The organism is Dactylosporangium sp. NPDC051087 (genome assembly GCF_055586325.1).
This window is the reverse complement of sequence record NZ_JBVJIJ010000014.1, coordinates 213,273-269,371: the sequence shown is the minus strand read 5'-3', so window position 1 is coordinate 269,371 and position 56,099 is coordinate 213,273. Positions and strand designations below refer to the sequence as shown.

Below are 56,099 nucleotides of genomic sequence, written 5' to 3'. Positions count from 1 at the left end.
AAGGCGTCGCTCGCCAGCACCGCCCTCGGGGAGCTGCGTTCCTACGGCCGCCTCCGGCCGCTCCTGCCGCTGCCCGCCGACCCGGTCTTCACGACCTCCCTGGCAGCACTGGGCGAGGCGGAGGACTGGGGTGTCACGACGGCGGCGTACATGGACCCGGGCGTGTTCCTCGACCGGCTGTTCGTGCTGCAGACCGGGCTCCTCGACGACCTCATGGCCGCGCTGCTGCGGGAGGCCCGCGACAGGGCGGCGGCCGGGGAGAGCGGATGGGATCCGACCGGCACGGTCGGGGGCGGGAGCTTCGGGCCGTCGCCGGAGTACCTGCTCTGTCTCCTGGGACTCGACATCACCCGCGGCGGACGTATGGAAGGTTGAGGCGGAATGACCGGAGTGTCAGCGCGGCAGCGGATGATCGACGACCTCGTCGCGGAGGTGTTCGGAGAACACGGCGAGCGGGAAGGCGGGGATCCGGATGTCGCGGTCGTCGCCGGCTGGATGCGGGAGCTGCCCGAGGAGCCCACCGGCGAGCAGGCCGAGGCCTGGACGGAGCTCGGCGACCTCGTCGCCGACGAGGGCTTCCGCGGGAAGCTGCGCGCGATGGCGAGGAGCGGCAGCGGGGAAAGCCTGGAGTTCGGGCTGAACGTCCGGCCGCTCGTCCTCGCGCACGCCGGGCCCGCCGTCGCGCGGGGCGTCGCACCGGGGTCGGCGGCGGAGCAGGCGGTGCTCGACCTGATCGTGCCGCCGGACCTGGGCGGGGACGAGGCCGCCGCGTTCGTGGCGTGGCTCGAGATGGTGGCCGATGCCCGGGTCGAGCGGTTCTGGCAGCTGCTCGCCCAGCTCAACGGCGCCGACCCCGGTCCCGCCACGGTGCCCGCCTTCGCGTGGGTGCTGGCCGCCATGCGTACACGGGAAGCCGCCGGCGAATAGAGTCACCGTCGTGCGGATCCGGATCGAGGGCAGCGACCTGCCAGGACGGCGCGGCGGGGCGGCGGCCGACGCGCTGCGGCTCGGCGACGTGCAGGTCGGCGTGCAGCGCAAGGCCGAGGTGGTCGACCGGGTGCGGGCCGACGCGGCGGAGGCCGTGTGGCACCTCGAGGTGACCAGCCGCGAGGTCGACGGGCTGCTCGACGTCGGCGGCCCGTGGGTCCACGGCCGTCCCGGTGCCAGGTTCCTCTACCTGAGCTGGGGCGCGGTGACCGGCGAGGAGTTCGCGATGTTCCGCCGGGCGAAGCTGCTGTTCGGCGACGTCCCGGGCGACCTGCTCCGCGCCGCCCACGACGGCGCCGGGGTGCTGGTCGCCCGGCTCGGCCTGACCGACGCCGCCGGCGGCCCCCGGTGCGCCCGGGTCCGCCCGCCGGCGATCACCTGGTCGGTGGAGTGACCGGGCGCGGTCCGGCGCTCGCGGTGTAGGCGGCCCGGGCGAGCTTGACCGCGTCGCGGGTCGCGCCGGGCGCCGCGCCATCGACGTTGAGCGGCGGGCCGAGCTCGGTGATGAGCGCCGGCTCGATCGTCGACGGCGAGGGATGCGTGATCCACGTGAGCGTCAGGTGCTCGTGCATCCAGGTGGTGAGCCGCTGCTCGTCGGCGGGCACCAGCACGACGCGGTCGGTCCAGGTCGTCGTGTACCCCTCGGTGGCCAGCAACAGGCCCGCGAGGGTCCGGCGCAGCGTGGACGTGCCGGAGCGGCGCAGGTGGTTGCCGGCGACCCTGGTGCGCAGCCGGTCCGCCTTGCCCAGATACAGCAGGCGCTGCGCCGGGTCGGCAAGGTTCGCGGGGCCGGGAAACGCCGCCAGGACCGTGGGCGGCGCCCACCAGGCGTAGAGGCCCGCCGAGCGGGGCAGCACAGCGACCGCGTCGCCGAGCCGCAGCGGCGCGACAAAAAGACGGGCGCCGGGCGTCACGGCGGGGAGCGGGCGCAGCCGGAACCAGCGGGCGGCGGCGGTGCGGGCCTCCTCGGTCAGCACGCTGAACGGCACGGGGGTCCCGCCACCGGCGACGACCTCGCGTGCCAGGTGGTCGCGGAGCAGCCACACGTCGGCGGGGTCGGCGCCGGGGCGGAGGTGCAGCAGGTCGTCGAAGCCTGCGGCGGTGAGGCCGAGGTCCGCGGCCAGGACCTCGGCCGGCAGGCCGGTCAGCCGGAGGTTCGCCTGCAGCTCGGCCCGGGTCCGGGCCTTCTCCTCGGTGTCGAGCGACATCTGGGCTCTCCTCACGAAGCGAGGGCGGCGGCGCGGTCGCGCAGGGTGGCGAACGCCGACGCCAGGGTGGCGCGCTCCGACGGGGTCAGGTCCGCGAAGAGCTGGGCGAGGACCTCGTGCCGGGTCGCCGTGGCGAGGGCGTCGGCCCGCTCGCCCGCCGGGGTGAGCCGCACCAGGCGGGCGCGCCGGTCCCGCGGGTCGCCGGTGCGCCGGGCCAGGCCGTCCCGCTCGAGGCCGTCGACCAGCTCGGTGACCGTGCGCGGCGCGACGTCCAGCGCCACCGCCAGCTCGCTCTGCCGGGCCGGTCCGCCGGCCAGGGCACCGAGCACCCGCTTGCGGGCGATGGACACGCCGTGCTCCTGCAACCGCGTGTCCAGCGCCCGCCTGATCTGCGTGACGCAGCCGAGCATGCGCTCGGCCAGCTCGATGTCGTCGGCCCCCACGACAACAACACTACCCCCTCATAATGAGGGCCCTCACAAAAGCCGCCACAGGTGGTCGGCGGTGCCGTTGTCGTCCCACTGCAGGCAGGCGGCGCCGGCCTCGACGCTCGCGGACGAGACCCCCAGGACCAGGTTGCTGTTGAGGTTGAGCAGCCGGAACTGGTCGCCGTTGCCGGTCATCAGCAGCCGCCACAGATGGTCACGGGTGCCGTTGTCGTTCCACTGCAGGACGGCCGCACCCCGCACCGTGGCGGCGTCCCGGACCCCGAGGACCTTGCCGCTGCCCTGGTTGCGGATGCGGAACGCCCCCTCGACGTCGGGCTCGAACGTCCACCCGTGGTCGGCGGTGCCCGAGTCGTGCCACTGCAGCGCGGCCGCGCCGTCCGCGCCGCTGGCGCCCTGCACCCCGAGGACGAGGGTGCTGTTGACGTTCCACAGCCGCACCCAGCCGTCGGGGACGATCTGCCACAGATGGTCGTCGGCGCCGGTGTCGCCCCACTGGACCAGCGTCGCGCCGCGGGCCGACGAACCGCCGTCGACGCCGAGGACCTTGCCGCTGTTGCGGTTGACGAGCTTGACCCAGCCGCCGCCGGCGTCGACGATCTTCCAGTCGTGGTCGGCGGTACCGCTGTCGGCCCACTGCACGACCGCACCACCGTCCGATGTGGACATTCCGGTGACGCCGAGGACCTTGCCGCTGTTGCGGTTGCGGATGCGCACGAACCCGGCCGACGGCACGAGCTCCCACCGGTGGTCGGCGGTGCCGCTGTCGGTCCACTGCAGCGCCGGCGCGCCGTCCGTGACCGCCATGTCCTGGACGCCGACGACCAGACCGCTGCGGCGGTTGCGGAGCCGCACGTACGCGGACCGGGTCGGGTTCGTCCAGTAGACGGTGCCGTGCTGGTTGTGGGTGTCGAAATACGGCCGCAGCGTGACCGCGGCACCGTCGGCCCGGGCGGTGAACGTCAGCGCGGTGCCCGTGGGCGCGATCGACGCCGGGTCGAGCGCCGGCAGGTGCTGCAGGACCTGCGGGCTGGGCGCCGGCGGCGAGCCCGGGTTCGGGCCCTGGCTGAACGCGCCGTACTGCCCGGCGAGCAGCACCGGCCCGTAGCTGACCGACTGCACCGCCGGGTCGTCGGGCGTGGAGGTGAGCGCGAGCGCCATCGGCAGCGTGACGACGACGGTGTCCCCGGAGAACCAGTTGCGGGTGAGCGTCGCGTACGCGCCCGGGGTGGCCGGTTGCGGCACACCGTTCACCGCCAGGGTCGCGCCGGCCGCCCACGACGGGATGCGGATCCGGACGGTGGCGTTGCCGGCGCCGCCGATCGTGAGCGTGCTCGTGCCGGCCGCCGGGTAGCTCGTGGACTGGGTGACGGTGAGCCCGGTCGCGGCCCAGGTCAGCACCGACGGGATGAACAGGTTGACGTAGAGCGTCCGGCCGTTGGCGAAGTAGATGGAGTCGTTGAACTTCGCGTACGTCTCCAGGCTGGAGCCGGTGTCGCACCAGAACGTGCCGTAGTCGTCGTCGTAGACCTTCGCCGCGCCCGGCCGCAGGTCCAGGTAGTACGTGACCCGGCCGTGCGCGCTCGTCGGGTCCTGCTGGGGCAGGATCTCGTTGTAGAGCGCCCGCTCGTAGAAGTCCATGTAGTCGGCGCGGGACGGGTTGAGGAAGAACAGCTCGCGGGTGAGTTTCAGCAGGTTGTACACGTTGCAGACCTCGCACGAGGCGCGCGACAGCCGGTTGGAGATCTGGTCGGGCCCGTGGAAGATCTCGCCGTCGCTGTTGCCGCCGGTCGCGTACGTGTGGTGCTGCACGACGATGTCCCAGAAGTTGCGGGCGATGTCGTAGTACCGGGCGGTGCCGGTCGCCTCGTACTCCTTGACCGCCCCCATCAGCTTCGCCAGCTGCGTGTTGGCGTGCAGCCCGGCGAGCTGGTCGACGTTCGCCGCGAGGGGGTCGTAGATGCGGGCGTGGTCGAAGCGCTGGGCGACGGCGAGCCAGCGGGCGTTGCCGGTCAGCTGGTACAGGTTGGCGAGGACCTCGTTCATCCCGCCGAACTCGGTGTTGAGGTCGCTCTGCATCTTGGCGTAGCTGCGCTGCCCGGTCCACTGGTCGACCCAGCCGGCGAGGGCGAGCAGCACGGTGAGGGCCTGGTCGACGCCGACGAGCCGGTAGGCGTCCAGCAGCCCGGCCATGACCTTGTGCGTGGTGTAGAAGACGACGAAGAACTCGCCGTTCTCCATCCTGGTGAAGTAGCTCTCGGGAAAGCCGGCGAGGTACCCGTTGGCGGCCTGACACTTGGCGAGCTCGGCGACCAGGTAGGTGATGTTCCCGCGCAGCTGCGCGTCCCCGGTCGCGGCGACGGCGAGCGACGCGCCCGACAGGTAGTGCCCGGCCATGTGCCCGCGCCAGCTCCAGGTGGGGCTCTCCCAGCCCCCGCAGGGCGCGGCGCCGAGCGTGGAGAGCCCGGTGGTGGCCCGGTAGTTGTAGAGCAGCCGGTCCATGTTCAGGAACCGCAGGTACGCGAGGCGCCGGTTCTGCGCGTCCAGGAACCGGCTCGGGGTCAGCCGGACGGCACCGGCGGGGAACGGGTAGAGCTGGACACCGAAGTCGGGCCGGACGTTGGCGACCGGCGGGGTCGCCGCGTGCGCCGCGCCGGGCGGCAGCAGGCCGGCCAGGGCGGCACCGGTGGCGGTCCCGGCGGTGAGGTGGAGCAGGTGACGACGACTGATCATGGAACGCACTCCCGTTGGCGGACGATGTGAGCGCTAACACGATGCACGCTCGCCGAGAACGTCGACTCCTGTCAATGGTTTTCGGAAACGTGGCGAGCCCGCGCACCGGCCACGAACGGCGAGGCCCAGGGGACCGCCAGCGTCCCCTGGGCCTCATCCATCCGCCGGTGCGTGTCCCGCCCAGGCCGCGCACCGGGGACCGCTCAGCGGCTGCGGCCCGCCCGCCGCTTCGCCCAGACGTCGAAGGCGACCGCCGCGAGCAGTACCAGACCCTTGACGAGCATGACGCGCTCGCTCGGGGAGCCGATGAGGGACATGCCGTTGTTGATGACGGCCATGATGAGGCCGCCGGTGATGGCGCCGACGACCTTGCCGACGCCGCCCTGCACCGCGGCGCCGCCGATGAACGCCGCCGCGATCGCGTCGAGCTCGAAGGCGTTGCCGGCGGTCGGGCCGGCCTGGTTGAGGCGGCCGGCGAAGATGACGCCCGCGATCGCCGACAGCAGGCCCATGTTCACGAAGATCCAGAACGTGACCGACTTGACCTTGACCCCGGACAGGCCGGCGGCCTGCAGGTTGCCGCCGACGGCGTAGATGTGCCGGCCGAAGACGGTCCGCTGGGAGATCAGCGTGTACAGCAGGACCAGCGCGGCGAGCAGGACCAGCACCCACGGCAGGTTCTTGAAGCGGGCCAGCTGGACGATGATGAACATCAGCACGACCGACGCGCCGGCGATCTTCGCCGCGAAGACAGGCACGCTGTCGACGGCCTGCCCGTAGCCGACCCGGGCGCGCCGGGCCCGCCACTGCACGACCACGATGCCGGCCACCGCCGCGAGGCCGACCAGCAGCGTGAACAGGTCCGCCCCGCCGAGCACGCCGAGGCCCACGTTGCGCAGGAAGCCGGGCGTGAAGCCGTTGGCGAGGGTCCGCACGTCGTCGGGGAACGGCCCGATGCCCTGGTTGCCCAGGACCGTCATGGTCAGCGCCCGGAAGACCAGCATGCCGGCGAGGGTGACGATGAAGGCGGGGATGCCGAAGTACGCGATCCAGAAGCCCTGCCAGGCCCCGATCAGCGCCCCGACGGCGAGCGTCGCCAGGATCGCCACGGGCCACGGCACGTCGAGGTCGACCATGAGGACCGCGGCGACGGCACCGGTGACGGCGACGACCGAGCCCGCCGACAGGTCGATGTGCCCGGCGATGATGATCAGGATCATGCCGATGGCGAGGATCAGGATGTACGAGTTCTGCACGACGATGTTGGAGATGTTCTGCGGCTCCAGCAACGCGCCGGACGTCAGGATCTCGAACAGCACCACGATCGCGGCGAACGCGAGGTAGATGCCGCTCTGCCGCAGGTTGACCGAGAACCGGGTCGGCGCCACGGTCTCCGTCTCGGCGTCCAGGAGAGCCGTCATGAGCGTTCCCCAAATCTGGTCATGAGCTGCATCAGCCGCTCGGGGGTCGCGTCGGCGCGGGACACCTCACCGGTGACCCGGCCCGCCGACAGGGCGTAGATGCGGTCGCAGATGCCGAGCAGCTCGGGCAGCTCGGAGGAGATGACGAGGATCGCCTTGCCCTCGTCGGCGAGCCGGTTGATGATCGTGTAGATCTCGTACTTGGCGCCGATGTCGATGCCGCGGGTGGGCTCGTCGAGGATCAGCACGTCAGGATTCGTGAAGATCCATTTGGCCAGCACGACCTTCTGCTGGTTGCCGCCGGACAGCGTGCCGGTGACCGCGCCGACGCCGGGTGCCTTGATGTTGAGGCTCTTGCGGTACTCCTCGGCGACCTGGAACTCGCGGTTGTCGTCGACCCAGCCGGCGCGCGCGACCCGCGGCAGCGCGGCGCCGGAGACGTTGCGCTGGATGTCCTCGATGAGGTTGAGGCCGTAGCGTTTGCGGTCCTCGGTGGCGTAGGCGATGCCGTGCGCGATCGCGTCGCCGACCGTGCGCAGCTCCACCGGCACGCCGTCCTTGTAGACCCGGCCGGTGATGCCGGTGCCGTAGCTGCGGCCGAAGATGCTCATCGCCAGCTCGGTGCGGCCCGCGCCCATCAGCCCGGCCAGGCCGACGATCTCGCCGCGGCGCACCGACAGCGCCGCCTTGTCGACGACGACCCGGCCGTGCTGGGTGGGGCTGTGCACGGTCCAGTCCTCGATCCGCAACGCCTCGTCGCCGATGCTGGACGTGTGCGGCGGGAACCGGTGCGAGAGGTCCCGGCCGACCATGCCGGAGATGATCCGGTCCTCCGACACGTTCTTGCCCCGCATGTCGAGGGTCTCGATGGTCCGGCCGTCGCGCAGGATCGTGGTGGTGTCGGCGACCGCCTCGATCTCGTTGAGCTTGTGCGAGATGATCACGCAGGTGATGCCCCGCTCCCGGAACTCCAGCAGCAGGTCCAGCAGGTGCCGGGAGTCCGACTCGTTGAGCGCCGCCGTCGGCTCGTCCAGGATCAGCAGGCGGACCTCCTTCGACAGCGCCTTGGCGATCTCGACGAGCTGCTGCTTGCCGACGCCGAGGTCCATCGCGGGCGTGACGGGGTTGTCCCGCAGGCCGACCCGGCGCAGGAGCGCGCCGGCGTCGGCGTTGGTGCGGTTCCAGTCGATCAGCCCGCGGTGCACCCGCTCGTTGCCGAGGAAGATGTTCTCCGCGATCGACAGGTGCGGGATCAGCGCCAGCTCCTGATGGATGATGACGATGCCGCGCCGCTCGCTGTCGCGGATCCCTCCGAAGTGGCAAGGCTCCCCGTCGAACTGGATGTCGCCGGTGTACGAGCCGTGCGGGTACACCCCCGACAGCACCTTCATGAGGGTCGACTTGCCGGCGCCGTTCTCGCCGCAGATCGCGTGGATCTCCCCGCGGCGGACCTCGAGGTTCACATCCTGCAGCGCGGCAACGCCGGGAAACGTCTTGGTGATGCCGCGCATCCGCAGAATTACGTCGGTCTGAGCCTGGGACATGGCTACTTGAGGTCGCTCTCGGCGTAGTAGCCGGAGTCGACGAGGACCGACTTGTAGTTGGACTTGTAGACGATGACCGGGTCCAGCAGGTACGACGGGACGACCTTGTTGCCGTTGTCGTAGTCCTTGGTGTTGTTGGTCTCCGGCTTGCCGCCCTTGAGGACCGCGTCGGCCATCTTGACGGTGACGTCGGCGAGCTTGCGGGTGTCCTTGTAGATCGTCGCGTACTGCTCACCGGCGATGATGGACTTGACCGACGCCTTCTCCGCGTCCTGCCCGGTGACGATCGGGTAGGGCTGGCCGGCGGTGCCGTAGCCGCTGCTCTTCAGCGCGGACAGGATGCCGATCGACAGGCCGTCGTAGGGCGACAGGACACCCTGGACCTTGGTGCCGCCGACGTACGTCTTGGTGATGATGTCCTCCATGCGCTTCTGCGCCGTGGCGGGGTCCCACCGGAGGATGGCGACGGTCTTGAAGTCGGTCTGGGTGGACTTCACGACGAGCGTGCCCTTGTCGATGTACGGCTTGAGCGTGTCCATCGCGCCGTTGAAGAAGAACGTGGCGTTGTTGTCGTCGGGCGACCCGGCGAACAGCTCGATGTTGAACGGCCCGGTGGCCGTGCCGTCGGTGCCGTCCTCCTTCTTCAGGCCCAGGCCCACCAGCAGCGAGGTCGCCTGCTGCACGCCGACCTTGTAGTTGTCGAACGTGGCGTAGTAGTCGACGTTGGGCGACTTGCGGATGAGCCGGTCGTAGGCGATGACCGGGATCTTCTTGTCCGCCGCCTGCTGCAGCTGGGTGGTGATCGCGGTGCCGTCGATCGAGGCGATGATGAGCAGCTTCGCGCCCTTGGTGATCTGGTTCTCGATCTGGTTGACCTGGGTCGGGATGTCGTTCTCCGCGTACTGCAGGTCGACCTTGTAGCCGAGCTTCTCCAGGGCCGCCTTGACGTTGTCGCCGTCGGCGATCCACCGCTCGGACGACTTCGTCGGCATGGTCACGCCGATGAGGCTGCCGGCACCGGCGGCCGCGCCGGCTTCCTTGTCGGCGGTCTTCTCCGCCGAGCCGCACGCGGTGACGCTCAGCGCCACGGCCAGGCCGAGGCCGGCGGCGGCCAGTGCTCTGGGGAACTTCATCTGGGGGTCCTCCACGTGTGCGCAGGGTGCAGCGCCCGGTGACGCCTCGTGTGAGCGCTATCAACGGTGCCGGCATAAATCTGTGGGTGTCTTGGTCGTGGGTCGGCTTGAAAGCACAGAATCGTTTCAAGTCCGTGGCGGGGGTGTTGCTCGGGACAGTGTTAACGCTCACAAATGAAGGTGTCAAGACACCGTCGCATCACGAAATGGGAGGATGGTCGCCATGCGTCTGCTCGCCGGCACCACCGGCCCGGGATCCATCGACCGGCCCGACGCGGTGACCGTCGACGGCCGCACCCTGTCGTCCGAGGCACTGCTGGGCGCGGCGCTCGCCGTCGCCGCCGACGTGCGCGGCGCGGCCACCGTCGCCGTCGACGCGACCCCGTCCCTGGAGACGGTCGTCGCGATCGTCGGCGGCCTGCTCGCCGGCGCCGCCGTCGTGCCCGTGCCGTCCGACGCCGGCCAGGCCGAGCGCGCGCACATCCTCGGCGACTCGGGCGCGGTCCTGCTGGACCCGGTCGACGTCGGCCGGCGCTCCTCGATCAGCCTGCCCGAGCCGGCCCCCGAGGACCCGGCGCTCATCATGTACACCTCCGGCACCACCGGCGCGCCGAAGGGCGTCGTGCACACGCACGCGTCCCTCGAGGCCGGGGTGGACGCCGTCGCCGACGCGTGGGACTGGACCGCCGGCGACCGGCTCGTGCACGGGCTGCCACTGTTCCACGTGCACGGGCTCGTCCTCGGGGTGCTGGGTGCGTTGCGGGCGGGCTCGCCGCTCGTACACACGCGGAAACCGGAGCCCGAGCGGTATGCCGCCGCCGGTGGGACCCTCTACTTCGGCGTGCCGACCGTCTGGTCGCGGGTGTGCGCGCAGCCCGCGGCGGCCCGTGCGCTCTCCCGCGCCAGGCTCCTGGTGTCCGGCAGCGCCGCCCTGCCCGTGCCCGTGTTCGACCGGCTGCGCGCCCTCACCGGGCACGCGCCGGTCGAGCGCTACGGCATGACCGAAACGCTGATCACGATCAGCGGCCGTGCCGACGGCCCGCGCCGCGCCGGCCACGTCGGCGTCCCCGTGCAGGGCGTGCAGACCAGGGTCGCCGCCGAGGAGGGCGGCATCGGCGAGCTCTGGGTGCGCGGTCCGATGCTGCTGCGGCGGTACGTCCACCAGGCGGCCGACCTGGAGGACGGCTGGTTCCGCACCGGGGACATCGCCCGCAAGGACCCGGACGGATGGCACCGCATCGTCGGCCGCGCCTCCACCGACCTCATCAAGTCCGGCGGCTACCGCATCGGCGCGGGCGAGGTCGAGGACGCGCTCCTCGCGCATCCCGCGGTCCGCGAGGCGGCCGTGATCGGCACCCCGCACGCGGACCTCGGCCAGGCAGTCACCGCCTACGTCGTCGTCTCCGCCGCGGTCGCCGAGCGCGAGCTGGAGGACTTCGTCGCCCGTCACCTCTCCGTGCACAAACGACCTCGCGTCGTGCACCTGGTCGAGTCGCTCCCCCGCAACGCCATGGGCAAGGTGCAGAAGAAGCGTCTCGGTGGTCCTATGCTCTGATGTGCCGGACCCTGCGGACGCGGGCCGGTTCGATGGCTGGTGGTGGTCGTGGTGGAGACAGGCAGAATTCTGCGGTTCGACGAGGTGCGCGGTTACGGGTTCATCGCGCCCAACGCGGGAGGCGAGGACGTGTTCGTCCACGCCAACGACTTCGGTGAGCAGCGGCACCTCGTGCATCCCGGCATGCGCGTCGAATACGAGGTCGAGGAAGGCGAGCGCGGCCTGAAGGTCGCCATGGTGCGCATCCTGGACGCCCCGGCGCGCCGCGAGCACACCCGCGCCGCCGCCCGCCCCGTGCACGACGAGGACGCCGAGCCCGGCGACGACGACGGCCTGTGCGACGTGCTCAGCAGCCGCGAGTTCTCCGCCGAGGTGACCGAGCTGCTCATCCAGCACGTCCCGTCGCTGACCGGCAGCCAGATCGCCCAGGCGCGCCAGCACCTGGTGAGCTTCGCGCGGACCCACGGATGGGTGGAGAGCTGAGTTGAAGGTCCTGTTCATCGGCGGCAGCGGCATCATCAGCTCCGCCTGCACCGCCCTGGCCGTGCGAAGCGGCATCGACCTGCATGTCCTCAACCGCGGCGCCAGCACCACGCGCCCGCTGCCCCCTGAGGTCACGGTCCTGCGCGGCGACATCCGGGACCCCGGGTCCGCCCGCTCGGCGCTCGCCGGGCACTCCTTCGACGCGGTCGTGGACTGGGTCGCCTTCACCCCCGAGCACGTGCACACGGACTTCGAGCTGTTCCGCGGCCGGACCGGGCAGTATGTCTTCATCAGCTCCGCGTCGGCCTACCAGACCCCACCGGCCCGGCTGCCGATCGTGGAGTCCTCGCCGCTGCGCAACCCCTTCTGGCAGTACAGCCGCGACAAGATCGCCTGTGAGGACCTCCTCGTGCAGGTCTACCGCGACAAGGGCTTCCCCGCGACGATCGTGCGCCCGTCACACACCTACGACCGCACCCTGTCCCCCTTCGACGGCGGCTGGACCGCCCTGGCCCGCATGCGCCAGGGCCGCGAGGTCGTCATCCACGGCGACGGCACCTCCCTGTGGACCCTCACCCACCACACCGACTTCGCCAAGGGCTTCGTCCCGCTGCTCGGCCACCCCCGCGCGATCGGCGACGTCTTCCAGATCACCAGCGACGACGTCCTGACGTGGAACCAGATCGCCGAGCACATGGCCGCCGCCCTCGGCGTCACCGCCAACCTCGTGCACGTCCCGTCCGACGCGATCGCCGCCGCCGACCCCGAGTGGGGCGCCGGCCTCCTCGGCGACAAGGCCCACTCGATGGTCTTCGACAACAGCAAGCTCCGCGCCCTCGTCCCCGGCTACACCGCCACCGTCCCGTTCCACGTGGGCGCCCGCGAGATCGTGTCGTGGTTCGACGAGGACCCGTCCCGCCAGGTCGTCGACGAGCGCTTCGACAAGGTCATGGACGACCTGGTCGCCCGTTACCGGGTCCACTAGGACCTGACCGCCGCACCGGCCCACGTGGGTGTGGACCGGTGCGGCGGCGGGAACCGCGGTCAGGAGCAGGCGACGCCGTTGAGCTTGATGTTGGTCGGGCCGGGGGTGGAGGGGCCGTTGGCGGTGAAGCCGACCGACACCGAAGCGCCCGGCGGCAGGGACGGCGCCCACGACGGGCCGGCGGCGGTGATCGTGGTGCCGGACTGGGTCACGGTGGCGTTCCAGCCGCTGCCGAGGGTCACGCCCGACGGGACCGTCCAGGTGATGACGAACGGGTTCGCGGCGACGGTGCCGGTGTTCTTCACCGTGACCGCGGCCTGGTAGCCGCCCTGCCACGCGTTGTCGACGCGGACCGTCGCGGTGCAGGAGATGCCGCCCTGGTTGCCGGACGGGGAGACCGACACCGAGGCGGACACCGAGGCCGACGCCGAACCCGTCGGGCCCGTCCCGCCGACCGGCGGGATCAGGTACGGCTGCAGGATCGACTGCTTCTGCTGGTTCACCGTCTTCCAGTCGTCGCCGACGATGCCGCCGGTGTCGCCGGAGTTCGGGTTCCACGACCAGTAGGTGAAGTCCATGCCGGTGACGCCGGTGCCCATGTACTCCATGAGCTTCTTCAGCCACAGCACGTCCTGCGGGCTCTGCAACGTCGAGCCGAACTCACCGACCAGCACCGGCGCGATGTTCTGCTTCTCCAGGTAGCCCCAGAACTGGTCCCAGATGGCGGGGAGGTTGTTGGGGAACGCCGGGTCGTCGAACCACGCCTGGTGGTAGACGGAGTTGCCGTACTCGTGCGCGGAGTAGACGAGCTTGTTCGGCTTGTTCAGCCGGACCGGGAACTGGCCCGCCTTCGAAAGGTTGCCGCCCCACCAGCCGCACGGCTCGTCGGGGATGTTGTCCCACGCGTTCGCGTTGCCACCGCTGGTGCAGCTGACGCCCTCGACGACGATGAGCCAGTTGGGGTTGACCTCGAGGATGGCGTTGCCGGCGCGTTCGGCGGCGAGGCGCCAGTCGCGGTTCACGTCGCCGCAGCCCCAGCACGAGCCGGTGCCGTTCGGGTCCGTGCCGTCGGCGTGCGGCTCGTTGTGCAGGTCGGCGCCGATGACGGTCGGGTTGTTCGCGTAGTGCGCGGCGAGGGAGCGCCAGTTGCTGATCCACGTCGACTCGGGCGTCGCCGCGACGTACCACAGGGCGCTCTGCCCCGCGCTCGTCGGGCGGTGCCGGTCCAGCAGGATGCGCATGCCCTTGGTACCGGCGTAGGCGACGACCTTGTCGAGGATCTGCAGCGGGGTCAGCCCCTGCAGGTCCGGGTTGGTGTAGCCGTCGACGCTGTTGGCGGTCGCGCCCGGCTTCAGGGCGTCCTCGGAGAACGGCACCCGCAGCGTGTTGTAGCCGAGACTGGCCATCTGGTCGATGTGGTCGCGCCACGGGCGGGCCCACAGGCCGTGGAACGTCTTGTTGTCGGTCTCCATGCCGAACCAGTTGAGGCCGGTCAGCCGGACCGGGTTGCCGCCGGCGTCGATGATCTGGTTGCCGCGGGTGCTCAGGTAGCCGGTGCCGGTGCCGCCGACGGCCGCCGATGCCGTGCTGTTGAGCCCGATGACGGCGACCGCGCCGACGACGGCCATGCTGCTGGCCGCGACGGCGGCCCAGAGTCTTCTCACCACACGCTCCTGTCGGTGGACAGCCGTCCGGGGTGCGGACGGCGTGGCCGACGCTAGGAGCGGTCGTCGCACGTGTCGTGGTTGCCGCCATGGTACGAAGAACGCCGCAGCTCAGCACGGTGAGCAGGGCGAAAGTTACATCGTCGGCAGCTGTGCCAGCAGCGCGCCGTGCGCGGCGAGGACCTGATCGGCGGTGGCCTTGGTCGCGGGGTCGGAGCCGTTCTTCGCCTCCGAGCCGCACAGCGCGGTCGTGCCGGTCAGGTGGTCGCGGAGCACCTCGACGATCTTCGCCGGCTGCTGCGCGGCGGGCAGCGCCCGGATCGCCGCCATGTCCGCGTCGACGACCATCCCGGGCAGGTCGTGCCCGGCGTGGATGCTGGAGTCCTCGACTGCGCCGCCGTCGGTGAGCGCCTTGCGCAGCGCGACGAGCTCGGTCTTGTGCCCGTCGGCGGCGGTCCGCGCGATCGGCGTCAGCACCGGGTCGCCCCCGGCGACGATGAGGTCGAACAGCTGCGCCGCGCTGGCGTCCAGGGAGATCATCAGCTGCAGGTACGCGATGTCGGTCGGGTTGAGCGACGTCACCGCGACCGGTGCGGTGCTGCGCTGCCCGGTGGGTGCCGCCGGCTCGTGCGCGGGCCGCGCCCAGAGGATCACCACGGCGAACGCGGCCACGAGCACGATCACGACCGCGCCGACCCGCCGCCACACGTCCCGGCCGCGGTCCTCCGCGTCGCTGTCGCGGTCCTCCGCGTCGCTGTCCTGCGCCGGCGGCACGGGGACGGCGGTCTTCTTCGCGACGTTCGGTTTCCGGGCCGTGCCCGGCTTCCCGGCGGGCTTCCCGGCCGGCTTCACGGCCGGCTTCCCGGCGGTTTTCGGCGGCGTCCGCTCCGCCGCCGTTTCCGTGGCGGCTTCCGTCGGTGCTTCCGTGGCCGTTTCCGTGCCGGCTTCTGCCGGTGCCTTTGTGGCCGCTTCCGTCGGTGTCTCCGTGGCCTCGGCGGCTTCGGTCGCCGGCTCCCCCTCGGTGCCGGTGGCCGTGGGTGGCGTCGGGGCTTCGGTGGTGGGGCGGTCCGACGTCACCGGGCGCCACCCCGGCCGCGGCGGGGAGGGAGGTCCGCCGCGGCAGGGGTGGCGGCCCCGGCCGACGACGCCGCGGCGCTGGGCGCGACCGCGGAGCGGTCCCCACGGGCGCGGTGCACCCCGTGGAGGCCGGTGGACACGACGCCCGCGCCGCGGGCCCGTTGGGCGGGCGGCGGCATGGTGGCGGGTGGCGGTCCCGCAACCGTCCGGGCGGTGGTCACGCATCGACGGTAAGCGCCGCAACCTGCGGATTGGCTTAGCTGAACTTTAAGATTTGTCCAGGTCGCCCCGACGTTTTCCGGCGCCGCGGATAACAGTTTTTCCGCGGATCACGCACCGAAGTGGTTGGTCTGCGTGTTGTGGTCGCCGACCTGCACGCCGCGGGAGTTCGTGATCGTGACGCCGGGCCTGGCCGGGAGCATGCCGGCGATCTCGGCGGCCAGCTCCGGGTCCCTGGCGAGGGCCGCCCGGACCTGCGCCCGCACGAGGTCGGTGAGCTCCTCGTCGGACGGTGCCGCGCCGAGGTCCGCGACGGCCTCCTCGATCTGGGCGCCGCGCCCGGACAGGAACAGCCGGCGCAGGACCCGCCGCCCGACGCCGACGGTCGCGTCCGCGGTCGCGTCGCTCGCCTGGTCGACGACCCGCTGGACGACGGCCGTCCCGTATGCGCCGGCCGCCGCGGAAACGAACGGCACGACCGCGCTGGTGACCTCGGCGATGTCGATCACGCTGCTACCTCCACGAGAGACGTCACCGCCTGTGTAGCACGCCGTGTCGATGCCGTCAGGTCCCGATGCGGGTGATGGTGCCGTGCGGGGCGCCCTGCCACCACATCGCGTCGACGAGGTAGGCGGCCTCGCCGCCTTCGGAGATGAACTGCACGACGAGCCGGTTCGGCTCCGTCTGCGCCCGCGACACCGAATAGCCGCTGCGGGGCGTGGCGGTGACGAGGGAGACGGCGCCGTCGCGGATGCGGATGACCGCGTCGCCGCCCTCGGAGCGGAACGAGCGCAGGTAGGTGTCGACGCCGTCACCGCCGGTCGTCACCGTCCAGCCGTCGACGACGCGGGCCGGGGCGGCGGTCGTCACCTTCGCCGACGGCGGCGGGGTGGCGGCACCGGAGGTGCGGGGCACGACCGTCGACGCGCCTGCGGTGGGCGAGACGGGCACGACGGACGACGGCGGCGGCAGGCCCGGCTGCGGGATCAGGTCGCCGGGTCCGCGGGCCTCGGCGGCCGGGACCGGCAGCGAGTCGGACGGCACGGCCGTGCGCAGCACGGGGCGCAGCGCCAGCGACGCGACGGCGATGCTCGCCGTGGTCGCCAGGCACCACAGCAGCACCGGCACCGCCGCACGTCTGACCCGCACACGCCGATCTTCTCACCCACTCCGCCTTGCATGGCAAACCCGGCGCTACGGTGTTGCCATGCCGCTGATCCTGCTCGTCGAGGACGACGTCGCCGTCTCCGGCGCCCTGTCCCGGGCGTTGACCGACGCCGGCCACGTCGTGCGCCCGGTCGGCAACGCCGGATCCGCGCTGCGGGTCATCGCGACCGACCCGCCGGACCTGGTCATCCTCGACCTCGGGCTGCCGGACATGGACGGCCTCGACGTGCTGCGGATGCTGCGCGGCATCTCCAACGCGCCCGTCATCGTCGCCACCGCCCGGCGCTCGGAGCGCGACATCATCCGGCTGCTCGACGCCGGCGCCGACGACTACGTGACGAAACCCTTCTCCAGCGCGCAAATGTCGGCGCGGATCAACGCGGTCCTGCGCCGCGGGCAGGGCACGCAGGGTTCCGCGGCGGTGCCGGCCGGGGTGACGATCGGCGCGCTGCACGTCAACCCGCAGCAGCGCTTCGCCTCCATCGGCGGGCAGCCGCTGCAGCTGACGAAGAAGGAGTTCGACCTGCTGGCCTACCTGGCGCAGCGGGCCGGCCGGGTGGTGAGCCGGCGGGAGCTGCTGACCGAGGTGTGGCAGCGGCCGGACAGCTCCGGCGAGGACCAGACGATCGACGTGCACGTGTCGTGGCTGCGCCGCAAGCTCGGCGAGAGCGCGACGGCGCCGCGCTACCTGCGGACCTTCCGGGGGGTCGGCGTCATGCTCGTCGACCCGGACCGGCCCCCCGCGCAGCCATGAGGAACGCGCTGATGCGCCTGTCGTTCGCGATCACCTCGATGATCGCGCTGGCGTTCCTCGTCCCGCTCGCCTATGTCACCAAGGAGATCGCGCACGACCGCGCGCTCGCCGAGGCGCGGTATCAGGCCGACGCGATGGTGGCGGCGCTCGCGTCCGCCTCGGGCAACGGGTCGGGCGCCCTGGACCGGGCCGTGGCGACCGTCCCGGCCGGGCAGAGCGGACGCCTCGCCGTGCACCTGCTCGGCGAGCCGACGGTCGGCACCGGCCACGCCGCCATCGCCGAGGTGGACCGGGCCGCGACGCAGGGCCGGTCGCTCACCGTGGACGCACCCGGGGGCGTCGCCTACCTGCAGACGGTGGTGCTGGACGGCGACCGGACCGCGGTCGTGGAGGTGTACGTCTCCGACGCCGACCTCAGCCGGGGCGTCGGCGCGGCGTGGCTGGCGCTGGTCGGGCTCGCGGTCGTGCTCATCGGCGGCTCGACCCTCGTCGCGGACCGGCTCGGCGCGCAGATCGTGCGGTCCACGAAGCAGCTCGCCGAGGGCGCGCGGGCGTTCGGCGACGGCGACCTGCACGCCCGGGTCGAGCCGGACGGCCCGCCGGAGCTGCGGGACGCGGCGCGCAGCTTCAACCGGATGGCGGACCAGATGGTCGCCTTCGCCGACGCCGAACGCGAGCTCGCCGCCGACCTGTCGCACCGGCTGCGCACGCCGCTGACCGCGCTGCGGCTGGACGCCGACGCGATGCCGCCCGGCCCGATCGGCGAGCGGATGCGGCAGGCGTTCGACGCGCTCGACGACGAGATCGAGCAGATCATCACGACCGCTCGGCGCTCGGCGGCGGACCGGGTGCCGGAGAGCACCGACCTGGTCGAGGTCGTCGCCGACCGGCTCGCGTTCTGGTCGGTGCTCGCCGAGGACCAGCAGCGTCCGTGGCGGGTCGTCGGCGGCCACGAGCCGGTGTGGGTGCCGGTCGCCGAGTCCGACCTGGTGTCGGCCGTGGACTGCATGCTCGGCAACGTCTTCCAGCACACGCCGGAGGGCACCGGCTTCGAGGTCCACGTGTCCCCGCGCGGCCTGATCGTCGACGACGCGGGACCGGGCATCGCCGACCCGGCCAAGGCGCTGCGCCGCGGCTCCAGCGGCGCCGGGTCGACCGGCCTGGGCCTGGACATCGTCCGCAGGGTCGCCGAGACCGCGGGCGGCCGCCTCGTCGTGGAGCGCGGCCCGCTGCGCGGCGCCCGCGTGGCGATCGTCCTGGAGCAGGCCGCGCTGACCGCGCCGACCCGCCCGCAGCGTCGGGTGGTGCGCTGAAAGGTCCGGCCGTTCAGCCCTGCCGCGCCGCCGCCGATGCCACATACACTCCCCGCTGATCATTCACGGGGAGGAATACCATGTCGTTCAGGCTCACCCGCCGCTCAGCCATGCTCGGCGCCATCGCCGCCGCCACCGCCACAGCGGCCGTCTCGGGGTCGCAGCGCCCCGCTCGCGCGACACCGCCGGGCTCGCTCGGGAAGATCACCTTCCTGCACCCGTCGGTCGGCGGGATCTTCATCGCCAACGCCGACGGCACCGACGCCAAACCGTTCGACATCCCCAACAGCGGCAGCACCGGAAGCTGGTCCCCGGACGGCAGCCGGTTCGTCTACGGCGGCGTGCACACCCCGCAGTCGGTGCGCGCGGACGGCAGCGACTACTTCCAGCTGGTCCCGAACACGGTCGACCCCGGCGGCGAGGACCCGGTCTACGCCTACGGCGGCCGGTACGTGATCTACCGGATGTTCAACAACGGCGACAACACGCTGTTCATCACCAGCGCCGGCGGCAACTGGGAGTTCAGCGTGCCGTTCCTCGGCATCCCCAACGACGGCCGGTACGCCCTGGGCCCCGCGGTCGCCGCCGACGGCGCGATCGTCTTCGACCGCCGCCCCTGGAACGTGTACGAGGGCTCCGAGATCTACCGGTTCGAGGAGTACGGCGTCGTCACCAAGATCATCGACAACGGCTGGGGTGCCGACTTCTCCCCGGACAGCAGCCGGCTCGCGTTCACCCGGAGCGACTCCGGCGGCGGAAGCCAGATCTGGCTCGCCGACGCCGACGGCACCAACCAGGTGCAGCTGACCTCGAAGGAGACCGAGGGCGGCTACATCAACCGCGAGCCCGCCTGGTCCCCGCAGGGCGACAGCATCCTCTTCACCAGCGCGGACGGCAACTCGAAGATCAAACGGATCGAGCTGGCCACCAAGAAGTACGTCACGATCGCCCCGAGCGGCAGCCGCCCCAGGTGGCAGCCGGTCGCGCAGAACGTCGTCGAGCGGGTCTGGGGTCAGACGGCGCTGGACACCGCGGTCGCGACCTCCCGGTACAACTGGGCCGACCACGGCGTCGACGACGGCATCCGCACGCAGGCGCAGGCCGTCGTGCTGTCCCGCGACGACGTCTACCTCGACGCGCTCGGCGGATCGGCGCTCGCGGTGCGCCGGCAGGGCCCCCTGCTGATCACCCCACCCGGCGGCCTGCACGCCTCCACCAAGGCCGAGATCCAGCGCATCCTCGCCCCCGGCGGCAAGGTGTACCTGCTGGGCGGCACCGTCGCACTGTCGGCCAAGGTCGAAAGCGCCGTGAAGGCCCTCGGCTACACCGTCGTGCGGCTGGCCGGCGCCACCGAGTACGACACCGCGATCGCCATCGCGAAAGAGATCGAGCCCTCCCCGAAGGCCGTCATCATCGCCACGTCGCTGAAGTACTACGACGCGCTCGCCGCGGGCGCCGCCGCCGGAGCCAACCCCGGCACCGTCATCGTCCTCACCGCCGGCGACACCATGCCCGCCGCGACCGCCGCGTACCTCAACAAGCTGCAACCCGACATCGACACCGGCACGAGAATGATCGGCGTCGGCGGGCCCGGCGTCCGGGCCCTGCTCAACGCCGCCAACGCCGGCAAGATGCCGTCCTGGCCGAAGAACTTCTTCTACTGGCCCGTCTACGGCGCGACCGAGTTCGAGACCGCGGTCGCCGTCGCCGACTTCTTCTTCGACGGTCCTCGCGTGGCGGCCGTGGCGACCGCGTCCACCTGGTTCGACGCCCTGACCGGCGGCGCGATGGTCGGCGGCAACTTCGGCCCGCTCCTGCTGTCCACCCCTGGCCAGCTCAGCGCGCCGACCGCCGCCTACTTCACCCGCAACGCCGCGTCCCTGAAATACGCCACCCTCCTCGGCGGCGTCCTCGCCCTGAAGGACGCGTTGATCGCCCCGCTCGGCGACGCGATCTCCATCCCCGGGCAGTACCGCTACGACCAGTACACGGAGACCTACACCCCGACGCAGAAGTCCCTGTCCCGGCCCGCCCCCCGCGCGTCGGCCACCGGGCGGTCACGGATCCCGGGGCTCACCACACGGAAGCCGCAGCAGGCCGGCTGAGCCGACAGGCGGGCGTCAGGCGGCGGGTCCGGTCAGGTCGACGGGCCGTACCGGGCGAACAGCTCGACGGCCCCGAGCCGCGCCAGGTGCCGCGGGAGACGCCGGTCGAGCGGCGGATGAACTGGACGCCGTCGACGACCGGGGCGCGGCGGTCGAGCCTCCAACGGCCCTGGTATCTGACGGACCTGCAGGGCATGGGGCGGTAGCCGGGTGCCGGACCCGGTCGGCCATGGATGATCGGACGTTGCGCTGACGATTGCAACCCGAGGCCGGCAATAGGCTGCCGCGATGGTCGACGCGCCCATGTGGACAGATATCGCCAGCACCATCACCGGGTTCGTCGGCGGAGCCGCAGGCATCGCCGCCTCGTGATTGCGATCCGATCGAACCGCGTCTCCACGACGGCGAACGAAGTCGCGGAAGAGGGCAACCAGAAGGCAGACAAGGCAAACAAGCTTGCCGACGAGGCGAACAAGATCGCCCGCGAGTCGACGACGGTCTCCCATGACGCGAACGCGATCGCGATCGCGTCCAAGGATGCTGCGGCGACAGCGAACGACATCGCCGAGGAGGCGCTGCAGGTGTCCCGCGACTCGGCGGTATCGGCCCGGGAATCCGCGGACGCGACGCTGGCCGCGTTGAAGATGGAGCGAATCGCTCGGCACGAGGTGATGCGTCCGGTGACGCCTGGCACCTTGCCCACGGAGTGGCGCGACGGAGCCGACGGGCAGGACTTCCTCGTCGCTGAGGTCGTCGTCAACCGCGACTGCCGGGTACAGGCCGAGGCGCTTATGGGCGGCGGTTCATCGAGCCCATTGGCAATCGAGGCGGTGCTTCACGCTGACCGTCCGACATCGCTGTTCGTTGAGTCGTTCGCCCCAAGCCAGACCGAGCCGAGGGTCGAGGCGATCCGGCTGCGGTTCTGGCCGCCGGTAGCAGGAGACGGAGTCGATGCCTGGAAGTGCGGTTGCGGTCAGCCGGAGCTGGCTGACGGCGGCGCAGGGCATTGGACGAGGACTGTCCGCCTTATGCACCCGAACCCACCTGCAGGTGGGTACGGCACCTGAGTAACGCCGCAGCTTTTGAAGTCCAGCCGTTTCAGCTTGGGCGCCTCGTTTCACGGCCGTGCCCCGCCCTGACCTTGGAGCCGCCTGATGCGTCGAACCGTCCTCGCCCTCGCTGTCGCAGCGGGTCTCGGCGTCGCCTGCGGTGGCAAACCCGCCGCCACCCCGAAAGCGGATCCGGGTGCCCATGCCGCCGTGGCGACGAGCGCGGCCAGCCCGACCACGTCTGTGGGCTGGGTCAGCGCTGAGGCCGCCGCGGGTATCCCGCCGAAGCCCGACACGGCGACGCAGGCCGCGTACATCGCGGACCTGCGCGCCATCGACCCGGACATCATCGGTAAAAAGGACGAGCGGACGATCGTCGACCGGGGGCGCGATCAGTGCTCGAGCATCAAGCGCTTCCCGAAGGACCGGGCGAAGCTCGTCGACCTCACGAACAAGCGGTTCACGGCGCCGGACCATCCGGAAGGGTTCGGGCCGGCGGTGGCGGCGAAGATCCTGGACGTGGTGCACAAGCGGCTGTGCCCGACGTACCCGATGGGCTGAGCCCGGCCGACCGTTGAAACCTCGACCGCTTCTGCTGTGCCGGTCGCCTTGATCGCGTCGGCCGGGTCCCGCAATGGTCTACGTCGAACAGGCGACTTGGACCGACGTTGCACAGGCGTGGGAAACCGTGATCGGCGCGACCGTGTCCACGCCGCCGCCGTACACGCCGGGCCCGCGCGTCGGCCACCGGGCCTCAGGCGGCGGGGCCGGCGAGACCGATCAGGTTGCCCTCGGGGTCGGTGAACTGGGCGACCACGAGGTCCCTGCCGGGTGCCCGCTCCGGACCCATCCGGCGGGTGCCACCCAGGCGCTCCGCCTCCCGCAGCGCGGCCGCCACATCGGGCACCCCGACATAGAACACCGTCTGCGGCGTGAAGCCCTCGCCGCCGCCGACGCCGCCGGGGACGCCGCCGCCCGTCTCGGTGAAGCCGTAGTCACCCGCGGCGGACACCGACGGGGCGACCGGTGCGCTCGTGTCGAACTCCCAGCCGAACAACTGACCGTAGAAGTCCCGCAGCCCGGCGGGGTCCGCGCCGATGACCTCGACGTGGACGACGTTGTTTTTCACAGCCATGAGGTTGTACGTTACCACCATGCCGACCACCCGCAGCTACGGCGACGCGTGCACGATCGCCCGGGCCCTCGACGCCGTCGGGGAGCGGTGGGCGCTGCTCGTCGTGCGGGAGCTGCTGCTCGGGCCGCGCCGCTTCTCCGACCTGCGCCGCGGCCTGCCCGGTGCCAGCTCCAACCTGGTCGCCGACCGCCTCCGCGAGCTGGAGTCCCGCGGCGTCCTGCACCGCCACCGCCTGCCCCCGCCCGCCGCCTCGTGGATCTATGACCTGACCCCGCACGGCCGTGGCCTCGAAGCGGTGCTGGCCGCCCTCGGCGCATGGGGTGCCGCGCTGCCCCGCCCCGCGGAGCCGTTCACCCTGAGCGCCACGTCGGTCCTGCTGTACCTGCGCGGCGCCGCCCGGCCGGACCGGACCGCGGCCTACCGGATCGAGCTGCGCACCGCCCCGGACACCGTCGAGGTGTGGACGGTCCGGACCGCACCCGGCCGGGTCGACGTCACCCAGGGCGCCCCGGACCACGCCGACGCGAGCATCATCACGGATCCCCGCGCCCTCAACGACCTGCTGGCCGATCCGTCCACATTGGACTCGTACGAGGTCGGCGGCGACCGCGAGTCGCTGCGCCGCCTGGTGACGCTCGGCCCCTGAGCCTGGCCTCAGACGCCGACCCGGGCCCGGATGACGGTGATGAGGGCGTCCTGGACGTCGGACAGGGAGCGGTCGGGTTCGAAGACGAGCCAGTCGACGGCAACCACGAGGCAGACGCCGAAGAGGGCCGCCGCGGCCATCCGCACGTCCAGCGCCGCGTCGAACTGGCCCTCGTCGACGCCGCGGCGCAGGACGAGGGCGATGACGTCGACGGCCTCGCTGCGCAGCAGTTGCAGGGTCTGGTGCCATTCGCGGTTGGTGCGCCACATCTCCGACAGCAGCAGCTGGGCGAAGGAGCGGTGCCGCTCGATGTACGCCAGTTCGGCCCGGATCAGCGCGAGGACGGCCTCCGGCGGTGCGAGGCCCTCGACGGCGGTGCGGAAGTCGGCGGTGAGGATGCCGACGCCGTGCCGGAGCAGCTCCTCGAAGAGGGCGTTCTTCGAGGGGAAGTTGTAATACACCGTGCCCTTGGCGACGCCGGCGCGCAGGGCGATGTCCTCGACGGTCGTGGCGGAGAAGCCGTGCTCGGCGATGAGCTCCATCGCCGCCTCGTACAGCCGCTGCCGGGTGCCGGTCCGGCGACGCGTCCGACCGTCCTGTTCCAACGACCTACAACCCCCTACATCACCAGGTCCGGGTGCAGCTTCGCCGGCGTCAACCGGCGCCCGCGCCACGCGGCCAGGGTCGTCAGCGTGAACGCGAGCGCGGCGAAGCCGGCCAGGACCAGGGCCCCGGTGACGACCGTACCGCCAGGGCCCCCGTTGACGAGGTGCCGGACCCCTGACACGACGTACGTCATGGGCAGGAACGGGTGGACGGCCTGCAGGAAGCCCGGGGTGGTCTCGATCGGGTACGTGCCGCCGGACGACGTGAGCTGCAGCATCAGCACGGCGAGCGCGGCGAGGCGGCCGGCCGCGCCGAGGCGGGCGCCGAGCCACTGCACGATCGCCGTGAACGCGACCGCCGTCAGGCACAGGAAGGCGTACATCCCGAAGGGGTGCGCGGGGTGCAGGCCGAGGGCGAAGCGCACGACCAGGAACAGCGCCGTCGCCTGGACCACGCCGACGACGAGGCCGGGCAGCCAGCCGGCGAGGGCCGCGCGGTGGGCGGGCGCGCCGGAGACCAGGTGCCGGCGGGTCAGCGGGCGCAGCACCATGTAGCTGATCATCGCGCCGACCCAGAGGGCGAGGCCGAGGAAGTACGGCGCGAACCCGGCCCCGTACGTCGCGGCGGGGTGCTCGGTGTCGCGGTCGAGGGCGACGGGGTCGCCCAGCACGCCGGCGCGTTCGGCGCGGGTGTCGGGGTCGTAGCCGGGAATGGCCGCCGCGCCGTCGGACAGGCCGCGGGCCAGCCGGCTGGCGCCGTCGGAGAGCTCACCGAGCCCGCCGGCGAGCCGGTGCCCGCCGTCGGAGAGGGCGCCGAGGCCGTCGTCGAGCTGCTGGGCGCCGGTGGCGAGGCGGAACAGCCCGCCGGACAGGTCGCGGGCGCCGCCGGACAGGGCACCGGTGCCGTCGTGCAGCCGGGCGGCGCCGCCGGCGAGCTGGTCGAGGCCGTCGGCGAGCTGGTCGACCTGCGCGCGGGCGGCGGCGACGTCGTCGGCGAGGTGCGGCGCGGCGGCCGCGACCTGCCGGGCGAGCCGCGACGCGCGGTCCAGGTCGGCGCGGACGGCGGCGAGGTCGCCGGTCTCCAGGCGGGTCTGCACCAGCCGGGCGGCGGTGACGGCGTCGTCCGCGGCGGCGACGGCCGCCTGGTACTCAGGACTGCCGGCGATCTGCGGGTAGCGCCGGCCCAGCTCGGCGAGCGACGACCGGGTGGCGGTCGCGCGCTGGGTGGCGGTGGTGGCGAGGGCGGGCAGCGCGTCGAGGTGGTCGCGGAGCAGGTCGGCGCCGTCGGCGATGCTGGTCGCGGCGGTCTCGATCAGCGCCGCGTTGTCGCGCAGCACCGGCTCGACCGTGTCGGCGGCGGCGCCGACCTTGGTGGCGAGCAGCCGCCCGCCGGCCGCCGCCTGGGCGGTGCCGTCGGCGAGCTGCGCGGCGCCCTGGTCGAGGGCGACGAGCCCGTCGTACAGCTGCTTCGAGCCCTTCGCGGCCTGGTCGAGCCCGCTCGCCAGCGAGCCGGCGCCGCCCGCGGCCTGGTCGAGCCCGCCGACCAGGGAGCCGGCGCCGGCACCGGCCTGGGTGGCGCCGTCGGCGAGCTGACCGGCGGCGTCGGCGGCCTGCGCGGTCCGCGTCTTGAGGTCGGTGAAGCCGATCAGCATCCGGTCGAAGTAGCCGCCGGCGACGGACGCGGCGGCGCTGGCCCTGACCTCGGTGAAGACGCTGCGCGACAGCTGGCCGGTGAGGTAGTTGGTGGCGTCGTCGTTGACCACGAGCAGCCGGCCGCCGGTCGGGTCGCGGTCCGGATCGGGCGGGGTGACCAGCGACGCGGAGAAGTCCGCCGGGATCTCGAAGATCAGCTGGTACCGCCCGTCGGCGAGCCCCTCGCGGGCGGCCGCCTCGGTGGTCTGCTGCCAGCCGAACACGTCCCGGCGCAGGAGCTTGGCGGTGAGGTCGTCGCCGGCGTGCACGGTGCTGCCGTCGGCGGCCGTCGCCGGCCGGTCCGCGTTGACGACGGCCACCGGGATGTGGCGCATGTTGCCGTACGGGTCCCAGAACGCCCACAGGTACAGCGCCCCGTACAGCAGCGGGATCAGGGCGAGGACGGCCAGCGCGGCGACCGTGATCGGCGCGCGGGTGAAGCGCCGCAGCTCGAACAGGGCGAGTCTCATCGGTGTCCCTCCAGGGCGAAGGCACGGCCGGCCGCGCACTCCCGGGCGGCGGCGACGACGGCGGTCCCGTCGCCGGTGAGCGCGGTCAGCGCGCCTTCGAGCTCGAGCAGCTCCGCGGCGGACAGTCCGAGGTCGATGTCGTCGACGACGATCGCGGCCGGGCCGGCCATCCCGGCGAGGGTGAGCCCGAGCAGCTGCCGGCCGAGCGCGTCGAGGTCGCGGCCGAGGGTGCCGGGGTCCAGCGGCAGGTCCGGGGTCTTCCTGAGCCGGCGGCGGCCGAGCAGGACGCGGCGCTCCTCGATGTGCTCGGCGACGGTCAGCGCGGGCTCCGGCTCGTGCACGCCGGAGACGTGGCCGAGCGCGACGACGCCGTCCCGGCGGACGGTGCCGGCGCTGGTCCTGAAGCAGCCGGCGAGGGCGAGCAGCAGCGAGGTGCGGCCGCTGCCGGCCGGGCCGGTGACCGTGACCCGCTCCCCCGCCCCGACGTCGAGATCCACGTCCCGGAACACCCAGCCACGCCGGGTCCGGGCGCTCAGCCCACGCGCTTCCACCACGGTCACCGCGACCTCCGACCAACTTGTACTGACCAGTCAGTCTAAAAACATGGTCGCGCGGTGACGCAAACGAATGTGTGTGACGTCTCAGACCCGGAAGTTCGCCACCAGGGTCTGCACCTCGTGCGACATGCGCGCGAGCTCGGCCGACGTGCGCTGCGACTCGGCGACACCCTCCGTGGTGACCTGCGCGGCAGCGGCGACGGACCCGATGCTGGCGGCGATCTCACCGATTCCGCCGGCCGCCTCGGCGACCCCGCGGTTCATCTCGGCGGTCGTGGCGGTCTGCTCCTCGACCGCGGACGCGATGGTCAGCTGATAGTCGTTGATCTTCGAGATGATCTCGCCGATGTCGCGGATCGCGGCGACGGCGGTGTCCGTGTCGGCCTGGATGCTGGCGACCCGGCGGGAGATGTCCTCGGTGGCCCGCGCGGTCTCCTGGGCCAGGTCCTTCACCTCGGTCGCGACGACCGCGAACCCCTTGCCCGCGTCACCGGCGCGGGCCGCCTCGATCGTGGCGTTGAGCGCGAGGAGGTTGGTCTGCTCGGCGATCGACGTGATCGTCTTGACCACGTTGCCGATCTCCTGCGACGACTCGCCGAGCTTCGACACCGTGGCGTCGGTCGCATGCGCGGCGGACACCGCCTCCCCGACCACGATCGCGGCCTCGTTGGCGTTCTGCGAGATCTCCCGGATCGACAGGCTCAACTCCTGCGAACCGGCCGACACGGTGTGCACGTTGCGGGTCACCTCGTCGGCGGCGGTCACCACGACGGCCACCTGGCCGCTGGTCTGCACGGCACTCGCGGCGATCTGCGTGCTCGTCCCCGACAGCTGCTCCGCCGCGGCCGCGAGGGCCGACGACGTCCGCCCCAGCGTCTGCACCGCCGTGCGCATGCTCTGCGTCGCCCGGTTGAGGGCGCCGGCCATGACGCCCACCTCGTCGCGGGTGTCGACGTCGAGGTGGCCGCTGAGGTCCCCGTCGGCCATCATCGTCAGCACGCCGCCGACCTGCCGGATCGGCCCGACGATCCGGCGGACGGTGACCCAGCCGAGGGCGGCGGCGACGAGACAGCCGCCGACCAGGCAGGCGACGATCGTGGCGCGGCTGGTGGAGTACTGGTCCGCGTTGCGCTCCGCCGCGGCCCGCGCGGCCGCCGACTCGAACGCGGCGAGCCCGTCCAGCGCCTCGTTGGCCGCGCCGACCAGCGGCTCGGCCGCGGACCGGTAGATGCTCGCGAACAGCGCGTTGTCGCTGTCGGTCGCGGCCGGGATCAGCTTGCTGTCGCGCACGGCGTGCAGGCCGGTCACCGCCTGCCGGAGCGCGGCGACCAGCGGCCGCTGCGTGGCCTGCAGGCCGAGCGCCGCGTACCGGTCGATGCCCTTCGTCAGCCGGTCCGCCGCGTCGAGCGCGCGGGCGCGGTACTGGTCGGTCACCGCGGGCTGGTCGGCGATGTTCATCAGCGCGAGGGCGTTGATCTCGTCGTCGAGCGCGCCCTGGGTCTCGTTGAGCAGGCTGGTCGACAGCAGGTTGTCGGAGTAGATCGCGCCGGCGTTGGTGTTGGCGGTGCCCAGCGCCGCGAGCCCGGCCCACGCCACGACACCGCCGGCGAGCAGCGCGACCGCGAGCGCCGCGGTGATCTTCACCCCGATCCGGATGTCGCCGAACCACCGGCCCAGCCCACCGTAGCGGCGGGACGTCGTGCGCGTCATGGGCACCTCCTTTTGCCGTCCGTTCGGCGCACCCCACCCGCACCTGAGCGCTAACCGGTCATTTGCACCCGATGCGCGTCACGCGGGCCGAACCGTCCGTGCCGAGTTGAGCCAGGCCAGCCGAGCCGAGCCAGCCGAGCCGAGCCAGCCGGGCCGGGCCAGCCGGGCCGGGCCAGCCGGGCCGGGCCAGCCGGGCCGGGCCGGGCCGGGCGAGCCGGGCCAGCCGAGCCGGGCCAGCCGAGCCGGGCCGAGCGGGCCGAGACGGGCCGAGCGGGCCGGGTCAGCCGGGCGGTCGCACCCGGTGCCTGTCGACGAGGTCGAGCAGGGCCCGGGCCGCCGCGCTCGGGCGGCGGGCGGATCCCGTCGCCACCCCGAACGTCCAGCGCAGCCGGGCCCCGGCCAGCGGCAGCACCCGCAGCCCGCCCGTGTCCCCAGCCGCATCCCCCGCCGTCTCCCCCACCGCGAACCGCGGGATCAGCGCGACACCGAGGCCGTTGCGCACGTACTGGGCGACGGTCGCGATGTCGGCGACCTCCAGCGCGACCCTGCGGTCCAGGCCGGCGGCGGCGAAGCCGCGGTCCACCTCGGTGCGGTTGCCGTAACCCGGCGGGGAGTCGACGAACGGCTCGTCGGCGAGGTCGGCGAGGGTCACCTCGGCGCGGTGCGCCAGCCGGTGCCCGGAGGGGAGCACCGCGACGATCGGGTCGGCCAGGAGGACCCGCACCGACAGGCCCGCCGGTGGCCGGCCGGCGAGGGACACGAAGGCCACGTCGAGCTCCCCGTCGAGCACGGAGCGGGCCAGCCCCGCGGACCCGGTCGGCGCCGCCCGCAGCCGCAGGTCGACGCCCGGGTGCTCGGCGCGGAACTGGCCGAGCAGCCCCGGCAGGTCGACGAAGCCGACCGAGATCAGGGTGCCGATGCGCAGGGTGCCGCGCAGCCCGCCGCGGACCTCGTCGACGGCGTCCCGGGCCGCCTGCGCCGCGTCGATCGTGGCCCTGGCCGCGGGCAGCAGCGCCGCGCCGGCGTCGGTGAGCGCCACGCGCTGCGAGCTGCGGTCGAACAGCGGCGTGCCCAGCTCCCGCTCCAGGGACCGGATCGCGGCGGACACCCCGGACTGCACGACGCGCAGCCGCACCGCAGCGCGGGAGAAGTTGCGCTCCTCGGCGACGGTCACGAAATACACGAGATGCCGCAGCTCCATCACGTTTGATGATAGCTACGAGCACGAACATTCGTTGTTGGTGCTGACTGCCGCGCGGCACAGTCGTCGCATGACCACCCTGCTGACCCGTCCTGCCGCCGTACCGGAGCGATCCGCGCGGCACGAGCGCGGGTTCTGGACGATCGCGGCGGCGTTCGCGGTGTCCCTGGCCTTCACCGTCGTGCCGACCCCGCTGTGGGCGGTCTACCAGCGTCACGACGGCTACTCGACGATCGCGGTGACGGTCGCGTTCGCGGCGTACGCCGCCGGGGTCATCGTCAGCCTGTTCCTCGCCGGGCACCTGTCGGACCGGTTGGGCCGGCGGCGGGTTCTGCTGCCCGCGATCCTGCTCGAGGCCGCGGCCGCGGCGCTGTTCCTGACCTCGACGTCGCTCGCCGTCGTCATCGTCGCCCGGGTCCTGTCCGGGCTCGGCGTCGGCATGCTCACCGCGACGGCGACCGCGCACCTGTCGGAGCTGCACGCCGCCGCCCGTCCCGGCGCCGGCCGCGAACGCGGCGACCTGGTGGCCACGGTGGCGAACCTCGGTGGGTTCGCGGCCGGCCCGCTCGTCGCGGGACTGCTCGCGCAGTACGGCCCGGCGCCGCTGCGCACCTCCTACGCGGTGTTCCTGGTGCTGCTGCTGGTCGCCGCGGCCGCCGTCGCGCGCGTCCCGGAGACGGTCACCGGTCCGCGGCGGCCGCGGCGGTACCGGCCGCAGCGCGTCACCGTCCCCGCGGCGGCCCGCCCCCTCTACTTCGCCGCCGGTGGCGGCGCGTTCGCGGCGCTGTCGGTCCTCGGCCTCTTCACGTCCCTCGCGCCGGTCTTCGTCGCCGGGACGTTGCACCACCCGTCGCGGGCGCTCGCCGGTGCCGTCGCGGCGATGGTGTTCGCCAGCGGTGCCGTCGCGCAGATCCTGCTGCGCCGCGAGCCGGTGCGCCGCCAGGTCGCCGGCGGCCTGGTGCTCGTGACCGCGGGCCTGCTCGCCGTCACCGCGGGCGTGTGGGCGGCGAGCCTGCCGGTGTTCCTGCTCGGCGGCGTGGTCGCCGGTGGCGGCGCGGGCGCGCTGCTCAAGGGCGCGCTGTCCACGGTGGTCGGCCTGGCGCCCGCGGAGACCCGGGGCGAGGCCCTCTCGGGGGTGTTCCTCGGCGGCTACCTCGGCCTGGCCGTCCCGGTGCTCGGCCTCGGCGTGGCCACCCAGTTCCTCCCGGGGAGGGTGGCGCTGCTCGGCTTCGCGGCGGTCATCGTCCTCGTCGTCGCCGCCGTCAGCCACCGCCTGCTGCGCCGCTAGCCGCCGGCCGCGGTGACAAAGCCGGCAGCCGGGCCAGTCCGGCGGTCCTGGACGCCTCGACCTGCCCGGCGAGGTCCTTGACCGCCGCGCTGGTCCCGTTGGTGATCTCCGAGCGGGCCAGGCTCGCCAGCTGGTCGAGGTGGGTCCGCAGGCACTCGGCGACCTGCCGCTCGAACTCCCCGCCGCCCGCCGCGCCGATCGCCGCGAGGGTGTCGGTGTCGACGAGGCCCGGCATCCGGTGCCCGGCGTGCGGGTTGCTCTCGTCCAGCCCGGCCCTGACCCTGAGCGCTTTCAGCTGCTGGATCTCGCCGGTGTACTGCGTGCGCAGGTCGGCCGCGAGCCGGATCAGCGCCTGGTCCGCCGTGCGCCCCGGCACCAGGTCGAGGACGGGCAGCAGCTGCTCGTCCATCGGGATCATGAGCTGCACCCACGCGATGTCGGTGCCGCCGAAGTCCGAAGCGGTCGCAGGTGCCGCCGGTGCCGGTGGCTGCGGTGCCGGCGCTTGCGCACACCCGGCGCCGAGCGCGAGGACGGCGGCGAGCAGGACGGTGGTGATCGCGGGCCTGGCGGGGCTCGGTCGCACGGTTGGCTCCCTTCGGCGGGACGGTCCCGCAGTTGCGGCGGCCAGGGCGCCCAGAGCCCGGAGCGGCCACCGCAACTGCGGAATCGATGCACGGGACGGCTGCTGTCGCGGTCGTCCCGCCGGCGGCGACCCCAACCCGGTCGCCGTCGGTGACGTGCTGGTGGAAGCACCCGGAAATGCCCGGCTGCCGCACCCGTCCCGGCACCGCTGGGCGCGGTCCGCGAAGCGGCCTCAGCGCCCGTCGGACGATCGTTTCGAGCAGCCCCCGCCTGGACGACCAACCCGAACTGCCTGTCCTACGGCGTCGGTCAGGTGACCCAGCCAACCCCCGTCGACCCGTTCGGATCGTGTGACCGGCCACCTCGGCGCCACTCCCCGCCGGCACCCGACCCGGCTGGAGAGCGCTCTCCGTAAAGGAAGTTTCCCGCTGGTACCGGCGGGTGTCAACACCTGCGCACGCAGTCCTGACCGAATCCTGATCTTTACCGGAACAGCCGGGACGCCTTGACGCGGAAGATCCGGACCGGCAGACTCGGGGCATCTCGGAGAGCGCTCTCCGAAACCGGGGACTGCCGGCGCGCGTCACTGACTGCAGGTCGCGGCGCGCGCCGGTTCACCGAGGCCGACCGATGAGTTCGCCGGGGGCCGGCTATTGCGCCGGTCGCCGCCCGAGCTCCGGCACCACGGCGCGCCGCAGCACCGCCATCGTGCCCAGCACAGTCCCGGCCGGGCCGTCCTCGGTCGCCGTCACGAGGTAGCTGCGCTCGCCCAGGTATTCGAAGGTCCGCTCGTCGAAGATCCACTCGTCGCGGCGGCGCTGGTCCGTGTGGGCGACGGCGATGCCACGGCGGCCGACCGCGTCGGTGACCCCGCGGACCACCTCGACGCCGGGGATCTTCGCGGCGGCGCGGTAGAGCGCGGCACTCGTCTGCGGGGGCATCAGCGACTCCCGCAGGATGTCGCCGATCGCGGTGAACACCGCGCCGTCGGCGCTGTTGCCCGGGCCCCGCCGGTCCCGCTCCCGGTAGAGCTTCGCCAGCAGCTGGTCCGGGTCGGCGGGCAGGTCGACGATCACGGCGTTCGGGGTCATGTCCGGCAGCGTCCTGCCCGACGTGACCGGGCCGATGACCGGCCAGATACGGAAGGGCTGCCGCACCAGGCCCTCGCCCCGCTCGTAGCGCGGGATCCAGATCTCCCGGGTGTACAGCGGCTGCAGCCGGGCCGGGCCGTTGCCCACCTCGACGTACGCGGCGCGGCTCTTGACGTAGACGTATCCGCCCTCCCCGGCGGCGGGCTCGGGGCCGGCCTCGGCGGCGATGGCCACCTGGTTCAGCAGCAGCGCGACGCCGCCGCGGTCGCCCTGCGCCACCGCCACGACCGACGGTGCGCCGCGCGGCGCCCACACGTGGGCGACCGCCCCGGCCGTGACCGCGACGGCCAGCACCGCCGCCAGCGCCAGGAGCCGCCGGGAGCGCCATGCCGGCCGCCGGGTCCCCCGCGCCTGGATCTCAGGTGCCCGGATCTCATGCGCCTGGATCTCGCGCATCAGGTGCTGCCGCAGGGCCTGGTGGCGGGCCGGTCGCAGGGCCGGCACGGGCGGGGCGGTGGGCTCACTCATCACGACTCTCCCTGCTCGACGGCGCTCATCCGGGGTCGTCCGGTGGAGACCGGCCGGGGCGCGGCCAGCTCCTGCTGGGCGCGGGCCCGCAGCCGGGTCCGGGCCCGCGACAGCCGCGAGCGCACGGTGCCGACGGGCACGCCCAGCGCCTCGGCGGCCGAGACGTAGTCCAGCTGCGACCAGACGCACAGCAGGAACACCTCGCGGTCCGAGCGGCGCAGCGACCGCAGGGCGGCCACGGCCGCGGCGACCCGGTCGACGTCGTGCATCCTGGCGACCACCTCGTCGGCGAAGTCCGGGACGGTGTCGCGCACCGGCAGCCGCCGCAGCGCCTCCCGGTGCCGGCGCGCCGCGCGGCGGCGGTTGCGCAGCACGTTGGTGGCGATGCCGAGCAGCCACGGCAGGACGCTGCCGCCGTCGGGGCGCAACGACCGGCGGATCCGCCAGGCCTCCAGGAAGGTCAGCGACACCACGTCCTCGGCGTGCGCCGGGTCGCCCTCGCTCCACACCGCGTGCCGGTGGACCGCGGCGGCGTGCTCGTCGAAGAGCGCACCGAACGCGTCGGCGTCTCCGTCCCGGATCCGGGCCCGCAAATCGGCTGTCACGTCTGTACCTGTCCGCGGCGGCCACCGGGTTCCCGGAATCGGCGGACCGTCACGCCGGCAGCAGGACCTGCTCGAGGGTGTGCGCGCCGATCGCGGCCATGTGCGGGCTGCCGGCCGAGCTCGCGGCGATCGCCGAGCCGATGCTCAGCGCCCAGCCCCGCGCCCGCCGCCACGTCGCCGGCGACACCTGCGGCAGCGTCGCGCGGAACACGGCGCGGCCCGGCGGATCGAACACCATCCAGGCGGCGGACAGGTCGGTGGCGGGGTCGCCCGAGGTCAGGTCGCCGAAGTCGATGAGGCCCGCCAGCCGCCCGTCGTCGCCGACGACCAGGTTCGCCGGGTGCGGGTCGGCGTGCAGCCACACGGCGGGGCCCGGCCACGGCGGCGCGGCCAGGGCGTCCTCCCAGACGTCCAGCAGCCCGGCCGGATGGTCGCCGGTCGTCAGGCGCTCCCGCACGGCCGGGTCCCGGTCCGCGAGGGGCACGCCACGGAACGCGTTGGGCGGGGCGCCGGCCGGCGCCGGGACGTGCAGGGCGGCGAAGCAGCGGGCCAGGTCCGCGGCGAACGTCTGCCGGGCGGCGGCGGGCACGGCGGTGGCCGGCACGCCGGGCAGCCACGGGTTGATGCTCCACGGCCAGGGGTAGTCCCCGGCCGGGGCGCCCACCGCGACCGGGACCGGCACGGGCACCGGCAGCAGCCGCGCCAGCTCGGGCAGCCAGCGCTGCTCGTTGACCAGCAGCGGCACCGCGACCGCGCGCCGGGGCAGCCGCACCGACCAGTCCTCACCGAGCCGGTAGACGGCGTTGTCCCAGCCGTTGGCGACCAGCCGCAGCCGCCCCTCGAATGACGGGTGCTGCGCCCGTACCAACGCGGCCACCAACGACGAGGAGACCGCGACCTCGGCGGCGGGCATCGTCACGTCATGCAGACTGCCGCACGACGAGCTTCGGGTCGAAGATGACCGACTCGACACGCAGCGAGGGGTCGTCGATGCGGGCCAGGACCAGCCGGGCGCTCTCCGCCGCCATGTCCTCCAGGGGGTGCCTGACGGTGGTGAGCTGCGGCCGCGCGTCCAGCGCGGCGCTGCTGTCGTCGAAGCCGACGACCGCCACGTCCTCCGGCACCCGCAGCTCCCGGCCGCGCAGCGCCATCACGGCGGCCTGGGCCATGACGTCGTTGGCGATGAACACGCCGTCGAGCTCCGGCTGCCGCTCGAGGAGCTCCAGCAGCGCGGTCTCCCCCGACTCGTAGGTGAAGCCGCCCTCGACGGTGGGGAACCAGGCGTGCCCGTGCCGGGCGAGGGCCTGCCGGAAGCCGGTCAGCCGGTCCTGGCTGGCGGGCACGTGCGCGGGCCCGGTGATCATGCCGAGGCGGGTGCAGCCGCGGCCGATGAGGTGCTCGGCGGCGAGGACACCGCCGGCGTCGTTGGCGAGGTCCACGTAGCTGATCGGCACCGGCTGGGCGGGGCGGCCGACCAGCGCCGCGGCGATCCCCGCCTCGTAGAGCTGCTGCGGCAGCGTGTCGTCGGGGTGCAGCGACAGCACGACCGCCCCGTCCGCCTGGCCCTGGCCGAGGTCGCCGACGAGCCGGCCGCGGGCCTCGTCGGTGCCGACGATCTGCAGCGCGAGCTGGATGCCCTTGGGGCGCAGGACCGACATGACGCCGCCGACGATGCGGCCGAAGAACGGGTCGGCGAAGAAGCGCCGCATGAAGGGGTCGTCGTCGTGGCTGACCGCGTCGGAGACGACGAGGGCCACGGTGCCGCTGCGGCGGGTGACGAGCGAGCGGGCGGCCCGGTTGGGCACGTAGCCCGTGGCGTCGACGGCCTGCCACACGATCGAGTGCAGCTTCGGGTCGACGTTGCGAACACCGTTGATGACGCGCGACACCGTGGCCCGGGAGACGCCGGCGGCTTCCGCGACGTCTTCAAGGGTGGGTTTGCGGGCCGAACGTGGATCGCTCATGGCGGGTTTTATAGCACGGAGCATGGAGAGCGCTCTCCACTACATAGCATGAAATTCGCTGAAAAATACAGACGAAAGGGCGGGCGGCTCGCGCCGCCCGCCCTAGTCGGGTGACTTACCGGTAGACCCCGAACTCCCACAGCGAGTAGCCGTAGGCGGTCGCCTTCGCGGTGCCGTTCATCCGCACGTAGCGGGCGTTGCCGTTGACGTTGATCTCGTCGAAGCCGCCGTTGCCGGTCGTCGTCGAGTAGATCGTCGTCCAGGTGTTGTTGTCGTCGGACGTCTGGATCTGGTAGCCGGTCGCGTACGCCGCCTCCCAGGCCAGGAAGACCTTGTTGAAGGTCTGCTTGCTACCGAGGTCGACCGTGCACCACGCGGTGGCGACCCACTCCGACGCCCAGCGGGTGCCGTAGTTGTTGTCGACCGCGTAGGACGGCAGCTGCGGGCCGTTGGTGCCGGTCGGCTGGTAGGTCGACGCGGTCACGGTCTTGCCCTGGGCGATGTTGGTGCCGGCGATGACCGGCGGCACCACCTTGAACGACTTCGTCTCGATGCCGACGTTGCCCTGGCCGTCGAAGGCGTAGACGTAGACCTTCCACACGCCGAGGGTCTCCGGGGCGGTCACCGTGAAGGTGGAGCCGTTCTGGGTGAACTTGACGTTGCGGAAGCCGGTGTTCCCGGTGATGTGCTTGTCGCTGATCATCACGTTGTACCGGATGGTGTCGTTGTTCGGGTCGGTCGCGGCGACGTTCACGGTGAACGTGCCACCGGCCGGCACGGCGGTCTGGTTGGAGACCGTCATGCTGGTGATCTCCGGTGCCGTGTTGGCGAGCGGGGTGCCGGTGTAGGCCTGCTTCAGCGCGCCGTACCCGAGCCGGCGCCAGCCGCCGCCGTAGGTGTTGAGCCAGACGCCACCGAAGTCGTTCTCCAGGCCGTAGTGGAACTCGGTCGCGCCGAGCGCCACGCCGGGGTGCCCCTTGATCGCGTTCCAGCTGGCCGTGTAGCCCGCCCGCTTCTGCAGGTCGGTCGGCTCGCTCGGCACGCCGTTGACGTCGTTGGGGACCTCCCACTCACCGGACGGGCCGGCCTCGGTCACCACGTACGGCTTGGTGTATCCGCCGGCGATCCAGTCCGGCTTGATGTTGTTGATCGCGCCGTAGGAGTTGACCGCGAGCAGGTCCAGCGCCGGGGCGTTGTTCTTGTAGTACGGCCACGCGCCGGTGTACGCGTCGGTCGAGGTGACCGGGTGGTTCGGGTCGGCGGCGTGGATCGCGACCGCCAGCTCGTTGACGTACTTGGCGTACGCCACCCGGCGGGCCTCGACCGTCGCGGCGTCCAGGCCGTGGTCCTGCATGGTCAGGATGACCTCGTTGCCGACGTCCCACATCAGCACGCCCGGGTGGTTCTTGAGCGCGTTGACCCGGTTCACGATCTCGGTCTTGGTGTTGTTCTTGTACGCGGTGTCGTTGACGTAGTCGGCGCCCTGGTTGAGCCAGTGCCCGACGATCACCTTGATGCCCTGCTGCGCGGCCCGGTTGAGCAGCGTCGGGGTGTTCGCGTCGTCCACGCCCCAGGTGCGGATCGTGTTGACGCCCATGTTCTTCAGGTCGCGCATGTACCCGTCGGCGGCGGCCTGCGGCGGGCCGTAGGTGAGGCCCTTGACCTCCCACGGCTGCCCGTTGACCTGCAGCTGCCAGTTGCCCTGCGAGCCGGTGACCTTGACGACGCTGGCGCCGGTCGGGGTCGCCGGGTCGGTCATCGCGGCCGGCGTGGTGCCGGTCTGCTTGGCCACCGTGACCGAGTCGACGGACAGGATGCCGCCGGACGTGGTCTGCGGGGTCGGGACGGTGTAGCCGGCGATGGCGTTGGGCCACGCGCCGCCCATGGCGAGGTCGAGGCGCAGGTAGAAGCCGTGCTGGACGGCAGCGTTCCACGCGGTGACGCCGACCTGGCTCTTGCGCACGACCCACGACTGCTTGCCGTCGAGGTAGAAGCGGATCTCCTCGTCGGTCTTCGTGCGGTCGATGACCTGGGTGTACTCGTGGTAGCCGGTCTGGCAGCCGGTGCAGCTGGCCAGGCCCGAGGTGCGGCCGTTGTACTCGCCGCACGGCCCGTCGGGGGCGGTGCCGCAGTGCAGGGTCTGCGACAGCTGGCTGCGGCCGTTGGCGTCGGTCATGATGTCGGTCTCGCCGACACCCGGCCAGTTGTTGTAGTTGCCGCGGTAGGCGGCGCCGGTGGCCCGGAAGCCCGGCCAGTAGCCGTCGCCGTTGGCGACGTCCGGCTGCTTGAGCACGGCGGTGAACTTGACCAGCTCACCCGCGGCGGCCTGGAAGTCGGTCCGCTGGGTCTCGATGCGGCCCGACGTCCACGCGCCGTTGCCGTCCCGGATCGCCTTGATGTTGAGCTTGCCGGCGCCGTCGAGGTAGACGTTGGCGGTCGACGCGCTGGCCGTCTCGACCGAGCCGGTGCCCCAGTTCGCGGCGCCGCCCGGGTACTGGGTGCCGGTGCGCAGCAGCCAGTTGGCCGCGTTCGGCGAGGTGTTGGCCGCGCCGTCGAAGGTGTCGGTCCAGACCGTGGTCCAGTTGGGGTCCGGCGGCGTCGACGTGCTCGGCGACGGGCTGGAGCTGGTCGGCGGGTTGGACGTGGTGCCGCCGCCACCGAGGGCGACCTTGAACTCCCACAGCGAGTAGCCGTAGCCGCCGGGGCGGGCGGTGCCGTACATCCGCACGTACCGGCCGGCGCCGGTCACCGGGATGGTCTGGGTGCCGCCGGTGCCGGTGCTGGTGGAGTAGACGTCCGTCCAGCTGGTGGCGTTGTCGGAGACCTGGATCTGGAAGGCCTTGCCGTAGGCGCCCTCCCACTGCAGCACGACCTGGCAGATGTTCTGCTTGCTGCCGAGGTCGACCTGCAGCCACTGCGGGTCGCTGAAGGTGCTGGACCAGCGGGTCCCGGCGTCACCGTCGACCGCGGCGGAGGCGGGGGTGCCGGCGCCCTCGGAGCTCGACGCGGTGGCGGGCTTGCCCTGCGCGGCGTTCGTCCCGGTGTTGCAGGTGCCCGGGTTCGTGGTGCCGTCGAGCGAGCCGTACACCTTGAACTCGAACAGCGAGTAGCCGTAGCCGGTGCCCCGCTCGGTGCCGCTCATGCGCACGTAGCGGCCGGACCCGGAGACGTTGAGCGTCTGCGTGCCGCCGGCGCCCGTCGTGGTGGTGTAGATGTCGGTCCAGGTCGAGTCGTTGCTCGAGGTCTGGATCTTGAAGGACTTGCCGTAGGCGCCTTCCCACTGCAGCACGACCTGGCTGATGGTGGCGGGGCCGCCGAGGTCGATGCGGATCCACTGCGGGTCGCTCCACTGGCTGCTCCAGCGGGTGCCGGCGTTGCCGTCGTTGACGAAGCTGGCGGCGACGTCGGGGGCCTGGTCGGACGACGAGGTGACGGGCTTGCCCTGAGAGATCAGGCTGTCCGCGGCGCGCGCGAACGGCGCGACCGCGACGGCGATCGAGGCGACGACGGCGGCGACCAGAAGGATGCGCCATCGGGAACTGAGCAGTCTCCGCCAGGCGGGGGCGGAAGCGTGTGCCGGATGCACGTGAGCTCCTTGCTGATGGGGTGAGGAGGCGCGGCGGGCGGTTTTGGAGAGCGCTCTCCGATAGGTCGCAGTGTTGCCCCGTGGTTTCCCGCGTGTCAAGAGTGGTGGACTTCTTTGGCGGCATTTTGTCCGTTTTCTATAGATGCGCGCTTCCTGGCGCCTTGACACCCGTGCACGCGACGTCGCAGTCTGGTCACACGGCTTGGAGAGCGCTCTCCAAGCTTCCTGTCTGTTGACGTACGGGGAAGTGGTGGTGGGTGTGAGCACGACAGCGGTGCAGACCGCGAAAGGCGTCCTGACGTTTCCCTCGAACTTCTGGTGGGGCGCGGCGACCGCGGCCTATCAGATCGAGGGTTCCGTGGACGCCGACGGCCGCACCCCGTCGATCTGGGACACCTTCGCCGCGCAGCCGGGCCGCATCGACAACGGCGACACCGGCGCCCGCACGACCGGGCACTACGAGCGGTACCGGGGCGACGTCGCGCTCATGAAGGACCTGGGGCTGTCCGCCTACCGGTTCTCGATCGCGTGGCCGCGGGTCCGGCCGGCCGGCGGGTCCGGGGTCAACGAGGCCGGGCTGGGCTTCTACGACCGCCTGGTCGACGAGCTCCTCGCCGCCGGGGTACGGCCGACCGCGACGCTCTACCACTGGGACCTGCCGCAGGAGCTGGAGGACGCCGGCGGCTGGACCAACCGCGACACGGCGCTGCGGTTCGGTGACTACGCGGCGGCGGTCGCGGCCCGCCTCGGGGACCGGGTCGCGCTGTGGAACACGCTCAACGAGCCGTGGTGCTCGGCGTTCCTCGGGTACGGCACCGGTGGGCACGCCCCCGGCCGGCGCGGCCACCTGAACGCCCTGGTCGCCACCCATCACCTGTTGCTGGCGCACGGCCTGGGCGTCTCGGCGCTGCGGGCGGCGGGCGTCTCGGGGCAGGTGTCGGTCGCGCTGAACGCCGGCGCCGTGCGCCCCTTCACGGACTCCCCCGGCGACGTGGACGCCGCGCGGCGGATCGACGGGCTGTTGAACCGCATCTTCTTCGAGCCGATCCTGTGCGGCACGTACCCCGCGGACACCGTGCACGACATCGCCGATATCACCGACATGTCGTACGTGCGGCCCGGCGACCTGCCGGTGATCTCGCAGCCCGTCGACGCGGTGTGCGTGAACTACTACCAGCCGGACCTGGTGAGCGCCACGACCGAGCGCGACGAGGGCACGCCGTATCCGACCGCGCAGCACGTCCGCTTCCACCCGACACCGGGGCCGGTCACGCACATGGGCTGGTCCGTCGACCCGACCGGGCTGCGCGACCTGCTGCTGCGCATCCGCCGCGACTACGGCGACCGGCCGATCTACGTGACGGAGAACGGCGCCGCCTACGACGACCGCCGCTCCCCCGACGGCGCGGTCCACGACCCGGAGCGGATCGAATACCTGCGGGGCCACCTGGCCGCCGTGCACGAGGCGATCACCGCCGGCGTCGACCTGCGCGGGTATTTCGCCTGGTCACTGCTGGACAACTTCGAGTGGGCCTTCGGCTTCAGCCGCCGCTTCGGCCTCATCCACGTCGACTACGACACGCTGGGGCGCACCGTGAAGTCCTCGGGCCGCTGGCTCGCCGAAGCGATCACCCGCAACGCCATCGACGCGCCCTGACCCGACCCCGACCCGACCCTGCCGACGGCCCGGTGGACCCGCCTTGGGTCTTCCGGGCCGCTTCGTCATGCGTTGGCGTTGCGGCGGACGCTGATGTAGAACGTCTCGATCCGCCGCACGACGTGCACGAGGCTGGCGAAGTCGACGGGCTTCAGGATGTAGGTGTCGACCCGCAGCTCGTGGCTGCGCAGGAAGTCCTCCTCCGCACGGGAGCTGGTGAGCACCACCACGGGGATGTCGTTGAGCGCCGGGTCGGCGTGGATCTCGGCGAGGACCGTGCGGCCGTCGATCCCGGGCAGGTTGAGGTCCAGCAGCACGATGTCAGGGCGGGTCGCGTCCGCGTAGACACCCTCCCGGCGCAGGAACCGCAGCGCGTCGGCGCCGTCGGCGCACACCGTCAGCCGGTTGGACACCTTGTGGTCGGCGAAGGCCTCACGCGTGATGAGCACGTCACCGGGGTCGTCCTCGACGAGCAGGATCTCGATCGGCACGCCGGAAGGCGAGTCGTCCACGGTGCGTCCTCCCATTGGCATGTCCCGGCCCAACGATAACGCCTGCCGCAAGACCGGCTACCGTCATACCGCTACCCACGAAGTGGAGATTGTCTGATGGCGTTCGCGATCTCGACGTTCAACGGGCACAGCGTGGTCCGGGCTGACGGCGAACTCGACGTCAGCACCGCACCGGCGCTGCGCCAGGCGATCACCACCGCCCTCGCCGAGGGCGACGGCACGGTGATCGTCGACCTCACGACGGTCACGTTCATGGACTCCACCACCCTCGGTGTCCTCATCGGCGTCCACAACCAGGTCCGCCAGGGCACCGGCGGCCTCGGTCTCGTCTGCCCCGAGGACAAGATCCGCCGCGTCTTCCGGATCACCGGCCTGGACAAGGTCTTCACGTTGCACGACACCGTCTCCGACGCGTCCGACGCTCTCGGGTGACCCAGGTGTAGCACCGGGTAACGCGTGACCAGGGGGAATCCCCGCGCGGCCGCCCGGTCTGGCACCATCGGTGCGTGGAGCGTTCATCTGACGCCGGCTGCCCGGCCTTCCGTGAGGCGCTGTCGGCCCGCCTCGACGGCGAGGACGAGCCGATCGACGCCGCGCTCACGGACGCGCACCTTCGCCGCTGCCCCGCCTGCCGCACGTGGCACGCCGACGCCGTGACCGCCACCCGGCTCTTCCGCGTCCAGCAGGTCCCCGCGCAGCCGGCCGGCGCCGACGACCTCCTCGCCGCCCTCGACGCCCACGGCGTCCAACCGGCGGCGGAAGCACCGCCGCCGCCCGCGGCCGAGCCCCGCCCTGAGCGGCGGGTCGTCGGCCGGCGGCACCTGGTGGCGGCGCTGCGGGTGCTGCTCGGGATGTTCGGGGCGGCGCAGTTCATGCTCGGCATCGCCCAGGTCACCAATGCGGCCACCGCCACCGACCTGCACGGCGACGGCGCCGGGCACCTGTGGCACGAGTCGGCCGCCTGGAATGTCGCCATCGGGGCCGGGTTCGGCTGGATCGCCAGCCGGCGCGGCCGGCCGGCCGGCGCGTTGCCGATGCTGACCGCGTTCGTGGCGCTGCTCGCCCTGCTCAGCGTCAACGACCTCCTGGCCGGCCGGGTCGAGACCGAGCGGCTGCTGAGCCACGGGTTCGTCCTGGCGGGGTATGCGATCGTCGTCGCCCTCACCCGGCCCGCCCTCGACCCCGGGCGCCCACCGTCGCGCCTGTCCGGGCCCGGGTCCTCGCACTCCGGGGGCACGACCCCGGCGGAGCCCCGGCCGCGGCTGCGCCTCGTCCCCGGTCAGGCGACGGCCCGCAGCACCAACCGCGAAGCCGCCTGACCCCTCTCCTGACAGCCATCTGACGCGTGTCGAGCCTCACGCGCCATCCAGCTGTGATGATCTTTCTGAATCGATACAGTGGAGCCGTCACCGATTCGAGAAGGAGCAGCCAGATGTCCACCCAGACCACTGCCGGCCGGGTCCGCAACGCCGTCACCAGCCGCTTCGAGGCGCGCCGCGCCCGGCGGACGCTCGCCCGGGAGATCGCGGCCTACCGCACGCCGGCCGAGCGCCTCGAGCTCGACCTGATCCTCGGCCGGCACACCGCCGAGGAGACCAGCGAGATCGACGAGATCCTGCGGGCGCAGGCCGCCGCCGAGCGGTCGACCTTCCAGGCCCCCTGGGTCGACCGGACCTGACCCATCACCGGCGGGAGCGGCGCACTGCCGCTCCCGTTCCTCGCGCCGTGACTGTACCTACTAGTATGTACAGCATGGACACGGCCGAACGACTCGTCGAAAGCACCCGCGAGCTGCTGTGGGAGCGTGGGTACACCGGCACCAGCCCCCGCGCCATCCAGGAACGCGCCGGCGCCGGACAGGGCAGCATGTATCACCACTTCCGCGGCAAACCCGACCTCGCCGCCGCCGCGATCCGCCGCACCGCGGACGACCTGCGCTCCCGCGCCCGCGCCGAGCTCGACGGCCCCGGCTCCGCCGTCGCCCGCGTCGAGTCCTACCTGCGCCGCGACCGCGACGTGCTGCGCGGCTGCCCGGTCGGCCGCCTCACCCAGGACCCCGACGTCCTCGCCGACCCCACCCTGCACGCGCCCGTGGCGGAGACGTTCGCGTGGCTGTGCCAGGCACTGTCCGACGTGTTCGCCGCCGGCAAGGCCTCGGGCGAGCTCCCCGCCGGCCTCGACCCGGACGACACCGCCGCGGCCGTCGTCGCCACCCTCCAGGGCGGCTATGTCCTGGCCCGGGCCGCCGGCTCCAGAGCACCGTTCGACAGCGCCGTCCGCGGCGCGCTGGGCCTGCTCCGGACGGCGGCCGCCTGATGCTCGCGATGCAGTATGAGCTCACCCTGCCCGCCGACTACGACATGGAGATCATCCGCCACCGCGTCCGCACCAGGGGCCACGCCCTGGACGACCGCGCCGGCCTGGCCCTGAAGGCCTACCTGATCCGCACGCACGGCGTCGACGGCTCCCCCGTGAACCAGTACGCCCCGTTCTACCTGTGGAACTCCCCGGCCGCGATGACGCATTTCCTGGTCGGCGGCGGCGGCTTCCAGAACATCGTCCGCGACTTCGGCCGCCCGCCGGTCCTGCAGTGGACCCCGGTCGCCACCCTCCACGGCCCCGCGTCCGGCGCGGTCCCACGTGCCGCGTCCCGCCGGCTCCTGCCGCTGCACCTCACCACACCCGTCGACACCACACCTCTCGACGCCGCCGTCGCGGACCTGCGGGCCCTCGCCACCCACCCGGACGTGCACACGACCACCCTGGCCATGGACCCGCGGACCTGGCACCTGCTGCACTTCACGCTGTGGCGCACCGGGGTCCCACCGGCCGAGCCGGCGGACGAGCGCTACGAGGTGCTGCACCTGTCCACCCCCGAGCCGCCCGCCTGACCGGTGCCCCTCAGTCCGCCGGCGGCGGGCACAGCCGGGGCGGTGGCGCATCCGGCCGGGTCGCGGCGGAGCGGGCCCACCGCGCGAGGCCAGGTGCGTCGATGCCGTGCGGCGCGGGGTGGTAGGCGGCGAGGCGGCCGGCGGCCCGGGTCAGCAGGCGTTCGGCGCCGGTGGGGTTGCCGCGGCGCAGGTGGGTCAGGCCGACGGCGAGCTGGGCCAGGCCGCGCCACAGCTCGCGCTCGGGCGGTGGCGCGCTCTTCCAGGCGGCTTCCAGGACCTCGTGGGCGTGAAACGGGCGGCCGGCGTCGAGCAGCTCCTGCGCCAGGGTCAGCGCCGTCGCGGGAGTGACCTCCAGGTCGTCCGGCATCGTCGGCACGCCCTGGGCCCCGCGCGGCAGCGGGCGGCCCAGGCCGTCGCGGGGGCGGGCGTTGCGGGCCCGGCCGGCGGTGTCTCGATCACGTTCCACATCTACCAACGTAGTGGTCCTGGTGCACGTCCGGCATGATGGACCGCGTGACGCAATGGGAATATGCGCGGCTCGAGTATCGGGCGGCGGGGACACTGGGCACGGACAAGTTCGAGGACTGGGACGCGGTGTTCCACCACCCGGGCGGGGTGCAGCGGTGGGGGACGGACGAGCGGTACAACGATCTGCGGCACCTGAACCGGGCCGGCGCCGAGGGGTGGCAGGCCTATGACCGGGCCGCGCTGGTCGTCGGGCAGCCGCACCGGCTGCACGCCGTGACCTATTCGCTGCGCCGGCCGATCCAGCGCTGAGTGCTCGAGCCCTGGGGGCTGACCGACCCTGAGGTCGTGCCCCACCACGGTGGGATGAACTCGGCGACGTGGCTCGTGACCGCCGGCGGGCGGCGGTATGTGGCGAAGGCGGCCACCGGCGACTGGTTCCCCGGCGGGATCGCGGTCGCCGACGCCCTCGCCCGGAAGGGGTTCGCCAGCGGCGCGCCGGTCAGGACCCGGGACGGCCGGCTGACCGTCGAGCTCGGCCCGCACGAGCGGCTGGCGCTGCTGGCCTTCGTGGACGGTACACCCGCCGAGGACCAGCACACGATCGGCGCGACGCTGGCCGAGGCGCACCGGCTCCTGCGCGGCGTGACGGTCACCGGCGAGGTCGGGACGGACTGGATCGACCCCGGCGCGGCACATCTCGGGCTGCGGCCATGGCTGCGAGACGCGGTCGCCGGCGCGGTCCGCGATCTCGGCGCGGCGACGGGCCTCACCCACGGGCTGCTGCACGCCGACCCCGCACCCGAGGCGTTCCTGGGCGGGGGCCTCATCGACTGGGGCGTCGCGATGCGCGGTCCGCTGATGTACGACGTCGCCTCCGCCGTCATGTACCTGGGCGGGCCGGACCACGCGGAAGCGTTCCTCGCCGCCTATTTCGCGGGCGGAACGCTGCCCGGCGAGCAGGAGGCGCTGCCGGTGCTGCTGCGGTTCCGCTTCGCGGTGCAGGCCGACTACTTCGCGAGACGGATCGCGGCCGGCGACCTGACCGGGATCGGGTCCGCGGCCGAGAACGAACAGGGCCTCGAGGACGCCCGCCGGGGCCTGCGGGCCTGACCCACAGCCGGCTCCCAGCCGCCTGCCAAGCGGAACGCAGGTGGTGCTCCAAGACTCGTGGCAGCAGACGAGTGGAGGGAGCGCACCATGGATCGGGCACAGGGCCTCCGACGCGCGACAGGTCTCACCGGCCTGCTCGCCGCGATCGGGGTCGCGGGCTCACTGGCGATCGCGGGTGTGGCGTACGCCGGCCGCGTCGGGACCCAGAGCGGCACGGACGGCACGACCAGCACGGACACCGGCACCGGCGGCAGCAGCAGCGCCAGCACCGGGGACAGCGCCGACAACGGCTCGGCGTGGCCGCGGCTCAGCGACGACAGCGGATCCGGCGGCGGCGACCGCGGCGGCAGCCAGGCCACGACGGGCGGGTCCTGAGATGGGCACCGTCGAGCATCTCCCGGTCGGCGACGGGGCCGCGCAGTGGGAGGCGTGGGGCACCACGGTGCGGCTCGTCGCCACCGACCCGGCGGCGCTGCCGGAGGCCGAGCGGATCGTGCGGGCCGAGCTCGACGCCGTCGACCGGGCCTGCAGCCGCTTCCGTGCCGACGCCGAGCTGCAGGAGGTGCACCGCAGGGCGGGCCGGCCGGTCGAGGTGAGCGCGCTGCTCGCCGAGCTCGTCGCCGTGGCGCTGCGGGCGGCCCGCGACACCGGCGGCGACGTCGACCCGACCGTCGGCGCCGCGATCTGCCGGCTCGGCTACGACCGCGACTTCGCGGCGATCGGGCGACGGCACCACACCGGCGCCGGGAAGCAGCTCATCGTGTACCCCACCGCCGACTGGCGCGCCGTGAGGCTGCGGGACCGGCGGCTCACCGTGCCGCCCGGCACGACCCTCGACCTCGGCGCGACCGCGAAGGCGTGGACCGCCGACCGCTGCGCCCGGCTCGTCGCCGCCGCCACCGGCACCGGCGTGCTGGTGTCGCTCGGCGGTGACATCGCGACCGCGGGCACCGCACCCGCCGGCGGCTGGCGGGTCCTCGTGCAGGACCGGCCGGGCGAGCCCGCGGCGAGGATCCGGATCCCCGGCGGCGCGGCCCTCGCCACGTCCAGCACGATCGGCCGCCAGTGGGACGGCCCCGGCGGCCCGCTGCACCACATCCTCGACCCGCGCACCGGCCTGCCCGCGCCGCGGGTGTGGCGGACCGTGACGGTGGCCGCGCGCAGCTGCGTGCACGCCAACACGCTCAGCACCGCGGCGGTCGTGCGGGGACGGCAGGGGCGCGGATGGCTGGCCGGGCAGGGCGCGCCGGCCAGACTCGTCTCGCAGCGCCGCGAGGTGTACCCGACCCCGGCGTGGCCGTCATGACCGACGCGCTCTGGTACCTGGCCCGCGGCACCGGCGTGACGTCGCTGGTGCTGCTCACGGTCGTCGTCGCGTTCGGCGTCGCCAACCGGAAGAGACGCCCGGCGTTCGGGCTGCCCCGCTTCGGGGTGGCGCAGGTGCACCGCGACGCCTCGCTGCTCGCCGTCGCGTTCGTGCTGGTGCACGTGATCAGCCTGTTCTTCGACGTGTACGCCCAGCTGGAGCTCTTCGACCTCGTCGTGCCGTTCGGGGCCACGTACCGTCCGATGTGGACGGGTCTGGGCACCCTCGCCGTGGACCTGCTGATCGCGCTGGTGGTGACGAGCCTGCCGCGGCGGCGCCTGGGCCTGCGCGCCTGGCGGGCCACCCACTGGCTGGCGTACGCCTGCTGGCCGGTCGCCTTCCTGCACGCCCTCGGCACCGGCACGGACGCCGGGACCTGGTGGCTGCGCACGATCGCCGGCGGATGTCTCGTCGCGGTGGCCGCCGCCGTCACCTGGCGACTGTCCACATCGCACCGTTCGACCGTCCTCAGTGGAGTCCCCACGACCGGATCCACGTCCGGCGGACCGACCGTCCTCAGTGGAGGTTCTGCGACCGGGACCCCGTCCGGCGGACCGACCATCGTCAGTGGAGGTTCTCGATGACGACCGCAATCGTGGCCGGGCGGCTGCTCGGCGCGGGGCACCCGGACCTGCCGGCGCCCGGCCCCACGCCGGTGCTGGCGGCCGACCGGCTGATCGGCGCCGTCCGCGACGCGGGGCTGACCGGCCACGGCGGCGCCGGCTTCCCCACCCATCTGAAACTGGCCGCGGTGCGCGGCGCGGGCGGGCGGCGCCCTCCGGTCGTCGTCGGCAACGGCGCCGAGGGCGAGCCGGCCAGCGCCAAGGACAGGGTCCTGCTGGAGCGCTCGCCGCACCTCGTCCTGGACGGTCTGCAGCTCGCCGCGGCCGCGGTCGGGGCGCCGAAGGCCCACCTGTACGTGCGGCGGGCGGTGGCCGGGACCCTCACGCGGCTGGTCCAGCAGCGGCGCACGGGCGTGCCGGTGATCGTCCACGAGGCGCCGGAGGCGTTCCTGTCCGGTGAGGAGTCGGCGGTCGTGGCGGCGCTGAACGGTGGCCGGGCGGTCCCCCGCGACAAGCTCCGCCGGGTCACCGAGTCCGGGGTCGGCGGCGCGCCCACGCTCGTGCAGAACGTGGAGACCCTCGCGCATCTCGCGCTGATCGCCCGGCACGGCCCGCAATGGTTCCGGCAGGTGGGGACGGCGCGGGAGCCCGGGACGTTCCTCGCGACGGTCTCCGGCCCGGTCGCCTCGCCTGGGGTGTACGAGGTGCCGTACGGCATCCCCCTCGGTGACCTGCTGGCCGCGGCGGGCGGGCCGGTGGCGCCGCTGCGGGCGGTCCTCGTCGGCGGCTACCACGGCGCATGGGTGCCCGCGGCGGCCGACCTGCCGGTGAGCCGGGACGGTCTGGCCCCCTACGGCGCCTCGCCCGGCGCGGGCGTCGTCGTCCCGCTCGCCGCGGGCGGGTGCGGGCTGGTGCGGACCGCGGAGATCGTGGGCTGGCTGGCCCGGTCGGGCGCGCGGCAGTGCGGCCCGTGCCGCAACGGCCTGCCGCGGCTGGCGGCGACCATGACGGCCCTGGCCCGGATGCAGGGCGACCCGACGCTGCCCGCCGGGGTGGCCCGGCTGTCGGCGCTCGTGCACGGCCGCGGCGCCTGCGGCCACCCCGACGGCACGGTCCGGCTCATCGGGTCCGCCATGACGACGTTCGCCGCCGACGTGACCGCTCACCTGCACGGCACCTGCCTGGAAGGGAGCGCCCGATGAGCGCGCTGCACATCGACTGGACCGCGTGCGACGGGCGGGGGCACTGCACCGAGCTGCTGCCGGAGCTCCTGCGGCAGGACGAGTGGGGTTACCCGCGCAGCACCGGCGGCAAGGAACCCACGGTGCCGGCGGACCTGCTCCCGCACGCCAGACGCGCCGTGGAGCACTGCCCGCGCCTCGCCCTGCACCTGCGGTGAGGGGTCAGATCAGGCGCATGCACCAGACGGCCTTGCCGTCCACGGTCGGGCGGGTGCCCCAGCGGTCGCACAGCGACGAGACCAGCTGCAGGCCGCGGCCGTGCTCGTCGTCAGGGGTCGGGCGCTGTTTGCGCGGCAGGTAGGTCGCGGTGTCGTGCAGCTCCAGCACCACGTGGGTGCCGCCGTTGCGCAGCCGGAGCTGGATCGGCGGGCGCCCGTGCAGGACGGCGTTCGCGGCGAGCTCGCTCACGACGAGGACGAGGTCGTCGACGACCCGGGCCGGGACGTCCCAGCGGCGCAGCGTGGTCGCGACGAACTGGCGCGCGGTCCGCACGGCCCGCTCCTCGGCCGGGATGTCCTGGATGACGGACTGCTCCTCGCCGGGCTCGGCGACGACCCGGGCGAGCAGCACGGTGATGTCGTCGTCGGGGCCGTCCGGCAGCAGCGCCTCGACGAGCCGGTCGGGGACGTCGGCGAGGGGGCCGGTCGGCGCGGTCAGCGTCCCGACGTGCGCGGCCAGGGCGTCGATGCCCGTGTCGAGGTCGCGGTCGCGGTGTTCGACGAGGCCGTCGGTGTACAGCGTGAGCAGCGCCCCGACGGGCAGCTCGACGCGCTCCTCCGCGAGCGTCGACGGGCCGGTGCCCAGCGGCGGCCCGGAGACGGTGAGGTGCCGCACGGTGCCGCCGGGCAGCAGGAGCAGCGGCGGGAGGTGGCCGGCGTTGGCGTAGGTGAGGCTGCGCTCGCCCGGGTCGTACACGGCGTAGACGACGGTGACGATCTGGTCCTCGCGCAGGTCCCGCACGACACCGTCGAGGAACTCCAGGACGTCGGCGGGCGGCAGGTCGAGCCGGGCGTAGGCGCGGACCGCGGCGCGCAGCTGCCCCATGACGGCGGCGGCGGGCACCCCGCGGCCCATCACGTCGCCCATGACGAGGGCGGTGCGGTCCGCGCCGAGCTCGATGACGTCGTACCAGTCGCCGCCGACCTGGGTGCCGGCGACACCGGGCCGGTAGTAGGTGGCGACGTCGAGGTGCTCGGGGGCGAAGGTGAGCGGCGGCATCAGGCTGCGCTGCAGCTCGTCGGCGATGCGGTGCTCGCGGGCGGCGGCCTCCTGCAGGCCGCTGGCGGCGGCGAGGGCCTGCTCGGCGCGGCGCTGCTCGGTGACGTCCTGGTTGGAGCCGCGCAGCCGGACGGGGGCGCCCGTGGCGTCGCGTTCCAGCTCGCCGATGGTGCGGAAGACCCGCAGCGACCCGTCGGGCTGGTAGACGCGGCACTCGTAGTCCAGCGGCTCGCCGGCGATCGCGGCCGCCATCGCCGCGTCGACGAGCTCGCGGTCGTCGGGGTGCAGCCGGGCGTCGGTCGCCTCCCGGGCGGCCGGGTCGAGCAGCTCGGTGGCGGTCATGCCCATCTGGCGCAGGAACTCCTCGGAGCCGTGCACGTCGCCGGTGGCGAGGTCGAGCTCCCAGCTGCCGACGGACGCGAGGCGCTGCGCCTGGTCCAGCAGCTCGCGGCTGCGCTGCAGCTCGTCGCGGGTGCGCCGGACCCGGTCGAACTCCAGGTTGGCCCGGACCCTGGCCCGCAGCTCCCGCGGCGAGAACGGCTTGATGAGGTAGTCGTCGGCGCCGGCGTCGAGCCCTTCGACGGTCGCCTCGTCGCCGGCCCGGGCCGACAGCATGACGACCGGCAGGTGCGCGGCGGTGCTGTCGGCGCGCAGCGCGGCCACGAGGCCGAAGCCGTCCAGCTCCGGCATCATGACGTCGGTGAGGACCAGGTCGGGCTGGGTGTCGTGCAGCAGTCGCAGCGCGGCCATGCCGTCGGGGGCCTCGACGACCTGGTAGTCGGCCTCGAGGATGGTGCGGATGTAGTCGCGCATGTCGGTGTTGTCGTCGACGACCAGGACCGTCGGCGCGGAGGACGGCACCGCCGAGGCCGGGGACGCGGTGGACACGGCGGCCGCCTCGGGCACCGTCCAGCGCTCGACCTCGGCGAGGAAGCCGGGCACGATCCGGTCGGCCGCGACGCTCCGCTCCGCCGGCCCGGCGGCGTCGCCCGCCGGCCGGGCGGGCAGCGCGGCGAAGGGCAGCGCGACGGTGAACGTGCTGCCGACGCCCGGCGCGCTGCGGACGCCGGCCGTGCCGCCGTGCAGCGCGGCGAGCTCGGCGACCAGCGCGAGCCCGATGCCGGAGCCCTCGTGGGTGCGGGAGCGGGTGCCCATGATGCGGTGGAACCGGTCGAAGAGGTTGGCCTGGTCGGCGGGGTCGATGCCGACGCCGGTGTCGGTGACGGTGAGCTCGGCGGAGGCGCCGTCCGCGGACGCGGCGACCTTGACGGTGATCGAGCCGTCGAACGTGAACTTCAGGGCGTTGGACAGCAGGTTCAGCGTGATCTTCGCCCACATCTCGCGGTCGGCGAGGACCGGCCGGGGCAGCGGCGGGCAGTCCACGACCAGGCGCAGCCCGGCACGCTCGGCCGCGGAGTCGAACATGCCGGCCAGCTCGGCGGTGGCGGTGGCCAGGTCGATCGGCTCGAAGTGCGGCTCGAGCTTCCCCGACTCCAGCCGCGAGAAGTCCAGCAGCGTGTTGACGAGCTTCAGCAGCCGCTCGGCGTTGCGGTGCACGACCTCCATACGCTCGCGCTGCCCGGGCGGCAGCGGCGCCGCCTGGTCGGTTAAGGCGTCCTCGGCGGGGCCGAGCAGCAACGTGAGCGGCGTGCGGAACTCGTGGCTGACGTTGGTGAAGAACGCCGTCTTGGCCCGGTCGAGCTCGGCGAGGGACTCCGCGCGGCGGCGTTCGGCGGCGTAGGCGCGGGCGGTGCCGATCCTCGCCGCCAGCTGCCCGGCGAGGAGGTCGACGAAGCCGCTGTACGCCGAGTCGAACGGCCGGTAGCGGTTGAGACCGACGACCAGGAAGCCGTAGGGCCGGCCGCCGCCGGGCTTGGGCAGCGGCACGAGCCGGACCTCGGTCGGCGGCTCGTCCCACGCGCCGGCGGGCAGGTCGGTGTACCCGCCGAGGGTCAGCGGCACGCCCCTGGCGAGCTCCCCGATCGGCCAGAACGGCTCGGCGTGCGGGTCGAGGACGGCGGGCGCCATGGTGTCGGCGAGGGGCCCGGCCGGCACGCCGGTGCTGCACGCGAGGTGCGCGGTCTCGGCGTCCTCGTCGAAGAGGTACATGAGCGTGAACGGCAGGTCGTCGGCGCGGACGCTGAGGTGGCGGGCCGCGGTGGCGCACACGGCTTCCTCGGTGACGGCGTCGTTGTCCGCGGCGGTCGGCCCCGAAGCGTCCGCGCTGAGGTCGCGCAGGGTCGCCATGCGGCGGTCGCCGACGATCCGGTCGGTGTCCTCGCTGACCACGCAGAGCATGCCGGCGATGACGCCGTCGTCGTCGGTGAGCGGGCTGTAGGAGAACGTGTGGTAGGTCTCCTCGGTGAAGCCGCTGCGGCCGAGGAACAGGCGCAGCGCCTCGTCCCAGGTGGCGGTGCCGGTCGCCATGACCGCGGCGATCCGCGGGCCGATCTCAGGCCAGATCTCGGCCCACACGTCGCGGGCCGGCTTGCCCAGCGCCCACGGGTACTTCTTGCCGAGGGTGTCGCGGCGATAGGCGTCGTTGCAGAAGAACGTCAGGTCAGGGCCCCACGCCAGCCACATCGAGAAGCGCGAGCCGAGCAGGATCCGCACGACCGAGCGGAGGCTCTGCGGCCACTGCGCGGGGTCACCCAGCGGCGTGGCCGCCCAGTCGACCGCGCCCAGGTCGCGACTGACTTCGGACTCGTCGCTCATCGACCAGGCCGCTTCACCCACCCGAACAGCGTACAAAGATAAACGCGTGCGCGCCGCCGCCGCGAGACCGAACCAGCGCGCCACCGGCGGTGCGGCCGCCCCCGTCTCGCATCAGCCGCCCCGCCGATGGCGCACCAGCTGCGGGAATGTGAGGATGACGCTGCCCTCCACCCGATCGTATATGATTGTGTGGGCGCCCGGCCCCTGTCAAGACTGGAACTCGCACGTGCAGTTTGAGCACAGCAGCACCGGGCCGTCCGCGCCCTCGAAGCACGAGCTCGCCTATCGCCGCATCCGGCAGCGGATCATCGACGGGCGTTATCAGCCTGGGCACCGCCTCGTGCTCAGCACGCTCGCGCGGGAGCTCGACGTCAGCCCGGTGCCCGTGCGGGAGGCGATCCGCCGGCTGGAGGCGGAGGGCCTCGTCAGTTTCGAGCGCAACGTCGGAGCCAGGGTCGCCACGCTCGGCACCGACGACTGGGTGCAGCTGGTGGAGATGCTGGCGCTGCTGGACGGCTACGCGTTCGCCGCCGCGGCGCCGCAGATGACCGCGGAGCGGATCGCGACCGCCAGGGACCTCAACGCGCAGCTGCGCGTGGAGCAGACCGCCGAGCGGATGATGGTGCTGCACCGCGGGTTCCACCGCACGCTCTACGGCTGCTGCGGCAACCGGCACGTGATCGAGGCCCTCGAATGGATCTGGGACCGCATCGACGCGTCGCGGGTCCTGGCGTCGCTGTATCCGCGGCTGCGGGTGCAGGCCGCGGTCGACGAGCACGACGGGCTGCTGGACCGGCTCGAGCGGGGCGAGGACGACGCCGGCACGCTGGAGGCGTGCGCCCGCGAGCACAACCTGAACACCATCAGGGCGATCCGGTCCGCCAATGCGCGGCCGGAAGACAGAGGACAATAAGAAGACCGGCATCCACGGGGGAAGATGCCGGTCTCGCGTTCAACTATACGACGCCCGCACGATTCCCGCCAGTGGGCAGTTCGGCCGAATGCCCGGCGCCATGTGCGGCGGGCGGCTTCGGGTTGCGCAGCCCGTGCGGCAGGGTCGGCTCGCTGGCGGCGATCTCCACCTCGATGAGGCTGGTCTCGTGCCGCTCGGCGGCGTAGGCGGCGTGCCCGCCGCGCAGGCCGAAGAGCCGCTTGGACAGCAGGATGTAGAGCACGGCGACGATGTTGACCACCAGCGCGCCGATGCGCAGCCAGGTGACCTTCTCCGTCAGCTCGTAGATCTCCACCGGCAGGCCCAGCGAGGTCGCGACGACGGCGAAGTACTCGCCCCACCGCTTCAGCATCCACAGGCCGACACCCTCGACGACCTGCAGGACGCCGTAGAACATCAGGGCGAGCGCGACCCACAGCAGCGTCCTGGACTCCGCCTCGATGACCGTCCGGATGGTGTGGATCATCGCGGAGTCCTCGAACTTCCAGCCGACCCGGTCCGCGAACGGGCGCAGCAGCGGCAGGTCCTCGTTGAACGCCCGCTCGACACCGTCGCGGTGCGTGCGGAAGCGGTACACGCCATAGCCGGCCAGCAGCACGGCGATGCCCTTGGCGAAGCGCTCGACCGACAGCAGCCGCAGCACGAGGGCGTGGCGCAGCGCGCGGCCGCGCAGCACGATGGGGGCGGCCGCCGCGGGGCCGGCCGACAGCGGCTCGCCGATGACGAAGTCGCCGCAGCGCAGGCAGCGCCACGCCGCACCGACCGGGGTCGCGGCGTGCAGCCGCTCACGGAAGGGCGCCTCGTCGGGCGCGTACGTGACGTGCCCACGCCGCGCGCAGGTGCGAAGATTCCAGTCCACGAGCTATTGGTACCGCACCCGCGCACGTGCCGTCACCGGCGCCGCGCGGGACCGCCTTCGGAGATCGTGTCGCCGAGCGTGGACAGGTAGGCGGACTCCCCGACGGCGAGGTATTCCAGGTTGCGCCGCAGCTGCGCGGGGATCGTCACGGGCACCGGCGCCGGGGCGGCGGCGCGCCCGCGGACGTGCCCGACGGCGAGCATCAGGCCGCCGACGAGGACCGCGCCGACGATCCCGTCGAGCCAGTAGTGGTTGGCGGTGCCGACCACGACGACGGTCGTGAGGACCGGGTGGGCCAGCCACAGCCAGCGCCACCGGCTGCGGGTCGACACGATCAGGCCGAGCGCGACGACGAGCGCCCAGCCGACGTGCAGCGACGGCATCGCCGCGTACTGGTTGCTCAGCGTGTCGGTCTGCGGTGGCCCGTACACCGACGGACCGAACTTCGCGGCGGTGTCGAGCATCCCGATGCCGGCGAGCATCCGCGGCGGCGCGAGGGGGAACGCGAAGTGCATGACGAGCCCCGCCGCGGTCAACCACGCGAGGATGCGCCGGAAGCGAATGTAGTGTTCGGGGCGGAAGATGTACATGAACAGCAGGAAGGCGACCGTCGCCGGGAAGTGCACCACCGCGTAGTAGACGTTGGCGGAGCGGATGACGACCTCGGAGGTGAGCAGCAGGTGCTGCAGATCGGCCTCGTCCGGCAGCCACATCGCCCGCTCGGTGTGCCAGACCAGCTTCGCGTTGGCGTATGCCTGCCCGACCCGGCCGTCGACGAGCAGCCGGCCCATCTTGTAGGCGAGGAACAGCCCTACGACCAGCAGCAGCTCGGCCCAGGCACGGGGACGCACCCGCGGCCGCCGCTGGGCCGTGGTTCGCGCGGCGGTGTCGTTTCGTTCACGTAACCCCGGCCCCGTGTTCACGATCGACAACGTACCTGATGTTGCCAACCCGGCAATATTGCCGTTCGGGCAGGACCCGCCATGTCCTGCGTCACAAACTTGTTTATCCTTCAAGGAAATTGTCGATGTCCACTTCGATGTT

Annotated in this window: 54 protein-coding genes and 1 pseudogene (1 of these 55 only partly in view); 27 read left to right on the top strand and 28 right to left on the bottom strand. The window is 73.0% G+C overall.

The window, feature by feature from the left end:
* The 3 genes in view from ACZ6TV_RS27140 to ACZ6TV_RS27130 are tightly spaced (at most 10 nt apart) and all read left to right on the top strand, a layout consistent with a single transcriptional unit that may run on beyond the window.
* Positions 1–375, top strand: partial view of a hypothetical protein gene (locus ACZ6TV_RS27140; protein ID WP_465300082.1) — the 3' portion only. Its footprint begins 1,008 nt before the window's first position; 375 of the gene's 1,383 nt are visible here — the last part of the coding sequence; its start codon lies beyond the left edge, outside the window; it ends in the stop codon at positions 373–375.
* 6 nt (positions 376–381) lie between these two features.
* Positions 382–927, top strand: a complete 546-nt coding sequence (locus ACZ6TV_RS27135) for a hypothetical protein (RefSeq protein WP_465300081.1) — start codon at positions 382–384, stop codon at positions 925–927.
* Between the two features lie 10 nt (positions 928–937).
* Positions 938–1,381: a DUF5990 family protein gene (locus tag ACZ6TV_RS27130; protein ID WP_465300080.1), complete on the top strand. Its 444-nt coding sequence runs from the start codon at positions 938–940 to the stop codon at positions 1,379–1,381.
* Here the strand turns inward: ACZ6TV_RS27130 and ACZ6TV_RS27125 are convergent.
* The 6 genes from ACZ6TV_RS27125 to chvE all read right to left on the bottom strand — a co-directional run bounded on the left by ACZ6TV_RS27125 (position 1,362) and on the right by chvE (position 9,472).
* A complete protein-coding gene (locus tag ACZ6TV_RS27125; protein ID WP_465300079.1) occupies positions 1,362–2,195 on the bottom strand; it encodes a DUF2316 family protein in 834 nt (277 codons plus the stop codon). The genes ACZ6TV_RS27130 and ACZ6TV_RS27125 overlap by 20 nt on opposite strands.
* An 11-nt stretch (positions 2,196–2,206) precedes the next feature.
* Positions 2,207–2,638 (bottom strand): MarR family winged helix-turn-helix transcriptional regulator, encoded by a 432-nt coding sequence (locus ACZ6TV_RS27120; protein ID WP_465300078.1) that lies wholly within the window; start codon positions 2,636–2,638, stop codon positions 2,207–2,209.
* A 33-nt stretch (positions 2,639–2,671) separates the two neighbouring features.
* Entirely contained in the window at positions 2,672–5,374 is a 2,703-nt protein-coding gene (locus ACZ6TV_RS27115; protein ID WP_465300077.1) for a beta-L-arabinofuranosidase domain-containing protein, read from the bottom strand.
* Between the two features lie 203 nt (positions 5,375–5,577).
* The gene (mmsB, locus tag ACZ6TV_RS27110) at positions 5,578–6,795 is read right to left on the bottom strand and encodes a multiple monosaccharide ABC transporter permease (RefSeq protein ID WP_465300076.1); all 1,218 of its coding nucleotides are present in this window, start codon (positions 6,793–6,795) and stop codon (positions 5,578–5,580) included.
* Positions 6,792–8,306 (bottom strand): multiple monosaccharide ABC transporter ATP-binding protein, encoded by a 1,515-nt coding sequence (mmsA, locus tag ACZ6TV_RS27105; protein ID WP_465300075.1) that lies wholly within the window; start codon positions 8,304–8,306, stop codon positions 6,792–6,794. The genes mmsB and mmsA overlap by 4 nt, the downstream gene beginning before the upstream one ends.
* Before the next feature lie 35 nt (positions 8,307–8,341).
* Positions 8,342–9,472, bottom strand: a complete 1,131-nt coding sequence (gene chvE, locus ACZ6TV_RS27100) for a multiple monosaccharide ABC transporter substrate-binding protein (protein ID WP_465300074.1) — start codon at positions 9,470–9,472, stop codon at positions 8,342–8,344.
* 223 nt (positions 9,473–9,695) lie between these two features.
* Here chvE and ACZ6TV_RS27095 point away from each other — a divergent pair, with 223 nt between their 5' ends.
* The 3 genes from ACZ6TV_RS27095 to ACZ6TV_RS27085 are packed head-to-tail and all read left to right on the top strand — an operon-like array spanning position 9,696 to position 12,495.
* Positions 9,696–11,027 carry an AMP-binding protein gene (locus ACZ6TV_RS27095; RefSeq protein ID WP_465300073.1) on the top strand — a complete coding sequence of 444 codons (1,332 nt, stop codon included), beginning with the start codon at positions 9,696–9,698 and terminating at the stop codon, positions 11,025–11,027.
* Between the two features lie 48 nt (positions 11,028–11,075).
* A complete protein-coding gene (locus ACZ6TV_RS27090) occupies positions 11,076–11,510 on the top strand; it encodes a cold shock domain-containing protein (protein WP_465300072.1) in 435 nt (144 codons plus the stop codon).
* Between the two features lies 1 nt (position 11,511).
* Positions 11,512–12,495: an SDR family oxidoreductase gene (locus ACZ6TV_RS27085; RefSeq protein WP_465300071.1), complete on the top strand. Its 984-nt coding sequence runs from the start codon at positions 11,512–11,514 to the stop codon at positions 12,493–12,495.
* 59 nt (positions 12,496–12,554) lie between these two features.
* On the opposite strand, the gene ACZ6TV_RS27080 is transcribed toward ACZ6TV_RS27085, so the two are convergent.
* The 5 genes from ACZ6TV_RS27080 to ACZ6TV_RS27060 form a co-directional block, all read right to left on the bottom strand.
* Positions 12,555–14,159 (bottom strand): cellulase family glycosylhydrolase, encoded by a 1,605-nt coding sequence (locus ACZ6TV_RS27080; RefSeq protein WP_465300070.1) that lies wholly within the window; start codon positions 14,157–14,159, stop codon positions 12,555–12,557.
* 135 nt (positions 14,160–14,294) lie between these two features.
* The gene (locus tag ACZ6TV_RS27075) at positions 14,295–15,011 is read right to left on the bottom strand and encodes a DUF305 domain-containing protein (RefSeq protein ID WP_465300069.1); all 717 of its coding nucleotides are present in this window, start codon (positions 15,009–15,011) and stop codon (positions 14,295–14,297) included.
* A 221-nt stretch (positions 15,012–15,232) separates the two neighbouring features.
* Positions 15,233–15,457 carry a hypothetical protein gene (locus ACZ6TV_RS27070; RefSeq protein WP_465300068.1) on the bottom strand — a complete coding sequence of 75 codons (225 nt, stop codon included), beginning with the start codon at positions 15,455–15,457 and terminating at the stop codon, positions 15,233–15,235.
* Positions 15,458–15,565: 108 nt separating this feature from the next.
* A complete protein-coding gene (locus tag ACZ6TV_RS27065; RefSeq protein ID WP_465300067.1) occupies positions 15,566–15,964 on the bottom strand; it encodes a hypothetical protein in 399 nt (132 codons plus the stop codon).
* A 55-nt stretch (positions 15,965–16,019) separates the two neighbouring features.
* A complete protein-coding gene (locus ACZ6TV_RS27060) occupies positions 16,020–16,604 on the bottom strand; it encodes a DNA mismatch repair protein MutL (RefSeq protein ID WP_465300066.1) in 585 nt (194 codons plus the stop codon).
* Between the two features lie 58 nt (positions 16,605–16,662).
* Here ACZ6TV_RS27060 and ACZ6TV_RS27055 point away from each other — a divergent pair, with 58 nt between their 5' ends.
* The 5 genes and pseudogenes from ACZ6TV_RS27055 to ACZ6TV_RS27035 all read left to right on the top strand — a co-directional run bounded on the left by ACZ6TV_RS27055 (position 16,663) and on the right by ACZ6TV_RS27035 (position 22,404).
* Complete coding sequence (locus ACZ6TV_RS27055; protein ID WP_465300065.1) at positions 16,663–17,376, top strand: response regulator transcription factor; 714 nt, start codon at positions 16,663–16,665, stop codon at positions 17,374–17,376.
* A pseudogene (locus ACZ6TV_RS27050) lies at positions 17,373–18,696 on the top strand (sensor histidine kinase); the annotation flags it as partial. The gene ACZ6TV_RS27055 and the pseudogene ACZ6TV_RS27050, both read left to right, overlap by 4 nt.
* A gap of 73 nt (positions 18,697–18,769) precedes the next feature.
* Positions 18,770–20,794, top strand: a complete 2,025-nt coding sequence (locus tag ACZ6TV_RS27045) for a cell wall-binding repeat-containing protein (protein ID WP_465300064.1) — start codon at positions 18,770–18,772, stop codon at positions 20,792–20,794.
* 368 nt (positions 20,795–21,162) lie between these two features.
* A complete protein-coding gene (locus ACZ6TV_RS27040) occupies positions 21,163–21,861 on the top strand; it encodes a hypothetical protein (protein WP_465300063.1) in 699 nt (232 codons plus the stop codon).
* A gap of 87 nt (positions 21,862–21,948) precedes the next feature.
* A complete protein-coding gene (locus ACZ6TV_RS27035) occupies positions 21,949–22,404 on the top strand; it encodes a hypothetical protein (protein ID WP_465300062.1) in 456 nt (151 codons plus the stop codon).
* A 193-nt stretch (positions 22,405–22,597) separates the two neighbouring features.
* Here ACZ6TV_RS27035 and ACZ6TV_RS27030 read toward each other — a convergent pair whose 3' ends face one another.
* Entirely contained in the window at positions 22,598–22,978 is a 381-nt protein-coding gene (locus ACZ6TV_RS27030; protein WP_465300061.1) for a VOC family protein, read from the bottom strand.
* Positions 22,979–22,997: 19 nt separating this feature from the next.
* Here ACZ6TV_RS27030 and ACZ6TV_RS27025 point away from each other — a divergent pair, with 19 nt between their 5' ends.
* Positions 22,998–23,624, top strand: a complete 627-nt coding sequence (locus ACZ6TV_RS27025) for a winged helix-turn-helix transcriptional regulator (RefSeq protein ID WP_465300060.1) — start codon at positions 22,998–23,000, stop codon at positions 23,622–23,624.
* 8 nt (positions 23,625–23,632) lie between these two features.
* Here ACZ6TV_RS27025 and ACZ6TV_RS27020 read toward each other — a convergent pair whose 3' ends face one another.
* The 5 genes from ACZ6TV_RS27020 to ACZ6TV_RS27000 all read right to left on the bottom strand — a co-directional run bounded on the left by ACZ6TV_RS27020 (position 23,633) and on the right by ACZ6TV_RS27000 (position 29,859).
* Positions 23,633–24,166 (bottom strand): TetR/AcrR family transcriptional regulator, encoded by a 534-nt coding sequence (locus tag ACZ6TV_RS27020; protein ID WP_465300131.1) that lies wholly within the window; start codon positions 24,164–24,166, stop codon positions 23,633–23,635.
* A gap of 77 nt (positions 24,167–24,243) precedes the next feature.
* Positions 24,244–26,391, bottom strand: a complete 2,148-nt coding sequence (locus ACZ6TV_RS27015; protein WP_465300059.1) for a YhgE/Pip family protein — start codon at positions 26,389–26,391, stop codon at positions 24,244–24,246.
* A complete protein-coding gene (locus ACZ6TV_RS27010; RefSeq protein WP_465300058.1) occupies positions 26,388–26,951 on the bottom strand; it encodes an ATP-binding cassette domain-containing protein in 564 nt (187 codons plus the stop codon). The genes ACZ6TV_RS27015 and ACZ6TV_RS27010 overlap by 4 nt, the downstream gene beginning before the upstream one ends.
* An 81-nt stretch (positions 26,952–27,032) precedes the next feature.
* Positions 27,033–28,658, bottom strand: a complete 1,626-nt coding sequence (locus tag ACZ6TV_RS27005) for a methyl-accepting chemotaxis protein (protein WP_465300057.1) — start codon at positions 28,656–28,658, stop codon at positions 27,033–27,035.
* 280 nt (positions 28,659–28,938) lie between these two features.
* Positions 28,939–29,859 carry a LysR family transcriptional regulator gene (locus tag ACZ6TV_RS27000; RefSeq protein WP_465300056.1) on the bottom strand — a complete coding sequence of 307 codons (921 nt, stop codon included), beginning with the start codon at positions 29,857–29,859 and terminating at the stop codon, positions 28,939–28,941.
* 70 nt (positions 29,860–29,929) lie between these two features.
* On the opposite strand from ACZ6TV_RS27000, the gene ACZ6TV_RS26995 reads away from it, so the two are divergent.
* Positions 29,930–31,147 (top strand): MFS transporter, encoded by a 1,218-nt coding sequence (locus ACZ6TV_RS26995; RefSeq protein WP_465300055.1) that lies wholly within the window; start codon positions 29,930–29,932, stop codon positions 31,145–31,147.
* Here the strand turns inward: ACZ6TV_RS26995 and ACZ6TV_RS26990 are convergent.
* From ACZ6TV_RS26990 to ACZ6TV_RS26965, 6 genes are all read right to left on the bottom strand, one after another.
* A complete protein-coding gene (locus ACZ6TV_RS26990; RefSeq protein ID WP_465300054.1) occupies positions 31,122–31,730 on the bottom strand; it encodes a DUF305 domain-containing protein in 609 nt (202 codons plus the stop codon). The two genes, ACZ6TV_RS26995 and ACZ6TV_RS26990, sit on opposite strands and share 26 nt — an antisense overlap.
* Positions 31,731–32,379: 649 nt before the next feature.
* Complete coding sequence (locus tag ACZ6TV_RS26985; RefSeq protein ID WP_465300053.1) at positions 32,380–33,348, bottom strand: CU044_5270 family protein; 969 nt, start codon at positions 33,346–33,348, stop codon at positions 32,380–32,382.
* Complete coding sequence (locus tag ACZ6TV_RS26980; protein WP_465300052.1) at positions 33,348–33,953, bottom strand: RNA polymerase sigma factor; 606 nt, start codon at positions 33,951–33,953, stop codon at positions 33,348–33,350. Before ACZ6TV_RS26980 ends, ACZ6TV_RS26985 begins: the two co-directional genes overlap by 1 nt.
* A 49-nt stretch (positions 33,954–34,002) precedes the next feature.
* On the bottom strand, positions 34,003–34,866 hold the full coding sequence (locus tag ACZ6TV_RS26975; protein ID WP_465300130.1) for an aminoglycoside phosphotransferase family protein: 864 nt from the start codon (positions 34,864–34,866) through the stop codon (positions 34,003–34,005).
* A gap of 7 nt (positions 34,867–34,873) precedes the next feature.
* Positions 34,874–35,917 (bottom strand): LacI family DNA-binding transcriptional regulator, encoded by a 1,044-nt coding sequence (locus ACZ6TV_RS26970; protein ID WP_465300051.1) that lies wholly within the window; start codon positions 35,915–35,917, stop codon positions 34,874–34,876.
* Positions 35,918–36,032: 115 nt separating this feature from the next.
* Positions 36,033–39,503: a discoidin domain-containing protein gene (locus tag ACZ6TV_RS26965; RefSeq protein WP_465300050.1), complete on the bottom strand. Its 3,471-nt coding sequence runs from the start codon at positions 39,501–39,503 to the stop codon at positions 36,033–36,035.
* Positions 39,504–39,762: 259 nt separating this feature from the next.
* Between ACZ6TV_RS26965 and ACZ6TV_RS26960 the strand changes: the two genes are divergently transcribed.
* A complete protein-coding gene (locus ACZ6TV_RS26960) occupies positions 39,763–41,160 on the top strand; it encodes a GH1 family beta-glucosidase (RefSeq protein WP_465300049.1) in 1,398 nt (465 codons plus the stop codon).
* A 65-nt stretch (positions 41,161–41,225) separates the two neighbouring features.
* On the opposite strand, the gene ACZ6TV_RS26955 is transcribed toward ACZ6TV_RS26960, so the two are convergent.
* The gene (locus tag ACZ6TV_RS26955) at positions 41,226–41,672 is read right to left on the bottom strand and encodes a response regulator (protein ID WP_465300048.1); all 447 of its coding nucleotides are present in this window, start codon (positions 41,670–41,672) and stop codon (positions 41,226–41,228) included.
* 96 nt (positions 41,673–41,768) lie between these two features.
* Here ACZ6TV_RS26955 and ACZ6TV_RS26950 point away from each other — a divergent pair, with 96 nt between their 5' ends.
* From ACZ6TV_RS26950 to ACZ6TV_RS26930, 5 genes are all read left to right on the top strand, one after another.
* Positions 41,769–42,104, top strand: a complete 336-nt coding sequence (locus ACZ6TV_RS26950) for an STAS domain-containing protein (protein ID WP_465300047.1) — start codon at positions 41,769–41,771, stop codon at positions 42,102–42,104.
* Between the two features lie 74 nt (positions 42,105–42,178).
* Positions 42,179–42,991, top strand: coding sequence for a zf-HC2 domain-containing protein (locus ACZ6TV_RS26945; RefSeq protein ID WP_465300046.1), 813 nt, complete (start codon positions 42,179–42,181; stop codon positions 42,989–42,991).
* Positions 42,992–43,104: 113 nt separating this feature from the next.
* Entirely contained in the window at positions 43,105–43,350 is a 246-nt protein-coding gene (locus tag ACZ6TV_RS26940; RefSeq protein WP_465300045.1) for a hypothetical protein, read from the top strand.
* A 74-nt stretch (positions 43,351–43,424) separates the two neighbouring features.
* A complete protein-coding gene (locus ACZ6TV_RS26935) occupies positions 43,425–43,988 on the top strand; it encodes a TetR/AcrR family transcriptional regulator (RefSeq protein ID WP_465300044.1) in 564 nt (187 codons plus the stop codon).
* Between the two features lie 8 nt (positions 43,989–43,996).
* The gene (locus ACZ6TV_RS26930; protein ID WP_465300043.1) at positions 43,997–44,563 is read left to right on the top strand and encodes a DUF4865 family protein; all 567 of its coding nucleotides are present in this window, start codon (positions 43,997–43,999) and stop codon (positions 44,561–44,563) included.
* A gap of 10 nt (positions 44,564–44,573) precedes the next feature.
* Here the strand turns inward: ACZ6TV_RS26930 and ACZ6TV_RS26925 are convergent, their stop codons facing one another.
* On the bottom strand, positions 44,574–45,029 hold the full coding sequence (locus tag ACZ6TV_RS26925; RefSeq protein ID WP_465300042.1) for a DUF309 domain-containing protein: 456 nt from the start codon (positions 45,027–45,029) through the stop codon (positions 44,574–44,576).
* A gap of 47 nt (positions 45,030–45,076) precedes the next feature.
* On the opposite strand from ACZ6TV_RS26925, the gene ACZ6TV_RS26920 reads away from it, so the two are divergent.
* The 7 genes from ACZ6TV_RS26920 to ACZ6TV_RS26890 all read left to right on the top strand — a co-directional run bounded on the left by ACZ6TV_RS26920 (position 45,077) and on the right by ACZ6TV_RS26890 (position 49,469).
* Positions 45,077–45,340, top strand: coding sequence for a hypothetical protein (locus ACZ6TV_RS26920; RefSeq protein WP_344504361.1), 264 nt, complete (start codon positions 45,077–45,079; stop codon positions 45,338–45,340).
* On the top strand, positions 45,341–46,141 hold the full coding sequence (locus tag ACZ6TV_RS26915) for a phosphotransferase enzyme family protein (protein ID WP_465300041.1): 801 nt from the start codon (positions 45,341–45,343) through the stop codon (positions 46,139–46,141). It abuts the gene before it with no gap.
* Between the two features lie 87 nt (positions 46,142–46,228).
* On the top strand, positions 46,229–46,516 hold the full coding sequence (locus tag ACZ6TV_RS26910; protein WP_465300040.1) for a hypothetical protein: 288 nt from the start codon (positions 46,229–46,231) through the stop codon (positions 46,514–46,516).
* A gap of 1 nt (position 46,517) precedes the next feature.
* Complete coding sequence (locus tag ACZ6TV_RS26905) at positions 46,518–47,447, top strand: FAD:protein FMN transferase (RefSeq protein ID WP_465300039.1); 930 nt, start codon at positions 46,518–46,520, stop codon at positions 47,445–47,447.
* Positions 47,444–48,091, top strand: coding sequence for a ferric reductase-like transmembrane domain-containing protein (locus ACZ6TV_RS26900; protein WP_465300038.1), 648 nt, complete (start codon positions 47,444–47,446; stop codon positions 48,089–48,091). The genes ACZ6TV_RS26905 and ACZ6TV_RS26900 overlap by 4 nt, the downstream gene beginning before the upstream one ends.
* The gene (locus tag ACZ6TV_RS26895; protein WP_465300037.1) at positions 48,088–49,272 is read left to right on the top strand and encodes an NADH-ubiquinone oxidoreductase-F iron-sulfur binding region domain-containing protein; all 1,185 of its coding nucleotides are present in this window, start codon (positions 48,088–48,090) and stop codon (positions 49,270–49,272) included. Before ACZ6TV_RS26900 ends, ACZ6TV_RS26895 begins: the two co-directional genes overlap by 4 nt.
* Positions 49,269–49,469 (top strand): ferredoxin, encoded by a 201-nt coding sequence (locus tag ACZ6TV_RS26890; protein WP_465300036.1) that lies wholly within the window; start codon positions 49,269–49,271, stop codon positions 49,467–49,469. Before ACZ6TV_RS26895 ends, ACZ6TV_RS26890 begins: the two co-directional genes overlap by 4 nt.
* Before the next feature lie 4 nt (positions 49,470–49,473).
* Here the strand turns inward: ACZ6TV_RS26890 and ACZ6TV_RS26885 are convergent, their stop codons facing one another.
* Complete coding sequence (locus tag ACZ6TV_RS26885; RefSeq protein ID WP_465300035.1) at positions 49,474–53,265, bottom strand: SpoIIE family protein phosphatase; 3,792 nt, start codon at positions 53,263–53,265, stop codon at positions 49,474–49,476.
* Positions 53,266–53,470: 205 nt separating this feature from the next.
* Here ACZ6TV_RS26885 and ACZ6TV_RS26880 point away from each other — a divergent pair, with 205 nt between their 5' ends.
* Positions 53,471–54,157, top strand: a complete 687-nt coding sequence (locus ACZ6TV_RS26880; protein WP_465300034.1) for a GntR family transcriptional regulator — start codon at positions 53,471–53,473, stop codon at positions 54,155–54,157.
* A 43-nt stretch (positions 54,158–54,200) separates the two neighbouring features.
* Here ACZ6TV_RS26880 and ACZ6TV_RS26875 read toward each other — a convergent pair whose 3' ends face one another.
* Complete coding sequence (locus ACZ6TV_RS26875) at positions 54,201–55,055, bottom strand: DUF2127 domain-containing protein (RefSeq protein WP_465300033.1); 855 nt, start codon at positions 55,053–55,055, stop codon at positions 54,201–54,203.
* A gap of 32 nt (positions 55,056–55,087) precedes the next feature.
* Positions 55,088–55,906: a phosphatase PAP2 family protein gene (locus tag ACZ6TV_RS26870; protein WP_465300032.1), complete on the bottom strand. Its 819-nt coding sequence runs from the start codon at positions 55,904–55,906 to the stop codon at positions 55,088–55,090.
* Between the last annotated feature and the right edge of the window lie 193 nt (positions 55,907–56,099).

What these genes read in the sequence shown, in the direction of transcription:
- ACZ6TV_RS27135 (WP_465300081.1), top strand. Translation starts at nt 382, where the DNA reads ATGACCGGAGTGTCAGCGCGGCAGCGGATGATCGACGACCTCGTCGCG.
- ACZ6TV_RS27125 (WP_465300079.1), bottom strand. Translation starts at nt 2,195, where the DNA reads ATGTCGCTCGACACCGAGGAGAAGGCCCGGACCCGGGCCGAGCTGCAG.
- ACZ6TV_RS27115 (WP_465300077.1), bottom strand. Translation starts at nt 5,374, where the DNA reads ATGATCAGTCGTCGTCACCTGCTCCACCTCACCGCCGGGACCGCCACC.
- mmsB (WP_465300076.1), bottom strand. Translation starts at nt 6,795, where the DNA reads ATGACGGCTCTCCTGGACGCCGAGACGGAGACCGTGGCGCCGACCCGG.
- mmsA (WP_465300075.1), bottom strand. Translation starts at nt 8,306, where the DNA reads ATGCGCGGCATCACCAAGACGTTTCCCGGCGTTGCCGCGCTGCAGGAT.
- chvE (WP_465300074.1), bottom strand. Translation starts at nt 9,472, where the DNA reads ATGAAGTTCCCCAGAGCACTGGCCGCCGCCGGCCTCGGCCTGGCCGTG.
- ACZ6TV_RS27095 (WP_465300073.1), top strand. Translation starts at nt 9,696, where the DNA reads ATGCGTCTGCTCGCCGGCACCACCGGCCCGGGATCCATCGACCGGCCC.
- ACZ6TV_RS27055 (WP_465300065.1), top strand. Translation starts at nt 16,663, where the DNA reads ATGCCGCTGATCCTGCTCGTCGAGGACGACGTCGCCGTCTCCGGCGCC.
- ACZ6TV_RS27045 (WP_465300064.1), top strand. Translation starts at nt 18,770, where the DNA reads ATGTCGTTCAGGCTCACCCGCCGCTCAGCCATGCTCGGCGCCATCGCC.
- ACZ6TV_RS27035 (WP_465300062.1), top strand. Translation starts at nt 21,949, where the DNA reads ATGCGTCGAACCGTCCTCGCCCTCGCTGTCGCAGCGGGTCTCGGCGTC.
- ACZ6TV_RS27030 (WP_465300061.1), bottom strand. Translation starts at nt 22,978, where the DNA reads ATGGCTGTGAAAAACAACGTCGTCCACGTCGAGGTCATCGGCGCGGAC.
- ACZ6TV_RS27025 (WP_465300060.1), top strand. Translation starts at nt 22,998, where the DNA reads ATGCCGACCACCCGCAGCTACGGCGACGCGTGCACGATCGCCCGGGCC.
- ACZ6TV_RS27020 (WP_465300131.1), bottom strand. Translation starts at nt 24,166, where the DNA reads ATGGAGCTCATCGCCGAGCACGGCTTCTCCGCCACGACCGTCGAGGAC.
- ACZ6TV_RS27015 (WP_465300059.1), bottom strand. Translation starts at nt 26,391, where the DNA reads ATGAGACTCGCCCTGTTCGAGCTGCGGCGCTTCACCCGCGCGCCGATC.
- ACZ6TV_RS27005 (WP_465300057.1), bottom strand. Translation starts at nt 28,658, where the DNA reads ATGACGCGCACGACGTCCCGCCGCTACGGTGGGCTGGGCCGGTGGTTC.
- ACZ6TV_RS27000 (WP_465300056.1), bottom strand. Translation starts at nt 29,859, where the DNA reads ATGGAGCTGCGGCATCTCGTGTATTTCGTGACCGTCGCCGAGGAGCGC.
- ACZ6TV_RS26995 (WP_465300055.1), top strand. Translation starts at nt 29,930, where the DNA reads ATGACCACCCTGCTGACCCGTCCTGCCGCCGTACCGGAGCGATCCGCG.
- ACZ6TV_RS26985 (WP_465300053.1), bottom strand. Translation starts at nt 33,348, where the DNA reads ATGAGTGAGCCCACCGCCCCGCCCGTGCCGGCCCTGCGACCGGCCCGC.
- ACZ6TV_RS26975 (WP_465300130.1), bottom strand. Translation starts at nt 34,866, where the DNA reads ATGCCCGCCGCCGAGGTCGCGGTCTCCTCGTCGTTGGTGGCCGCGTTG.
- ACZ6TV_RS26970 (WP_465300051.1), bottom strand. Translation starts at nt 35,917, where the DNA reads ATGAGCGATCCACGTTCGGCCCGCAAACCCACCCTTGAAGACGTCGCG.
- ACZ6TV_RS26950 (WP_465300047.1), top strand. Translation starts at nt 41,769, where the DNA reads ATGGCGTTCGCGATCTCGACGTTCAACGGGCACAGCGTGGTCCGGGCT.
- ACZ6TV_RS26940 (WP_465300045.1), top strand. Translation starts at nt 43,105, where the DNA reads ATGTCCACCCAGACCACTGCCGGCCGGGTCCGCAACGCCGTCACCAGC.
- ACZ6TV_RS26935 (WP_465300044.1), top strand. Translation starts at nt 43,425, where the DNA reads ATGGACACGGCCGAACGACTCGTCGAAAGCACCCGCGAGCTGCTGTGG.
- ACZ6TV_RS26930 (WP_465300043.1), top strand. Translation starts at nt 43,997, where the DNA reads ATGCAGTATGAGCTCACCCTGCCCGCCGACTACGACATGGAGATCATC.
- ACZ6TV_RS26910 (WP_465300040.1), top strand. Translation starts at nt 46,229, where the DNA reads ATGGATCGGGCACAGGGCCTCCGACGCGCGACAGGTCTCACCGGCCTG.
- ACZ6TV_RS26905 (WP_465300039.1), top strand. Translation starts at nt 46,518, where the DNA reads ATGGGCACCGTCGAGCATCTCCCGGTCGGCGACGGGGCCGCGCAGTGG.
- ACZ6TV_RS26900 (WP_465300038.1), top strand. Translation starts at nt 47,444, where the DNA reads ATGACCGACGCGCTCTGGTACCTGGCCCGCGGCACCGGCGTGACGTCG.
- ACZ6TV_RS26895 (WP_465300037.1), top strand. Translation starts at nt 48,088, where the DNA reads ATGACGACCGCAATCGTGGCCGGGCGGCTGCTCGGCGCGGGGCACCCG.
- ACZ6TV_RS26890 (WP_465300036.1), top strand. Translation starts at nt 49,269, where the DNA reads ATGAGCGCGCTGCACATCGACTGGACCGCGTGCGACGGGCGGGGGCAC.